Origin of the sequence: Pseudomonas laurentiana, from assembly GCF_014648275.1 — a bacterium.
GTDB lineage: Bacteria > Pseudomonadota > Gammaproteobacteria > Pseudomonadales > Pseudomonadaceae > Aquipseudomonas > Aquipseudomonas laurentiana.
Window position 1 is genome coordinate 56745 of record NZ_BMQU01000018.1, and the last position, 57671, is coordinate 114415.

Annotated in this window: 48 protein-coding genes (1 of these 48 only partly in view); 40 read left to right on the forward strand and 8 right to left on the reverse strand. The window is 62.1% G+C overall.

Going from position 1 to position 57671, the window contains the following annotated elements:
- The 3 genes from IE038_RS18180 to IE038_RS18190 form a co-directional block, all read left to right on the forward strand.
- On the forward strand, positions 1 to 485 hold the 3' portion of the coding sequence (locus IE038_RS18180; RefSeq protein WP_189396055.1) for a DNA polymerase II. 1876 nt of this gene lie to the left of the window's left edge; the window shows 485 of its 2361 coding nt (coding positions 1877–2361); its start codon lies beyond the left edge, outside the window; the stop codon is at positions 483 to 485.
- A gap of 248 nt (positions 486 to 733) precedes the next feature.
- Complete coding sequence (locus tag IE038_RS18185) at positions 734 to 1297, forward strand: DUF4174 domain-containing protein (RefSeq protein WP_163931521.1); 564 nt, start codon at positions 734 to 736, stop codon at positions 1295 to 1297.
- Positions 1298 to 1445: 148 nt separating this feature from the next.
- On the forward strand, positions 1446 to 3539 hold the full coding sequence (locus IE038_RS18190; protein ID WP_163931518.1) for a TonB-dependent siderophore receptor: 2094 nt from the start codon (positions 1446 to 1448) through the stop codon (positions 3537 to 3539).
- A 72-nt stretch (positions 3540 to 3611) separates the two neighbouring features.
- Here IE038_RS18190 and IE038_RS18195 read toward each other — a convergent pair whose 3' ends face one another.
- Positions 3612 to 4949, reverse strand: a complete 1338-nt coding sequence (locus IE038_RS18195) for a spinster family MFS transporter (protein WP_189396056.1) — start codon at positions 4947 to 4949, stop codon at positions 3612 to 3614.
- 262 nt (positions 4950 to 5211) lie between these two features.
- Here IE038_RS18195 and IE038_RS18200 point away from each other — a divergent pair, with 262 nt between their 5' ends.
- The 11 genes from IE038_RS18200 (at position 5212) to IE038_RS18250 (ending at position 20390) form a co-directional block, all read left to right on the forward strand.
- Positions 5212 to 6297, forward strand: coding sequence for an alkene reductase (locus tag IE038_RS18200; protein ID WP_163931515.1), 1086 nt, complete (start codon positions 5212 to 5214; stop codon positions 6295 to 6297).
- Complete coding sequence (locus tag IE038_RS18205) at positions 6294 to 8147, forward strand: long-chain-acyl-CoA synthetase (RefSeq protein WP_163931512.1); 1854 nt, start codon at positions 6294 to 6296, stop codon at positions 8145 to 8147. Before IE038_RS18200 ends, IE038_RS18205 begins: the two co-directional genes overlap by 4 nt.
- Entirely contained in the window at positions 8140 to 9225 is a 1086-nt protein-coding gene (locus IE038_RS18210) for an MBL fold metallo-hydrolase (protein ID WP_189396057.1), read from the forward strand. The genes IE038_RS18205 and IE038_RS18210 overlap by 8 nt, the downstream gene beginning before the upstream one ends.
- Before the next feature lie 66 nt (positions 9226 to 9291).
- A complete protein-coding gene (locus IE038_RS18215) occupies positions 9292 to 10959 on the forward strand; it encodes a DUF1302 domain-containing protein (protein WP_163931509.1) in 1668 nt (555 codons plus the stop codon).
- A gap of 108 nt (positions 10960 to 11067) precedes the next feature.
- Positions 11068 to 12279 carry a thiolase family protein gene (locus tag IE038_RS18220; protein ID WP_163931506.1) on the forward strand — a complete coding sequence of 404 codons (1212 nt, stop codon included), beginning with the start codon at positions 11068 to 11070 and terminating at the stop codon, positions 12277 to 12279.
- A 5-nt stretch (positions 12280 to 12284) separates the two neighbouring features.
- On the forward strand, positions 12285 to 13232 hold the full coding sequence (locus IE038_RS18225; RefSeq protein WP_163931503.1) for a bifunctional OB-fold nucleic acid binding domain-containing protein/MaoC family dehydratase: 948 nt from the start codon (positions 12285 to 12287) through the stop codon (positions 13230 to 13232).
- Positions 13233 to 13500: 268 nt separating this feature from the next.
- A complete protein-coding gene (locus IE038_RS18230; RefSeq protein ID WP_163931500.1) occupies positions 13501 to 14472 on the forward strand; it encodes a WD40/YVTN/BNR-like repeat-containing protein in 972 nt (323 codons plus the stop codon).
- 10 nt (positions 14473 to 14482) lie between these two features.
- Positions 14483 to 16858, forward strand: a complete 2376-nt coding sequence (locus IE038_RS18235) for an efflux RND transporter permease subunit (RefSeq protein WP_189396058.1) — start codon at positions 14483 to 14485, stop codon at positions 16856 to 16858.
- Positions 16859 to 17408: 550 nt separating this feature from the next.
- A complete protein-coding gene (locus tag IE038_RS18240) occupies positions 17409 to 18644 on the forward strand; it encodes a helix-turn-helix transcriptional regulator (protein WP_189396059.1) in 1236 nt (411 codons plus the stop codon).
- Positions 18645 to 18777: 133 nt separating this feature from the next.
- Positions 18778 to 19545 (forward strand): SDR family oxidoreductase, encoded by a 768-nt coding sequence (locus tag IE038_RS18245; protein WP_163933930.1) that lies wholly within the window; start codon positions 18778 to 18780, stop codon positions 19543 to 19545.
- Between the two features lie 11 nt (positions 19546 to 19556).
- Positions 19557 to 20390 (forward strand): SDR family NAD(P)-dependent oxidoreductase, encoded by an 834-nt coding sequence (locus IE038_RS18250; RefSeq protein ID WP_163933933.1) that lies wholly within the window; start codon positions 19557 to 19559, stop codon positions 20388 to 20390.
- Between the two features lie 91 nt (positions 20391 to 20481).
- Here IE038_RS18250 and dmpG read toward each other — a convergent pair whose 3' ends face one another.
- From dmpG to IE038_RS18270, 4 genes are all read right to left on the reverse strand, one after another.
- Positions 20482 to 21510: a 4-hydroxy-2-oxovalerate aldolase gene (dmpG, locus tag IE038_RS18255; RefSeq protein ID WP_163933936.1), complete on the reverse strand. Its 1029-nt coding sequence runs from the start codon at positions 21508 to 21510 to the stop codon at positions 20482 to 20484.
- A gap of 10 nt (positions 21511 to 21520) precedes the next feature.
- On the reverse strand, positions 21521 to 22450 hold the full coding sequence (locus tag IE038_RS18260) for an acetaldehyde dehydrogenase (acetylating) (protein WP_163933939.1): 930 nt from the start codon (positions 22448 to 22450) through the stop codon (positions 21521 to 21523).
- Between the two features lie 38 nt (positions 22451 to 22488).
- A complete protein-coding gene (locus tag IE038_RS18265) occupies positions 22489 to 23280 on the reverse strand; it encodes a fumarylacetoacetate hydrolase family protein (RefSeq protein ID WP_163933942.1) in 792 nt (263 codons plus the stop codon).
- A 76-nt stretch (positions 23281 to 23356) separates the two neighbouring features.
- Positions 23357 to 24130: a glucose 1-dehydrogenase gene (locus tag IE038_RS18270; RefSeq protein WP_065761214.1), complete on the reverse strand. Its 774-nt coding sequence runs from the start codon at positions 24128 to 24130 to the stop codon at positions 23357 to 23359.
- Positions 24131 to 24354: 224 nt separating this feature from the next.
- Here IE038_RS18270 and IE038_RS18275 point away from each other — a divergent pair, with 224 nt between their 5' ends.
- From IE038_RS18275 to IE038_RS18295, 5 genes are all read left to right on the forward strand, one after another.
- Positions 24355 to 25542 carry an acyl-CoA dehydrogenase family protein gene (locus tag IE038_RS18275; RefSeq protein WP_189396060.1) on the forward strand — a complete coding sequence of 396 codons (1188 nt, stop codon included), beginning with the start codon at positions 24355 to 24357 and terminating at the stop codon, positions 25540 to 25542.
- A gap of 79 nt (positions 25543 to 25621) precedes the next feature.
- Positions 25622 to 26644, forward strand: a complete 1023-nt coding sequence (locus tag IE038_RS18280) for a ferredoxin--NADP reductase (protein WP_163933946.1) — start codon at positions 25622 to 25624, stop codon at positions 26642 to 26644.
- Between the two features lie 20 nt (positions 26645 to 26664).
- A complete protein-coding gene (locus IE038_RS18285) occupies positions 26665 to 28272 on the forward strand; it encodes a FadD3 family acyl-CoA ligase (RefSeq protein ID WP_163933949.1) in 1608 nt (535 codons plus the stop codon).
- 99 nt (positions 28273 to 28371) lie between these two features.
- A complete protein-coding gene (locus tag IE038_RS18290) occupies positions 28372 to 30033 on the forward strand; it encodes a DUF1302 domain-containing protein (RefSeq protein ID WP_189396061.1) in 1662 nt (553 codons plus the stop codon).
- Between the two features lie 78 nt (positions 30034 to 30111).
- The gene (locus tag IE038_RS18295; protein ID WP_163933954.1) at positions 30112 to 31344 is read left to right on the forward strand and encodes an NADH:flavin oxidoreductase; all 1233 of its coding nucleotides are present in this window, start codon (positions 30112 to 30114) and stop codon (positions 31342 to 31344) included.
- 113 nt (positions 31345 to 31457) lie between these two features.
- On the opposite strand, the gene IE038_RS18300 is transcribed toward IE038_RS18295, so the two are convergent.
- Positions 31458 to 32291 (reverse strand): alpha/beta fold hydrolase, encoded by an 834-nt coding sequence (locus IE038_RS18300; RefSeq protein ID WP_163933957.1) that lies wholly within the window; start codon positions 32289 to 32291, stop codon positions 31458 to 31460.
- 269 nt (positions 32292 to 32560) lie between these two features.
- On the opposite strand from IE038_RS18300, the gene IE038_RS18305 reads away from it, so the two are divergent.
- Genes IE038_RS18305 through IE038_RS18315 form a run of 3 tightly spaced genes read left to right on the forward strand, consistent with a single transcriptional unit; the run spans position 32561 to position 34718 of the window.
- The gene (locus tag IE038_RS18305; protein ID WP_163933960.1) at positions 32561 to 33295 is read left to right on the forward strand and encodes an SDR family NAD(P)-dependent oxidoreductase; all 735 of its coding nucleotides are present in this window, start codon (positions 32561 to 32563) and stop codon (positions 33293 to 33295) included.
- 14 nt (positions 33296 to 33309) lie between these two features.
- Positions 33310 to 34083: an SDR family NAD(P)-dependent oxidoreductase gene (locus IE038_RS18310; protein ID WP_163933965.1), complete on the forward strand. Its 774-nt coding sequence runs from the start codon at positions 33310 to 33312 to the stop codon at positions 34081 to 34083.
- Positions 34084 to 34088: 5 nt separating this feature from the next.
- Entirely contained in the window at positions 34089 to 34718 is a 630-nt protein-coding gene (locus tag IE038_RS18315) for a nuclear transport factor 2 family protein (protein ID WP_163933967.1), read from the forward strand.
- 278 nt (positions 34719 to 34996) lie between these two features.
- Here IE038_RS18315 and IE038_RS18320 read toward each other — a convergent pair whose 3' ends face one another.
- Positions 34997 to 36190 carry an acyl-CoA dehydrogenase family protein gene (locus IE038_RS18320; protein ID WP_163933971.1) on the reverse strand — a complete coding sequence of 398 codons (1194 nt, stop codon included), beginning with the start codon at positions 36188 to 36190 and terminating at the stop codon, positions 34997 to 34999.
- Positions 36187 to 37359, reverse strand: a complete 1173-nt coding sequence (locus IE038_RS18325) for an acyl-CoA dehydrogenase family protein (protein WP_189396062.1) — start codon at positions 37357 to 37359, stop codon at positions 36187 to 36189. Before IE038_RS18325 ends, IE038_RS18320 begins: the two co-directional genes overlap by 4 nt.
- Positions 37360 to 37561: 202 nt before the next feature.
- On the opposite strand from IE038_RS18325, the gene IE038_RS18330 reads away from it, so the two are divergent.
- From IE038_RS18330 to IE038_RS18415, 18 genes are all read left to right on the forward strand, one after another.
- The gene (locus IE038_RS18330; protein WP_163933974.1) at positions 37562 to 38452 is read left to right on the forward strand and encodes a VOC family protein; all 891 of its coding nucleotides are present in this window, start codon (positions 37562 to 37564) and stop codon (positions 38450 to 38452) included.
- An 11-nt stretch (positions 38453 to 38463) separates the two neighbouring features.
- Positions 38464 to 39339, forward strand: a complete 876-nt coding sequence (locus tag IE038_RS18335; protein ID WP_163933977.1) for a CoA transferase subunit A — start codon at positions 38464 to 38466, stop codon at positions 39337 to 39339.
- A 12-nt stretch (positions 39340 to 39351) separates the two neighbouring features.
- Positions 39352 to 40149 (forward strand): CoA-transferase subunit beta, encoded by a 798-nt coding sequence (locus tag IE038_RS18340; protein WP_163933980.1) that lies wholly within the window; start codon positions 39352 to 39354, stop codon positions 40147 to 40149.
- Between the two features lie 16 nt (positions 40150 to 40165).
- Entirely contained in the window at positions 40166 to 41083 is a 918-nt protein-coding gene (locus IE038_RS18345) for an enoyl-CoA hydratase (RefSeq protein WP_189396063.1), read from the forward strand.
- Positions 41080 to 42204 (forward strand): NAD(P)H-dependent flavin oxidoreductase, encoded by a 1125-nt coding sequence (locus IE038_RS18350; protein WP_163933983.1) that lies wholly within the window; start codon positions 41080 to 41082, stop codon positions 42202 to 42204. Before IE038_RS18345 ends, IE038_RS18350 begins: the two co-directional genes overlap by 4 nt.
- On the forward strand, positions 42201 to 42953 hold the full coding sequence (locus IE038_RS18355; protein ID WP_189396064.1) for an enoyl-CoA hydratase family protein: 753 nt from the start codon (positions 42201 to 42203) through the stop codon (positions 42951 to 42953). Before IE038_RS18350 ends, IE038_RS18355 begins: the two co-directional genes overlap by 4 nt.
- A gap of 9 nt (positions 42954 to 42962) precedes the next feature.
- On the forward strand, positions 42963 to 44126 hold the full coding sequence (locus tag IE038_RS18360; RefSeq protein ID WP_163933985.1) for an acyl-CoA dehydrogenase family protein: 1164 nt from the start codon (positions 42963 to 42965) through the stop codon (positions 44124 to 44126).
- Positions 44127 to 44136: 10 nt separating this feature from the next.
- Complete coding sequence (locus IE038_RS18365) at positions 44137 to 45195, forward strand: acyl-CoA dehydrogenase family protein (protein WP_189396065.1); 1059 nt, start codon at positions 44137 to 44139, stop codon at positions 45193 to 45195.
- A 3-nt stretch (positions 45196 to 45198) separates the two neighbouring features.
- The gene (locus IE038_RS18370) at positions 45199 to 46350 is read left to right on the forward strand and encodes an acetyl-CoA C-acetyltransferase (RefSeq protein ID WP_189396066.1); all 1152 of its coding nucleotides are present in this window, start codon (positions 45199 to 45201) and stop codon (positions 46348 to 46350) included.
- A gap of 68 nt (positions 46351 to 46418) precedes the next feature.
- Positions 46419 to 47297: an SDR family oxidoreductase gene (locus tag IE038_RS18375; RefSeq protein WP_163933987.1), complete on the forward strand. Its 879-nt coding sequence runs from the start codon at positions 46419 to 46421 to the stop codon at positions 47295 to 47297.
- Positions 47298 to 47407: 110 nt separating this feature from the next.
- Entirely contained in the window at positions 47408 to 48193 is a 786-nt protein-coding gene (locus tag IE038_RS18380; protein WP_163933989.1) for an SDR family oxidoreductase, read from the forward strand.
- Between the two features lie 10 nt (positions 48194 to 48203).
- Positions 48204 to 48674, forward strand: coding sequence for a MaoC family dehydratase (locus tag IE038_RS18385; protein WP_189396067.1), 471 nt, complete (start codon positions 48204 to 48206; stop codon positions 48672 to 48674).
- Between the two features lie 8 nt (positions 48675 to 48682).
- On the forward strand, positions 48683 to 49891 hold the full coding sequence (locus tag IE038_RS18390) for an acetyl-CoA C-acyltransferase (RefSeq protein WP_189396068.1): 1209 nt from the start codon (positions 48683 to 48685) through the stop codon (positions 49889 to 49891).
- Positions 49892 to 50040: 149 nt separating this feature from the next.
- Positions 50041 to 51015 carry a WD40/YVTN/BNR-like repeat-containing protein gene (locus tag IE038_RS18395; RefSeq protein WP_163933991.1) on the forward strand — a complete coding sequence of 325 codons (975 nt, stop codon included), beginning with the start codon at positions 50041 to 50043 and terminating at the stop codon, positions 51013 to 51015.
- Between the two features lie 8 nt (positions 51016 to 51023).
- Complete coding sequence (locus IE038_RS18400) at positions 51024 to 53435, forward strand: efflux RND transporter permease subunit (RefSeq protein ID WP_189396069.1); 2412 nt, start codon at positions 51024 to 51026, stop codon at positions 53433 to 53435.
- Positions 53436 to 53517: 82 nt separating this feature from the next.
- Positions 53518 to 54726, forward strand: coding sequence for a LuxR C-terminal-related transcriptional regulator (locus IE038_RS18405; RefSeq protein ID WP_163933993.1), 1209 nt, complete (start codon positions 53518 to 53520; stop codon positions 54724 to 54726).
- Positions 54727 to 54857: 131 nt separating this feature from the next.
- The gene (locus IE038_RS18410) at positions 54858 to 56270 is read left to right on the forward strand and encodes a DUF1329 domain-containing protein (protein WP_229775689.1); all 1413 of its coding nucleotides are present in this window, start codon (positions 54858 to 54860) and stop codon (positions 56268 to 56270) included.
- Positions 56271 to 56484: 214 nt separating this feature from the next.
- Entirely contained in the window at positions 56485 to 57525 is a 1041-nt protein-coding gene (locus tag IE038_RS18415; RefSeq protein WP_163933995.1) for a 3-ketosteroid-9-alpha-monooxygenase, oxygenase component, read from the forward strand.
- The last annotated feature ends 146 nt before the right edge of the window (positions 57526 to 57671 follow it).

Consider the following 57671-nt stretch of genomic DNA (forward strand, 5'->3'; position numbering starts at 1 on the left):
CAGATGGGCATGACGAGATGGTCTTCAAGGGCCTGGAAACCGTGCGTACCGATTGGTCGCCGCTGGCCCGGCAGTTCCAGCAGGAACTCTACCAACGGATCTTCTTGCGCCAGCCTTACCAGGCTTATCTGCGTGAGTATGTGCGGCAAACGCTGGCCGGTGAACGGGACGAGCAACTGATCTATCGCAAGCGCCTGCGTCGACCGCTGGCGGACTATCAGCGTAATGTCCCGCCACACGTGCGCGCCGCGCGGCTGGCCGATGACTATAACGACCGCCAGGGACGTCCACGCCAGTACCAGAACGGTGGCTGGATCAGCTACGTGATCACCTTGGCCGGGCCTGAACCCTTGGAGAGCCGCAACGCGATGATCGATTACGATCATTACCTGACCAAGCAGTTGCAGCCAATCGCCGATGCAATCCTGCCGTTTGTAGGCGATAGCTTCAGTGCCTTGATTGACCGGCAGATGGGCCTGTTCTAACGCCGGGTGTCCGCGCGCGGATTAGATGAAACTCGATGCGCGAGCCGATGGACGGCAGCAAAGTGCAGACCATCAGCTATCCTCTGGTTCAATGGATTCAGCCTTTTCATAGCGCGTCGGGTGGGGCTTGGTCATCGGAAGTTACCGTTGTCTTGCGTACATGGTCGGTACAGTCGTTTAGGCTCGCAGGTCGGATCTTTCTTCAGGATTCGTAGCCTATGGAGCATTGAAACAAGAAGGAGAGGCGTATGCTCGTTCGTTCACTGACCCTTGCCACCCTGCTGGCTGTTGCCTGCCCCTTGATGGCTGCCGACAGCGACGGCCCCCTCGCCCTGGAGCGGGGTAGAACCCGACCCTTGATCATCATTGCGCCCAGTACGGTAGACCCGACGCTGGTCAGCCTGAAAAAGGCCCTGGATGAACCGGCCAACCGTCAGGCGTTCACTGAGCGCAACATGGTGCTGTTCACCATCGCCAACACCATCGGTCAACGCGAAGGCAAGAACATGGACCCGCAAACCACCATGGCCTTGATTCGCGAGCTCAAGCTTGGTGCCAGCGTGGGGACCAAGGTGATTCTGATGGGCAAGGATGGCGAGAAAAAGCTTGAGCGCATCGGTGCGGTTGACCCCAAGGAAATTTTCAGCACCATCGATCAGTTGCCGGCCAGCGAAAAAGAAATGGTTACGACGACACCTGTCGTGACAGAGGCTGCGCCAGGCAAGGAGGGCAAGGAGGGCAAGGAGGGCAAACCGGGAAAACCGGCGAAGCCTGCAAAACCGGCAGCACCGCCCAAGCCTCTGGAAGATTGATCTCCCCCCGGTAAAGCGACAACCAGGTGCCTGCGGCAATGCTGCAGGCCTTCACCCTCACTCAATTTCCCGTGAATGATTCTCGCTAAGCAGTAGGATATTGCTCACTTTATTGTTATGTTATTACATAGTAAATAAAGGAGCCCCCATGAATCACCCGCTAGGAAGGTTGTACCTTGGCCTGTCGGCAGGCCTGCTGAGCGTGCCCGCCACCGCCGAACAAACCGTAGTCCTCGATGCCGTCACGGTCAGTGACAGTCGTTTTGAAGAGCGTGCCGATGGCCCCGTACAGGGTTACCGGGCCACGCGCTCCAGCACCGCGACCAAGACTGATACCGACATCCGCGACACCCCGCAGAGCATCAGCGTGGTACCCGCCCAAGTGCTCAAGGATCTCAACAGCACACGTATTGATCGCGCACTGGATTTTGCCGGGGGGGTATCGCGGCAGAACAATTTTGGCGGCTTGACCTTCCTTAACTACAGCGTGCGGGGGTTCACCACCGGCGAGTTGTACAAGAATGGTTTTGCCGTCAACCGGGGCAGCTACAGTGCGCCGGATACCTCGAACATCGAGCGTATCGAAGTGCTCAAGGGGCCTGCTGCCAGCCTGTATGGGCGAGGCGACCCCGGCGGGTTGGTGAACATCGTGACCAAACGGCCCGAGGCCGACGTCTTCACCCGGTTCAAGGCCAGTGCCGGCAGCTGGGACCGCTATCGCAGCAGCCTGGATGTGAACACCCCGCTCAATGACGACGGTTCACTGCTGTCGCGGGTTAACCTGGCGGTGGAAGACAACGGCAGCTTCCGTGACCATGTCGACAGCCAGCGACGGATTGTCAGCCCGTCGCTGAGTTGGCAGCTCAATCCGGACACACAACTGTTTGTCGATGCAGAGTTCTCCCGTACCGAGGCGGTGTTCGACCGTGGCATTGCGGCCGTGAACAACGAACTGGGCTCAGTAAAACGCTCGACCTTCCTGGGCGAACCCAACGATGGCCGTATCCGCAATGACAATCAGACGCTGGACCTGGCGCTGGAGCACTACCTCAATGACAGTTGGAAGCTGCGTCTGGCCAACCATTACACCCAGGGCAGCCTCAACGGTGACAGCTCGGAAGCCTCGCGGGTGGTTGGAACGGCCGTCAGCCGGTTCTACCGTCAGCGGGACTTCGAGTGGAACGACAACATCACCCAGGCTGAACTGCATGGCCGTTTCGAGGTGGGCAACTGGCAACACCAGACACTGATTGGCCTGGAGTACGAGAACTACCGCAACAGCCAGAAGTATCCGCAAAGCGCAACGTCACTCGACTATGGCCTGGATGTTTACAACCCGGTCTATGGCCAGCCCAAGCCTGCCATCGTCAAAGCCAACGACTTCTTCGAGCGCACCGAAAGCTACGCCCTGAACCTGCAGGACCAGATCGTCTTCACCGAACGGCTGCGGGGGTTGCTCGGCGTTCGTCTTGAGCATATCGAACAGACCGCACAGAACCGCACCACTCAGGTCAGCAACACCCAGGAAAAAGATGCCGTTACGCCTCGGCTAGGCCTGCTGTACCAACTGACACCGCAGGTGGGGGTGTTCGCCAACGCGTCGACCTCGTTCAAGCCCAACGGCATAGGCACACAGGGCGAGGTCTACACACCGGAGAAAGGCCTGGGTTATGAAACCGGGGTCAAGCTCGACCTGTTCGACAGCCGCTTGGGCGCGACGATTGCGTTGTTCCAGATCGACAAGGAAAACGTCATCACCACCGATGCCAATGGCGACAGCATCGCGGCGGGCAAGGCACGCAGCCAGGGCCTGGATGTACAGTTCAGTGGCCAGTTGAGCGATGCCGTGCGCGTGATTGGGGCCTATGCCTACATCGACGCTGAAGTCACCAAGGGCGATGCCAACGTGCCCAAGGGCAGTGACTTACTGGGGATTCCCCAGCACAGCGGTAGCCTGATGGCGGTGTATGAATTCCAGGACGGTGCCTTGCGTGGCGCTGACGTTGGTGCCGCAGCCAACTATGTCGGTGAGCGTTCAGGACTTGCCGGTGGCGATTTCCGGTTGCCGGGTTACAGCACGGTCGATCTGTTGGCTCACTACAAGGCGACCGAGAACCTCACACTCGGTTTGAACCTCAACAACCTGTTCGACCGCACCTATTACGAGCGCAGCTACAACGCGGCGTGGGTCATGCCGGGTGATCCCCGCAACATCAGCCTGAGCCTGGCCTTGAGCCTTTGATCCTGACGTGGCCCCGTGTGCCAGGCTTGCCTGCGATAGTATCAACTCGGTTCGCGTGCGTATCTGATGCCGTCAGGCGGTAACGGCCTGTCCGGGAGGCGCAACCCGCGCTGTCTGTTTCAACTGCTGCCGATAACGCGGCAGTGCCAGGGCCAGGAAAACCGCAGCCAGTACCAGCAGTGAGACGGAAGAGGCGAGGGCATAGCGCAGTGATTCACCCCCCAGGGTCGGGACGAAGAAGTCACTGAGCATGCCAATCAGCAGCGGACCGACACCCACACCGAGCAAGGTCATCGACATCACAAAAATAGCGGTGGCCTGGGCCAGGCGCGAGGCCGGGAACAGGTGGGTGATCGCACTCAGGCAAGGTGTTGCCCACCACACGCCGAAGAACCCGAAGGCGCTGTAGAACAGGAACGCTTGCGGTACGGCGATGCTGCCGATGTGGAAGGCGACGCCTTGTGGCCAGAGGAAGTAGGCCAGTGCAAAGGGGATGCTGATGAGTGTGCCCAGCAGTGGTACACCGATTTGCCAGCCGACATCGCGCCGTGCCATTCGGTCGGTCAGCAGGCCGCAGGTCAGGGTGCCGATAGTCGAGCCGGTGCCGCCGACCACACCTACCAGGAAGCCGGCTTCCTGCAGGTTCAGGCCATGGGAGCGAATGAGGAAACTCGGGCTCCAGGTACCGATTGCGTAGCCGGCAATCGCTGCAGCGCCACCGGTCAGCACCAGCCACAGGAATGATGGCATCTGGAACAACTCGACCAGCGTCTTGAACCAGCCTTCCTGCTGCAATGTCGCGTTGTCCAGGTGCGCTGGCGGCAGGGCAGGTTTTGGGGCGCGTACGGTCAACAGCAGGAGCAGGCCAAGGAAGATACCGGGGGCGCCGATCAGCAAGAAGGCGTAGCGCCAGCCATGGTGCTGGGCAATCCAGCCACCCAAACCGAGGCCGACGATTGCACCCAGGCTTGAGCCCAGCATCAGCACGGCCAGTGCTGTCGAGCGGCGCCGTGCCGGGTACAGGTCCGAGACCATGGCTACTGAAGGCGCGGTACCGCCGGCTTCACCGACGGCTACGCCGATCCGTGCCAGCACCAGTGTCAGAAAGCTGCCAGCCATCCCGCAGAGCATGGTCATCAGGCTCCAGGCGATGCAACTGAAGGCAATGACCGGTTTGCGCCCGATGCGATCCGACAGGCGCCCCAGGGGGAAGCCAAAAACCGTATAGAACACCGCGAAGGTCACGCCCGACAGTAAGCCGATGCCGGTGTCCGAGATGCCGAATTCGAGCTTCACCGGTTCGATCAGAATCGCCATCAACTGGCGGTCGATGTAGTTGAAAACGTAGATGCTGGCGAGCACGAAAAGCGCGTAATGCGTTCGCCATGTCACGGGGTTGGATGCGTTCACTGCGGGTGCTCCCGGTCTTGTTCTAGTGGGCTTGATCGTCAGTGCATCCTGCTGTTTTTTCATCGTCCGTTCAGACCATTTTTCCCGTAGTTACGGGCATTTGGCTGCGATGTCCGGGCAGGCAAATCTAGTCTTGTCGGACGATGTTTCAGTCTCGCTCAGGGTGAATCATTCAGCCCATATCCGGTTTTGCGCAATCCCTGGCCGCCTTTCGGTGAGCAGCCTGGCATCGCCGGAAACAATAAGACGTAAAGGAGCTGACATGAGCATCTTGTTCGAGCCGGTGTGCCTCGGTGAACTGCAGCTGGCCAATCGTATCGTCATGGCGCCGATGACCCGCAGTCGTGCCGATGCAGGTGCGGTACCAAGCGCTGACATGGTCGAGTACTACCGCCAGCGCGCCAGCGCCGGGTTGATTGTTGCCGAGGGTACGGCGCCGTCGGCCAGTGGCCTTGGCTATTGCCGTACACCGGCGATCTACACCGGCGAACAGATTACCGCATGGCGCCAGGTGACCCGCGCCGTGCATGACGCAGGCGGTCGTATCGTACTGCAACTGATGCATGTGGGACGCGCTGCCAGCCATTACAACAAACCCGGCGGTGCTGCCACTGTGGGCCCTTCGGCAGTACGCGCACGCACTCAAGTGTTCAGCGATGCCGTTGGCCTGGTCGATACCGACAGCCCGCAGGCGTTGACCCTGGAAGGCATCGCCGCTGTGATCGAGGATTACCGTCAGGCGGCGTTGAATGCACGTGAAGCCGGTTTCGATGGCGTCGAGTTGCATTGCACCAGCGGTTACCTGCCGATGCAGTTCATGGCGGCGGGCAGCAACCAGCGTACCGATGCCTACGGCGGCTCGGCGAGCAACCGGGTGCGGTTTGCCAAGGAGGTGATCGAGGCCATGGCCGCAGCAATCGGCGCCGGCCGTGTGGGCTTTCGGATGTGCCCGGGCAACCCCTACAACGATATCGACGACCTCGACCCGGCAGGCACCGCTGCCGCTCTTTGTGCTGCCGTGGCACCGCTGGGCCTGGCGTACCTGCACATCATGCGTTCGCCTGTGGCGGGTCTCGATGCCTTTGCCCTGGCGCGTGAGCACAGTGCTCTTGGGCTGATCCTCAACGATGGCTTTGATGGCGCATCGGCCAGCGCCGCGCTGGAGGCGGGCGAGGGGGCAGCGGTGTCCTTCGGGCGACATTTCATTGCCAACCCCGACCTGGTCGAGCGTTTGAAGCGCGGCGTGCCATTGGCCGGGTTTGACCGCAAGACGCTCTACACCTCTGGCCCTCGTGGCTATACGGACTATCCCACCTATCAGGCCGATGTTCTGGAGGTGACGCCATGAGCCGGAGTAACCTGGCCGGCGTCCTGTCGAGTGACCCCGTACCCCGTGAGCAGACCCAGGCGATTCTGGATCGACGCTCGGCTGCCAGTGCGCAGATCAAGCCCCGTGATCACTACACCCTGGCCGATCGGCTGGAGCAGCAGGCCATCCGCCATGCCGATCGAACATTCCTGATCTATGGCGAAGAAGCCCTGAGCTACGCCGAAGTCGATGCCCGCGCGAACCAGATGGCCCATACCTTTTACGCCAATGGCCTGCGCGTCGGTGATGTCTGCGCCATCGTGATGGAGAACCGTCCGGCGTTCTTTTGCACCTGGTTCGGCCTGGTCAAGCTGGGGGTGGTGGTCGCGTTCATCAACACCCAGGTCAATGGTCGACCGCTGTTGCATGCGCTGGAAACCACCGGCGCCAAGGCACTGGTGGTTGGAGAAGAGTGCCTGGCCAATATCCAGGTTACCGAAGGCCTGCCGGAACTGGACTACTGGCTGATACGCGATCCGGAGACCCCATGGCCCGGTGTGCTTCCCAAAGGTGTTGATGGGCATTTCGCTGCCCGCCTGGACAGTGCGCCGCGCAGCCCTTTCCCCAGGGATGAGCGTGCGGGCGTCGAGGCCCAGGCCCCGACCCTGCTGATATTTACCTCCGGTACTACCGGCTTGCCCAAGGCTGCACGCTACAGCCACATGCGCTGGATGTCGTCTGGCGATGTGATGGACGTGACCCTTGAGGCCACCTGCGACGACGTATTTTATTGCTGCCTGCCGCTTTACCACGGCGCTGCCGCCACCTCGGTAACCTCCACCGCGCTGCGTGCCGGCGCCAGTATTGTGGTACGCCGCAAGTTCAGCGTGCGTGAGTTCTGGAGCGACGTTGCCCGTCATCGCATCAGCGTGTTCCAGTACATCGGTGAAATCTGCCGCTACCTGCTCAACCGGCCAGTCGCCCCGGGTGAGCGCCAGCATAGTCTGCGCTGCATGCTCGGTGCCGGCCTGACACCGGATTCCTGGCAACGCTGGATCGAACGTTTTGGACCGATCCAGGTTTTTGAAGGCTGGGGCGCCACCGAAGCCAACACCAACCTGATCAATGTCGACAACTACATCGGTTCGTGCGGGCGTGTACCCGACTGGAACAAGACCAATCTGCGGCTGGTGCGCTTCGATGTCGAAAATGACTGCCATCCGCGCGACGAGAACGGCTTCTATCAGCGCTGCGAAGTGGGTGAAGTGGGTGAAGCCATGGGTTTCATCGTCGATCACCCGGATATCGGCGGTGGGCGCTTCGAAGGCTACACCTCGGGCGAGGCTACCGAGAGCAAGATTCGCCGCAATGTCTTTCGCGAAGGCGATGCCTATTGGAGTTCGGGCGACTTGTTGCGCGAGGACGCCGATGGCTACTGTTATTTCGTCGACCGTATCGGCGACACCTTCCGCTGGAAGAGCGAAAACGTCTCCACCCAGGAGGTCGCCGATGCCCTGGCGGATCTGCCGGGCCTTGAGCTGATCAATATCTATGGTGTGCAGGTGCCGGGGCATGAAGGGCGCGCCGGCATGGCCGCCGTGCTGATGCAGCCAGGTCAGGCGTTCAATCCCGAGGCGCTGTATGCACTGAGCGAAGCGTGCTTGCCACGTTACGCCGCGCCGGTGTTCGTACGCGTGACGGCAGCAGCGGACCTGACCAGCACCTTCAAGTTGCGCAAGGTTGATTTGCAGCGCCAGGGCTACTGCCCACGTGCCTGCAGCGACCCGTTGTTCATCCGTGATGAGCACACGCGAACCTACCAGCCCTATTCGCCAGAGGTGTTGGCGCGCGTTGGCCTGGCGCCGTTCGCGGGTGCCCACCATGGCTGATCTCGACGCGAACGGCCATGAACTGCGTAGCGGCCTGCGCTATCCGTGGCCGCAGGCCCCGTCTGCCGGAGAGGTGTGTGAGGTCGCGCCGGGGATGCTCTGGTTGCGCATGCCTCTGCCGTTTCGTCTGGACCATATCAACTTGTACCTGCTGCGCCATAACGAGGGTTGGGTCGCGGTGGATACCGGTATGAACACCGCGCAAACCCGTGAGGTCTGGGAGCGTGTGTTGAGCGAAGCCTGCGCGGGCCTGCCGCTGCTAGCGGTGATCTGTACGCATTATCACTCCGACCATGCCGGTGTCGCGGCCTGGCTGGCAGAGCGCTTTCGCTGCCCGGTGTACATGACTGCCAGCGAGTATCAGGCACTGCACGTCAGCGTCCCGTCGGATCAGCCGCCGGGCTGGGATTTTCTGGCGTTTTACCGCAAGGCCGGTTTCAGCGCCGAGCAGGCCACTCAGATGCACGAGGTGATCCAGAACGGGCATTTCCGGCCTGCGCATTTCAACAGCTATCGGCGTTTGCGTGATGGCAGTCGCCTACACATCGGCGGTCGCCTCTGGCAGGTGGTTATCGGCCGTGGGCACTCGCCCGAACACGCCTGTCTGTTTGCTGAAGAAGATGGCCTGCTCATTTCCGGTGACCAGGTGTTGCCACGTATCACCCCGACGGTCGGCGTACATGCCACTGAACCGGAGGCCGATCCGCTGCGCGACTGGCTGGCTTCCCTTGAGTACCTGCGCGGTTTGCCGGACAGCGTTCTGGTTCTGCCGGCCCACGAACGACCGTTCTTCAACCTGCATCAGCGTCTGGATCAGTTGCAGGCCCATCACCAGGCTCACCTGGCGCTGCTGTTGGCCAGCTGTGATGAGCCGCGGAGTGCGCTCGAACTGATGGCTGTGCTGTTCCCGAAGCTGTCGGGTCGTTTCGACGAACTGATGGCGCTGGGTGAAACGTTGGCGCATGCCAACTACCTCGTGGCCGAAGGGTCGCTGTTGCGGGAGGAACACCGCGGGCTTCACCAGTATCGGCGTTCCGCCCAGGGGGCACCTGCTGTCACGCCGCTCGTGGTGTTTTGAGCGGCCGGACAGCGGCAATGTTCAACATTCCAGGCGGCCAACCGGTTGCCCTTGAGGAGAGTCAGTGTGATCGATAAGAACAACAATAATTGTACTGGCCTTGGTTCGCGTGGTGTTCAGGCAGTCAGCCTGACGGCGGCCATCGCTTTGGTTTCGACACCGGTATGGTCGGGGGAGACGATCGAGTTTGATAACGGCACGACCGTCGACTGGTCGGTAACCACCAGCTACGGCGTGGGCGTGCGCCTGAACGATCAGAATGATCGCTTGCTCGGGGTCAATGCTGACGATGCCAACCGGAACTTCGATCGCGGCAGCCTGACCACCAACCGTGTGGGGGCGTTGGGCGAGCTGATCCTGCGCAAGGACAACTACGGTGCTGTCGTGCGTGGCAGTACCTTCTACGATGATGTCTACCACCGCGAAAACGACAACGACTCGCCGGCGACGGTCAACAAAGACGGGCGCAACGACGAGTTCACCAGTAATACCCGTTACTACAGTGGTGGCCGCACGCGCCTGCTCGACGCCTACGTGTTCAGCGGCTGGCGGTTTGACAATGACTCCATGCTCGACGTCAAGGCAGGCCGTCATATCGAGTCCTGGGGGGAAAGCCTCTATTACCCGGGTGTCAACGGTGTACAGAACCCGTCCGATGCGGTGAAGGCGGCGCAACCGGGTGTTGAGGTCAAGGAAGTCCTGTTGCCGGTAGGGCAGTTCTCCGGCTCCTACCGGTTGAATCCAAGCCTGACCTTTGGTGCCTATGTGCAGTACGAATGGAAGGGGACTGAACTGCCGCCGGTGGGCAGCTACCTGTCTGGCAGCGATGTGGTGGGCCCGGGTCGCGAGTTCATCATCACCCCGGGTGGCAAGGTTCCCTACCGTGGCACCGACGAGCCTCGCGATGGCGGGCAGTGGGGCGTGCAGGTTCGCTACCGACCGGTACCGGCGCTTGAGCTGTCGCTGTTTCACGTCAACTACCACGACAAGAACCCGGCCACTGCGCTGGTGGGCTATGACCCGTTGCCCGTGGGTGGCGGCCTCTATGCCTTCACGCCCAACGGTTACCGGGTGAAGTATTTCGAGGACATCAAGCTGACCGGTATCAGCGCCTCGACCAAGCTGGGTGACACCCAGGTCGGTGCCGAATGGTCCTACCGCGACGGTGCGCCGGTGATGGTCAACACCGGCCTGGGACCAGTACCGGCCAAGGGCAAGGGGCAACAGATGCAACTGTCGGCGATCCGCATTCTGGGTGATCGGCCATGGGCCAGCCAGACCAGCCTGACAGCTGAAATCATCCACGTGCTGGTCGACAGCGTCGAATCCACTTCGGCCGCAGGCAATCTGCAAGGCGTGAACCTGTTGCCGTCGCTGGCACCGCTGGTTGGGGCGTCGGATGACTACACCTACAAGACCAGCTCGGCCTGGCGTACCAAGTCTTCCAGTGCCTACACCTTGGGCGCCTCGTTCAGCTATCCGGGCGTTTTCCAAGGCTGGGACCTGGAAGTACCCGTGCGCTTCTCCAACGTGTTCAGTGGCTCGACACCGATGGCCGGCAGCATTTCCGGTGTTCAGGGTGATCGACGCATGAGTATCGGTACCACGTTCAAGTACCTGGGTAACCTGGAAGTCGGCATGAACGTGACCAGTTACCTGGGCGCGGCGGATGCGATCAAGCGTCCGTTTGCTGACCGTGACTATGCCACGTTCTCGATGAAGTACTCCTTCTGATCCCTGCTGTTTCGTATCGACCACTCAGGTTCGGGGCAGGTTGCCTGCCTCGGGCCTTAACCATCACCTGGAAATGTCCGAAGCCTGTCGCTTCGGAGTGGAGGCACTATGGGGCTCAAAGGGCATGCGGCCATTATTGGTACCGCGCAGTACAAACCGGAGAAGTACGCGACTGCACCGAAGATGTTTCACCTTGAACAAGTCGCTGACCTGGCGGCACAGGCCCTGCGTGATGCGGGGCTCAGGCCCGAGGACCTCGATGGCTTGGTGATCAACGGCCCGCAATTTCATGAAGCGTCGGTGTTCGTGCCGGCAATGGCCGCCGAGTACTTGGGTTTGCGGCTCAACTTTGCCGAAGTGGTGGACCTCGGCGGCTGTACCTCGGTGGGTATGGTCTGGCGGGCGGCTGCTGCCATCGAACTGGGGTTGTGCCAGGCGGTACTGTGCGTACTGCCAGCCCGCATGGCCCCGCTGGGCCCGGATGAAGACCCGAGCTGGATGGCCCGTGCCATGCGTTTTGGTGGCCACAGCACGGCGTTCGGTGCGCCAGAGGCTGAATTCGACCTGCCCTACGGGCACATGGGCCAGAACACCGGTTACGCGATGATCGCCCAGCGTTATGCCGCCCAGTATGGCTATGACCCGGTAGCGATGGCCAAGATTGCCGTGGATCAGCGCACCAACGCCCAGGCCAACCCGCAGGCGATGTTCTATGGCCAGCCGTTGACCATCGAGCAGGTGCTGGCGAGCAAACGGGTCGCCGATCCCCTGCATGTGTTGGAAATCGTCATGCCTGTGGCCGGTGGTGCAGCAATGATCATCGCCTCCAAGGAGGTCGCGGCACGGGCGCGCAAGCGTCCTGCATTTATTACCGGCTTCGGTGAGCACCTGGCGTTCAAGTCGCCGTCCTATGCGGCGGACATGCTCCATACGCCAATTGGTCCGGCGTCGCGGCGGGCCTTCGAGATGGCCGGGCTCAAGCCGGCCGATGTCGACGCGGCGCAGATCTACGACTGCTACACCATTACCGCGCTGCTGACCCTGGAGGACGCTGGCTTCTGCGCCAAGGGCGAGGGCATGGCGTTTGTGCGTGAGCATGACCTGACCTGGCGTGGTGATTTTCCGATGAACACACATGGCGGCCAGCTCAGTTTCGGCCAGGCCGGGTCGGCCGGGGGCATGTCCCAGGTGATTGAGGCGGTGACGCAAATTGCCGGGGTAGCCGGCGAACGTCAGCTCGGGCGCTGCGATAACGTCTACGTCTCCGGTACCGGCGGCGTGATGAGTGAGCAGGGCGCATTGATACTTCAGGGAGCATAAGCACCATGTCCAACAATAAACCGATGCCTGTTCCGACGGAAATCTCCGCTCCCTTCTGGGAAGGCCTGAAGGCCAAGCGCCTGTTGATCCAGCAATGCACAGCCTGCGCGCACTGGGTTTTCTACCCGCGGCGCCATTGTCCCGCCTGCCTGGCCCATGACCTGGCCTGGCGCGAGGTCGAGGGCAGCGCGACGCTTTACAGTTACACACTGACGCGTATTCCCACGCTGCCCGACTTCATGGACGAAATGCCGCAAAAGCTGGCAGTCGTTGAGTTGGCCGAAGGTGTGCGCATCAACACCAACCTGGTCGGTTTGGCGGAAGACGAAATCCACATTGGCATGCCGCTGAAACCGGTGTTTGCCCAGGTCGACGCCAAGGGCAATCGCTTGCTGCGCTTCACGGGCCTGGACAAGGATGCCGTGAACCTGGAGCAGTTGCCTGCGGTTGACAGCGAACCGGTACCGGTTTCGTCGCAACCCGAGCCGCGCAAGATCGACTTCAACGACGCCGCGAGCTTGCAGGCGCTGGTCAGCGAGCAGTTCAGTGACTGGAGCAACAGCATCGTCGTGGATCAGGCCTTGATCGACGCTTTTGCACAGTTGTCTGGCGACGACTACTGGATTCATACCGACCCGGAACGTGCCCGCCTGCAGAGCCCGTTCGGTGGCACCATCGCCCATGGCGCCCTGGTGCAGGTGTTGCAGTCACGAATGAAGCTGGCACTGGATTTCGAAGTCACCGGTTTCAGTACCCAGATCAACTATGGCTCCGACCGTTTGCGCTTCCCGGCACCCGTGCCCGCAGGTTCACGCATCCATTCGCGGGCGCGGGTCAAGCAGGTCGAACTGCTCCCCAGAGGCACCCAACTGACGCTGGAGCTCAACACCCATGTCGTGGGCCATGACCGGCCATCGGTCATCAACGATCTGGTGATTCTCTACCGGGCCTGATCGTACCCGCTTTACGCCCATGGCAAGGCTGTGGGCGGCAGGGCGGTGCGCCTCTGCACCGCACCTCTACACCGCACTTCTGGCACATGCCATTCACGCCAATTTGTAAGCCATTTGGACGATGTTTCAAAAGGGCCTACAGCTGAGTATCCCCCTAGGCAATGCCCACTTAGCTCGCCGCGCGACAAGGCGTGGCGCCTGACAAGAACAAGAGGATTGGCCCTATGACCCCCGCTTTGCATGCGTGTCACGAACAGGAGCGACCTTCATGCGCTCAGTGATCGGATACCTGGTCTGCCTGGTTGTCGGGCTGACGATCGTGTTTACCTTTTCCCCCAAGACCGAGCCTGAGCAAGCCCGGTTATCGCTGCGTTCGGACCGGGTTCAAATCAACGGCTTGCTGAACCTGGGTGAGCGTGTGGTGGCGGTGGGCGAGCGTGGCAGCATCCTGCTCAGTGACGACCAAGGCGTGAGTTGGCAGCAGGCCAGCGTCGATCGGCAGCGTGACGTCGCCCTGACCGCCTTGGTGGCGTTGGGTGAACAGCGACTGCTGGCGGTCGGGCATGACGGGTGGATCCTGCGTTCCGAAGACAGCGGCAGCCACTGGCGGGAAATGCGCTATGACACTGAATTGGGCGAGCCACTGCTGGGCGTCTGGGCGGCCGGTGGCGAGAGCGTCCTGGCATTCGGCAGTTTCGGCAAGTTCTATCAGTCCGATGATGCCGGGCTGAGCTGGAGCAAGCTGTCGCTCGACGTCGACAGCGCGCACCTCAACAGCATGGACGGTGGCCCTGATGGTCGCCGGATGCTGGTTGGTGAGCAGGGGTTGGTGCTGCGTACCCGCGATGGTGGCAAGCACTGGCAGACCTTGCCGGCGTTCTACAGCGGCTCGCTGTTCGGCATCGTGCGCCTGAGCCCGGAACATTGGGTGACCTATGGCATGCGCGGCCATGTCTTCGTCAGCCATGACTTCGGTGATAGCTGGACACAGGTCAACGTGGGTAACCAACTGCCGCTCTACGGGCATGTGCTGTTGCCCGACCATTCCGGCCTGGTGATTGTCGGTGCGGGCAGCTCGGTGGTCCGGTTGGATGCACGCGGCGCCTTGGTTGGCGTCAGTCGCTTGGCCGGGCTTGGCACCTTGACCTCGGCGACGATGGTCGGCTCGCGTCTGCTGGTCGGCGGTGAGCGCGGGTTACTCCAGGGTTCTGGTGGCAGCGTTGCCGCCCTAGGTAAATGAGAGGCGGGCAATGAAACAAGGTAAAAGCTGGGTGACGCATAGCGTCGAAGCAGTCGCGGACCGGCTGATGGCATGGCGCAAGGGATTGTTGGTGCTGTTTGTGCTGGTAACCGTGGGGCTTGGCTACAGTGCTACCCACACGCAACTGGACCCGGGCTTCAACAAGCAGATTCCGGTACGGCATGCGTACATGGTCAACTTCCTGAAGTTCAGCCAGTACTTCACCGGTGCCAACCGGTTCCTGGTCAGCGTGCACTGGAAAGGTGAGGGGGACATCTACAACCCGGTATTCCTCGACACCTTGCGCAAGGTCACCGACGACGTGTTCTTTATTTCCGGGGTCAGTCGCGCCAGCGTTACCTCGCTGTTCACCACCAACGTGCGCTACATCGAAATCACCGAGGAAGGCTTTTTCGGTGATGTGGTGGTACCGCCACGGTTCAGCGGCACCGAGGAGGACCTGGCACAGGTGCGCAGCAACGCCGCCGCGTCCGGGCAGATCGGTCGCCTGCTGGCCAATGACCTGAAATCGGCCATGGTGCGCGCCGACCTGCAAGATATCGACCCGCAGACCGGCGAACCCGTCAAGTACGCTGAAGTTGCCCGCCGTCTTGAAGAAATTCGCCACAAGTACAGCAATGAGCAGGTCGAAATCAACATTGTCGGTTTTGCCAAGCTGGTCGGCGACGTGGTCGAGGGGTTGAACACGGTCATCGGCTTCTTTGTGATCGCCTTCGTGATTACCGGGCTGCTGCTCTGGCTCTATTCGCGTTCCTTGCGCCTGACCGTGGTTGCGCTGGTGGTGGCCTTGTTGCCGGTGGTCTGGTTACTGGGTTTGTTGCCGCTATTGGGGCTTGGCATCGATCCGATGTCGATCCTGGTGCCGTTCCTGATTTTCTCCATCGGTGTATCCCACGCGGTACAGATGACCAATGCCTGGAAGCAGGACGTGGTTGCCGGCAGCGACTCGTTGCGGGCCGCACATTCGGCGTTCTGCAAGATCTTCATTCCTGGCTCCCTGGCGCTGTTGATGAACGCTCTGGGTTTTGCGGTGATCATGTTGATCGATATCCCGATCGTGCATGAACTGGGCGTGACCGCCTGTATTGGCGTAATGCTGATGATCATCACCAACAAATTGATGCTGCCGGTGATCATCTCCTACCTGCGCCTGGAGCCTGGGTTGATTCGGCAGGCACAAACCCGTCAGACCGGCAGGCATCGCCTGTGGTGGCGGCTGTCCGCGCTGGCCGAGCCAGGACCGGCACTGAGCGTGTTCGCCATCAGCCTGTTGCTGCTGGTGGCCGGGGCCTACAAGGCACGTGATCTGGCGGTGGGCGATATCGGTGCCGGCGCACCGGAGCTCAGGGCCGACTCACGCTACAACCAGGACAACCGCAAGATTGTCGACAGCTACTCGATCGGCCTCGATGTCATGTCGGTATTTGTCGAGGTCAAGGGCATCGAAGAAGGCTGCCTGTCACCGGAAGTGATGCGTGCGGTGGAAGCCTTCGATTTCCGCATGCGTGCCGTCAGCGGTGTGCAGTCGGTCCAGAGCGTGGCCGGCATGGGCAAGCGGGTCATTGCCGGCAACAACGAGGGTAATCCACGCTGGGCGGCGATTCCCGGTTCGGCGCGGGGGTTGAGCCAGGGCGCGCGGGCCTACATGCCGGACGACGGGTTGGTCACCGACGGCTGTCAGCAAATGCAGATCCTGGTGTTCCTGGCCGACCACGAAGGCGCCACCGTGGCCCATGCCATCAATGAAGCCAAGCGCATCATCGCCGAGGTCCGCACACCACAGGTCGAGTTCCTCCTGGCGGGTGGAAACGTGGGCGTGATGGCCGCCTCCAACGAAGCCGTGAAACGGGCAGAGATCATCATGTTGGCGGCGCTCTTTGGTTCGGTGGCGCTGTTCTGCTGGCTGACGTTCCTCTCGGTCCGCGCGGTACTGTGCATTCTCGTGCCGTTGGCCATTGTAGCGATCCTCTGCAACGCGCTGATGGCGATGCTCGGCATTGGCCTGAAAGTCGCGACCTTGCCGGTGATGGCGCTGGGAGTGGGAGTGGGGGTCGATTACGGCATTTACCTGTATGAACGTATCCAGCACGAAATGGCCAGTGGATCGAGCCTGCGCGAGGCGTTTTATGAGGCGATGTGCCAACGAGGGACGGCAGCAGTGTTCACCGCCTTGACCATGTCGATTGGGGTGTGTACCTGGGCCTTTGCGCCACTGAAGTTTCAGGCAGACATGGGCGTGCTGTTGTCCTTCATGTTCCTGGTCAACGTATTGGGTGCGATATTCCTGCTACCGGCGCTGGCGGCCTGGTTCAACCGTGGGCGCCGGCTGGTCGCCACGGACAGTCCCCTGGCCCAGACCCAGTGAGCAGGCAAGAGGTCTTGTGGGCGCGGTGCTAGTAACTGAGCGGTGCCTGCATCGTTGGCAAGCCAACTCCCACGGGGGGCCGTGCAGAACACTGCTTTTTCTGTGGGAGCAGGCTTGCCTGCGATAGCGTCGGCGCGGTGCCAGTGAATGCGCGGTGCTTGCATCGTTGGCAAGCCAACTCCCACGGGGGGCCGTGCAGAACACTGCTTTTTCTGTGGGAGCAGGCTTGCCTGCGATAGCGTCGGCGCGGTGCCAGTGAATGCGCGGTGCTTGCATCGTTGGCAAGCCAACTCCCACAGGGATCCGTGCAGAACACCGCTTTTTCTGTGGCAGGGCTTGTTAGTGGGTGGTCGTAGACATTCAGTTACCAAAAATAAAACCTCAACGCCTATTGTGGACTACGTAGTGGGCAGAGAGACTGTGACGCCAGCCTTGTTGCAGGGCCGTTGCAAGCAGCGTGTGGTCAAAAAGGGGGCGTGCTGCCCTCAAGCCGAAATTATAAAAATAACAAGGGAAGGTCACTGTGCCTTACCCGAGCGCGGAGAAGACTATGGTAAGTGCAGTCTTGACCCATGAGGTTCTGGCCAGCGTCGGCCTTGACCTGAGCGAATACGACCGCCTGGTCGGTGAAGTCTATGAAGGGGCCCTCGATCCGAAGTTGATGGCGCGAGCCCTCAAGAGCTTCCGCACACTCTACGATGCCAACTACGTCACACTGATCCTGCGAGTACCGGACCAACCGGACATGGGTGTGATGATCATCGCCGGCGACATCGAAGGTGCTGGCGACGTCAGCTACATGACCTACCCCCAGACCAATACCCCGTTTGCCAATCAACCGCTGGATTACGTGTTCACGGTCGACGACATCATGACGTCCTCGGAATGGGAGCACAGCGCCTACTTCAAGATGTTCTGTGGCCCGCAAGGGGTGTACCACGTGATGGGCGCCGATATTTCCACCCCGGACGGCGGCAAGTTGCGCTTTCGCATTACCCGTCCCAAGCACGCGCCCAACTTCTCGGCCAACGAACGGGCACTGTGCGGTGTGTTCCTCCCGCACCTGCGGCGGGCATTGCAGGTGCATAACTTGCTGGATCGCAGTGAGTCGTTGAGTGAACTCTACTCCCAGGCAATCAGTCGGCTGTCGGTGGCAACCCTGGTGCTGGATGAAAGCGGCAGTGTGCTGCGGGTCAACCCGGTCGCCCAGGATATTCTGGCCAACGCCGATGGGTTGAAGTTGGTCGGCGGGCGCCTTGAGGCAAGCTACCCCAGTGACAATCGCGAGCTGCAACGGCTGATTCGCGCCGCATTTTCCCCGGATGCCCCCAAGAGCGCCGAGGCCATGTCTGTCACGCGACCGTCCGGGCTGGTCAACCTCGGCCTTGTGGTTGAATCGATTCCCTCGCTGGACTGGGCAGACGAGAAGGGCAAGCCCGCCGCACTGGTGTATATCCGCGATGCCGCGAGCAAGTCGCTGGCCAGCGAAGTGGTGACCAAGCAGTTGTTCAACCTGACCAGGGCCGAGACCGCCCTGGCAATGGAGTTGGCCAACGGTTTGTCCCTGGAGGAAGCGGCCGAAGTGCTGAACATCCGACGCAACACCGCACGTGCCCATCTGCGTTCGATTTTCTCCAAGACCGGTGTGCGCCGGCAGACTGAGCTGGTGCGCATCATGCTCAACAGTGTCGTGGCGCTGGGCAAGCCCAAGGTCGCCCTCAAGGTGGTTGAAAAACTCAAGGTTCCACCGCCGAAACTGGCAGTAGCCGCCTGTCGTCAGGCTTGAATCACCGTTCTGTTACCGGGCGGCAGGGGGTTGCCCCGGTGCCGCCATGACCCTGAAAACCTTAGTCCGCACAGACGATGCAGCCTCGTGGTCGGTCTCTCGATACTGCCCGGACTTATCACGGAGAATACCTATGCCAGTTACAGCTATCAGCGGCAGCGCTTCGGGAATCGGTGCCGCGGTGAGCACTGCATTGCGCGCCGCCGGACATCGCGTCATCGGAATCGACCGCAGCAATGCCGAGGTGATTGCCGATCTCTCAACACCACAGGGTCGTGAGGCCGCCATTGCCCAGGTACTTGAGCTCAGTGGTGGGGTGCTCGACGGCCTGGTCTGTTGTGCGGGTGTCGGGGTAACGGCCCCGTCCTGCGGGTTGATCCCGGCGGTCAACTATTTCGGCGTCAGCCAGTTGCTGGGTGGCCTGGCCGGGGCGTTGGCTAAAGGCGATAGCCCGGCTGCGCTGGTGATCGGTTCAGTGGCCGCGACCCAGGCCGGTGCCGATCAGCAGCCGATGACCGAGGCGATGCTCGCCGGTGATGAGCCCTATGCGCTGGAACTGGCCAATGCCCTTGGTCAGCCCCATGTGGCCTATGCCTGCTCCAAGTATGCGATCACCCATCACGCCCGGCGCACGGCATCCAGTTGGGCGAGCAAAGGTATCCGCTTGAACGTGGTGGCGCCGGGGGCGGTGGAAACCCCACTGCACCAGGCATCGCTGGACGACGCACGCTTTGGCAAGGCAGTACGTGATTTTGTTGCACCCCTGGGCCGAGCCGGGCATCCGCAGGAAATCGCCGCGTTGGTGGCGTTCCTGCAATCCCGGCAGGCTGCGTTCATCCATGGCAGTGTGGTGTTCATCGATGGCGGCATGGACGCCATGGTTCGCCCACAGCGTTTCTAAAAGGACTCCCCATGAACAAGGTGGCTTTCATTACCGGTGCCAGCCGTGGCATCGGTCGCGAGGCGGCATTGGCATTTGCGCGGGCCGGCTTCGACCTGGCGATCAGTGCACGTACCCTCGACGAAGGTGAGCAGCATCCGCATGCCCTGCGTGACGCCGCCGGCGCACCACTGCCCGGCAGTCTCAATGGTACCGCCGAAGCGATCCGGGCGCTGGGGCGGCGGGTACTGGTCGTGCCCATGGACCTGCTCGACAGTGCATCGGCCATCGGCGCCTGTGAGGCGGTGCTGGCCGAGTACGGGCGGATCGATGTGCTGATCAACAACGCGATCTACCAGGGCAACGACCTCAACGCGGGCTTCATGGCCCTGGAGCCGGAAACGCTGGAGCGGATGTACAAGGGCTACATCCTGACGCCGTTCCTGCTGACCCGGGCAGTGGCCGAGCAGATGGTCCAGCAGGGCTCGGGGGTCGTCATCAACGTCACGTCCGGTGCCGGTGAGAGTGACCCGCCCGTGGCTGCCGGCAAGGGCGGTTGGGGATATGCCTATGGGGCCGGCAAGGCGGCGGTATCGCGTCTTTCAGGGATTCTTTCGGTGGAATTGGGGGATACCGGGGTTTGTGCCTACACCCTCAACCCAGGTGTCGTGACCACCGACGCACTCAAGGCGACCATTGGTGACAAGGGTGTGATCGCCTTGCGTGCCGGTAGCGCACCGCCGCAGGTTCCCGCCGAGGTGATGCTCTGGTTGGCGACGGCAGAGCAGGCACCCCGTTACCAGCGTCGAACCATCGCTGCCCAGCCCTTTGCACTGGAGCACGGCATCGTTGCCGATTGGCGTTGAAGCTGTGATGTGTTGATACCTGAAGGTAACGTTATTGGCGACCAAGGTCGCCAATAACGCTGGAGGGCAGAATCAGCGGATAGGTCGTTGCTCAGGCCTGGCGGCGTTGGCGGGCGAGGGTCATGGCCGTGTCCTCGATCATGTCTTCCTGGCCACCTACCATGCCGCGACGGCCCATTTCGACGAGGATTTCCCGTGCCGAGACGCCGTACTTCTTCTCGGCGCGCTTGGCGAACAGCAGGAACGAGCCATAGACCCCGGCATAACCCATGGTCAGTGCATCGCGGTCGCTACGGATCGGGAAGTCCATGATGGGTACGACCAGGTCTTCGGCAACGTCCTGGATGCCAAACACGCTGACACCGGTCTCGATGCCCATGCGGTCGCACACGGCGACCAACACTTCCATTGGCGTGTTACCCGCACCTGCGCCCAGACCGGCGCAGGCCGCGTCAATGCGGGTGGCACCTGCTGCGATGGCAGCAATCGAGTTGGACACGCCCATCGACAGGTTGTGGTGGCCATGGAAGCCGATCTCGGTTTCCGGTTTCAGTGCTGCACGCATCGCCGCTACCCGCGCGCTGACGTCATGGGGCAGCAGGTAGCCTGCGGAGTCGGTCAGGTAGATGCAGTTGGCGCCATAGCTTTCCATCAACTTGCCCTGCTTGACCAGGCCTTCCGGGCTGTTCATGTGGGCCATCATCAAGAAGCCTACGGTGTCCATGCCCAGGCTGCGGGCGTGGGAGATATGCTGCTCACTGACATCGGCTTCAGTGCAGTGGGTGGCGACGCGAATGGTGTTGACGCCCAGCTCATGGGCCATCTTCAGGTGGTCGACGGTGCCGATCCCCGGCAGTAGCAGGGCCGAGACCTTGGCCCGCTTCATCAACGGGATCACCGCCGACAGGTAGGCCTCGTCGCTGTGCGCGGGGAAACCGTAGTTCACCGAGCTGCCGCCCAGGCCGTCGCCGTGGGTGACTTCGATCAGGGGGACGCCAGCCGCATCCAGGCCGCAGGCAATGTCTTTCATCTGTTGCAGGCTGATCTGATGACGCTTGGGGTGCATGCCGTCGCGCAGGCACATGTCATGAACGGTGATGGTCTTGCCGCGAAGATCCATGGTCAACTCCTTAGGCGAGGGCAGGTTGGGTGTGAGTGGCGTGCAGGACCAGTTCGCCCTTGAGGATTTCTTCGGCGAACATTTCGGCGGTGCGCGCGGCGGCGGCGGTCATGATGTCGAGGTTGCCGGCGTACTTGGGCAGGTAGTCACCCAGGCCTTCGACCTCCATGAACACCGAGACGCGGTTGCCCTCGAACACCGGGCCGTTTACCAGCTTGTAGCCGGGTACATAGCGCTGCACCTGCAGGATCATTGCCTCGATAGCGGCGGTGATGGCCGCCTGGTCGGGTTCCGTTTCGGTCAGGCAATGCACGGTGTCGCGCATGATCAGCGGCGGTTCTGCCGGGTTGATAATGATGATCGCCTTGCCTTTTTTCGCACCGCCGACCTGTTCCACTGCGCTGGCCGTCGTGCGGGTGAACTCGTCGATGTTCTTGCGCGTGCCCGGGCCGACCGATTTGGACGCTGCGGTTGCGATGATTTCGGCGTATTCCACGGGTTGCACGCTGGATACTGCCGCCACCAGCGGTATGGTCGCCTGGCCGCCGCAGGTGACCATGTTGACGTTCATCACGCCCAGACCGAGGTTGGTCTTGAGGTTGACCGGTGGTACGCAGTACGGGCCGATGGCGGCGGGGGTCAGGTCGATCATCAGCACGCCCAAGGCATTGAGCTTGCGCGAGTTCTGTTCGTGGACATAGGCGGATGTGGCGTCGAAGGCGATCTGTATCTGGTCTTCGAGAACGTGGGGCAACAAGCCGTCGACCCCGTCAGCGGTGGTTTTCAGGCCCAGCTCGCGGGCCCGTGCAAGGCCCTCGGAAGTGGCGTCGATACCGACCATCCAGACCGGCTCAAGTACGTCGCTGCGCTTCAGTTTGTACAGCAGGTCGGTGCCAATATTGCCTGGCCCGATCAGCGCACATTTGATCTTCTTGCTCATTGTCTATGGCTCCAGGGGAGGGATTGCAAAGGGTTCACTCAGGGCACGAAGCGCAGGCTGGTCTGGCCCAGCCCGCTCATGGAAAGGCTGATTCGGTCGCCCGCCACAACCGGAACGAGCGGCGCCAATGCGCCCGAGAGGATGATTTCGCCGCGACGAAACGGAATGCCGAGTTCGCCCAGGGTGTTGGCCAGCCAGGCCACCGCTGCACACGGGTGGCCCTGAACCGCCGACCCCAGGCCGCTGCCTGCCGGTTGGCCGTTCTTGGACAGCTGCATCTCGACCCGGGCCAGGTCCAGCCCGCGCGGGTCAATGCGTTGCGGGCCGAGGGCGAACACGCCGCAGGAGGCGTTGTCGGCCACGGTGTCCTGAATACGGATCTGCCAGTTGTCGATACGTGAGTCGACGATCTCGAAGCACGGCACGACCCATTGGCTTGCGGCCAGCACGTCTTCGGCGCTGATACCCGGGCCTTGGAGGTCTTCGCCGAGAATGAAGGCAATTTCGCCTTCGGCACGCGGTTGAATCAGGTTGTAGTGAGCCAGGCTGACATCGCTGCCATCCTCGACCTGCATGGCATCGGTGAGGAAGCCGAAGTCCGGCTGGTGGACATCGAGCATTTCCTGTACGGCACGGCTGGTGACACCGATTTTTTTACCGATCACGCGCTCACCGAGGGCTTCGCGGCGTTGCAAAAAGTGCAGGGAAATCCGGTAGGCCTGCTCAAGGGTGATCTGCGGATACCGGCGGGTCAGCGGAGGGAGCGTCTGGCGTGTGCGCAGGGCGTTGAACAGTTCGTCACCGAGTGCGTTGATCAAGTGGGCGTCCATGACGGGGTGCTCTGTGTGAAAGGAATAAAAGGGCCGGGCCCAACGGGTTCAAGGCGCCGGCCAAAAAGGGCGATGTTCAGCCGGGCCAGACCGTGGAGTCCGCGCCGCCGTCGACATCGATGATTTTTCCGCTGACCCAGGCCGAGGCCGGGCTGGCCAGGTACAGGGCGGCCGCGGCGATATCTTCCGGGCTGCCCAGGCATTTGAGGGGCGTGTTGGCTTCCATGGTCTGGCGCATGGCCGCCGGCATCACGCCGTTCAGCGCTTCGGTCAGGGTGGGGCCGGGCGCGACGGCATTGACTCGCACCAGTGGGGCAAAATCCTGTGCCAACAACCGGGTCAAGTGGCTCAGGGCTGCCTTGGCAGCGCCATACGCGCTGAAATGCCGCTGCGAGTAGCGGGCGGCGACCGAGCTGATGTTGACGATGTTGCCGCCACCGGCTTCACGCATCAGCGGCACGCACAGTTGGCAGAAGGCGTAGGCCGTGGAGACGTTGAAGCGCAGGATCTCGTCGAACTGTTCCGGGCTCATGCTCAACGGATCGTTGGGACCGCCGCCACCGACGTTGTTGACCAGATGAGTAATCCGCCCCATCTGTTCATGGCTCTGGCTGACCAGCGCCTTGCGCTGCTCGCTGTCGTTAACGTCGCAGGCGATGGCCAGGGCACGGCGGCCCAAGGCGCGCACCTCCTCGGCAACGCGTTGCACATCTTCAAGCGAGCGCGCGGAGCAGACGACATCGGCACCTGCTTCGGCATAGGCCAGGGCAATGGCGCGGCCAATGCCTCGGCCGCTGCCGGTGACGATGGCGACGCTACCGTCCAGGTGGAAACGCTGCAGGATACTCATGGGGTGTCCTTCCTCGGGTAGGGATTGGGTTGAACGGGCTTTCAATGGACTGAATATCCCGAGACTGACTCGCAGGTGCATCGTCTCAATGGACTAACGCATTGAGCTGCGCCCTTTGCAGCACCGGGTGTCCTAGTCCGCTTTGACGATGAACGATCTGCCACTCGACCCGATGATCAATCACGGCTCGCGCACCGGCGCAGCGAGATTGGGAGAATTGAGTGATGCAAAGCATGCGAGAAAGGACCCAGGACGAACTCGAACTGATCGAACGTGCTCGGCGCCTTGTGCCGGCACTCAAGGAGCGCACGGCACAGGCCGACCGCGACTTGAAGGTCCCGGAGGAAAGCGTTGCCGAATTGCAATCGGCCGGGCTGCTGCGGGCCCTGCAGCCGCGTGCGTTCGGTGGCTATGAAGTCGACCCGCGAACCTTTTTTGAGATCCAGATGATTCTTGCCGAAGGCTGCATGTCCACGGCCTGGATCTACGGTGTCATGGGGGTCCACCCGTGGCAGTTGGCACGCTACCCTGTCGAAGCCCAGCGTGACGTCTGGGGCAACGATCATGATGCGCTGATTTCCTCGACGTATATGCCGTCGGCCAAGGTCACGGTGGTCGAAGGTGGCTACCGCATCAGCGGTCAGTGGAGCTTCTCCAGTGGCAGCGAGCACTGCCAGTGGGTACTGCTGGGCGGCATCCTGCCCGCCGAGGGTGAGGTCGCGGCGGAACACGGCACCTTCCTGCTGCCACGCAGCGACTACCGTATTCAGCGCAACTGGGAGGTGCTCGGGCTGCGCGGTACCGGCAGCCACGACATTCTCGTCGAGGATGTGTTTGTGCCGGCACACCGGGTTCAGCGCACCAACAACTGCGCGGTCGAGGCCACGCCAGGGCGTCTGGTCAACACCAATCCGATCTATGCCATTCCGTTTGCCCAGGTGTTCTCCCGAGCGGTCTCGACCTCGGCCATCGGTGCGCTGCAAGGGGCGATCAATGAGTTTCGCGCCAATGCCGCCAAGCACATTGGCAAGCACGGCGCCCGCACGGCGGATGATCCAGTAGCGCAAACCGCAGTGGCCGAAGCGACGATCACTGTCGACAGCCTGAAGCTGGTACTGGAGCGTAACTACGAGCACCTGATGAGTCTGGCCAGGGCCGGCGAGTACCCGGACACCGAAACCCGACTGCTGTATCGCTACCAGTCTGCCTATGTCACCAACGTCTGCGCCGACAAGGTGAATGACCTGCTGCGCAGCATGGCCGCGTCCGGCCTGTACAACACCAACCCGGTCGCCCGGCTGTTCCGTGACCTGCACCAGGCCCGTGGGCACATCGCCAACAACTTCATGGCCTACGGTCGCGCCTTCGGCGCGGTGCAATTGGGCTTGCCCAACCCAGACCCGTACGTCTGAGGCGGTCCGGCCGTTCCAACACCATCGCGGCTACACCCGCCTGTCCCCCGGCAGGCGGGTAGTAATGAGTACCTGACCTATGAATGATTATCTTGCCTTGCGCGTGGCGCGGGTGATCGAGGAAACGGCCGACGCTCGCTCTCTGGTGTTCGACGTACCCGAGCACCTGACCGAACGCTTTCGTTATCGACCCGGTCAATTCCTGACGCTGCGGGTCCCGTTCGCAGATGGCTGGTTACCCCGCTGTTACTCGTTGTCCAGTACGCCGATGCTGGATGAACCGTTGCGTGTGACGGTCAAGCGTGTGCATGAGGGCCGTGCCTCGAACTGGCTCTGCAGTGAGCTGCAGGAGGGGCAGACCCTGCAGGTGCTGCCACCTGCGGGCGTGTTTGTGCCGCGTAACCTGGACAGCGACTTGTTGCTCTTTGGTGGCGGCAGCGGGGTCACCCCTGTGTTGTCGATTCTGCGTTCGGCACTCCTGGCAGGGCAGGGGCGAATCCTGCTGATTTACGCCAACCGCGATGAAGGTTCGGTGATTTTTCGCGATGAGCTCAGGTTTCTGGCCAGTGCTCATCCGCAACGTCTGCAAATCGTTCACTGGCTTGATTCGGTACAGGGCATTCCAGCCGTCGGGCAACTGGCCGAGCTGGCCCGGCCGTTCATCGATGCGCAGGCGTTTATTTGCGGCCCTGGCCCGTTCATGGACGCTGCAGTCAGTGCCCTGAAGAGCCTGGGCATGCCCGATGCCAGGGTGCATGTGGAACGCTTCGTTTCGTTGCCGGGCGAAGGTGAGCTGCCATTGGCTGCCAGCAGTGAGTCTGCCGTGGCCGCGCAACTGGCCGTCCACCTCGACGGTGAGGAACACAGCCTGGCCTGCGACAGCGGTGAAACCCTGCTGGCCGCCATGCAACGCGCCGGGCTGAACCCGCCGAGTGCTTGCCGTGTCGGTGGCTGCGCCTCGTGCATGTGCACGCTGGAAAGCGGCGACGTCGAACTGCTGCACAACGATGCCCTGGATGACGACGAATTGGCCGAAGGCTGGATCCTCGCCTGCCAGGCCGTGCCGACCAGTACGCAACTGCGTATCCGCTTTCCCGATTGATGCAGATGACCGAGCCCACGATGAATCAGAGCCTGATGTGTTCCCCGCCCGTGATCGACGCGCCGACGACCATTGCCCAATTACTGTTTGCCAGCGCTGAACGGTTCGCTGGACGCACGGCCATTGAAGAAAATGGTCAGTGTACGGACTACGCCGATTTGCCCGATCAGGCGCTGGCCATCACCCGTGGTTTGATGGCGCTGGGTATTCAGGCCGGAGACCGGGTCGGGGTCTGGGCGCCGAACAGCCGTGACTGGATCCTCGCCGCGCTGGGTATCCATTGTGCCGGTGCGGTGCTGGTGCCCATCAATACCCGCATGAAAGGCGCCGAGGCCGCTGATGTGTTGGCGCGCAGTGGCTGCCGGGTGCTGTTCGTCCAGCAGCGCTTTCTCGATGTCGATTACCCGGCAATGCTCGCACCTCATCGTCCCGCCAGCCTGGAGCATCTGGTGGTGTTGGCCAGTGACACGCCGCCGCGCCCTGGCGATCTGAGCTTCCAGCAGTTTCTGCTGGGCGCTGCCACCTATGACACCGAGGCCGCGCGACGTCGGGCGCTGGCCATCGAGCCGCAGGCGATGTGCGATTTGCTCTTCACCTCGGGCACCACAGGCAAACCCAAGGGCGTGATGAGCGGCCATGGGCAGAACCTGCGGGCGTTCAGCGAATACGTCAAGGTGATTGGCCTGGTGCCGGGTGACCGCTACCTGATCGTCAACCCATTCTTCCATGCGTTTGGCTACAAGGCCGGTTGGTTGACCTGCCTGATTGCCGGGGCAACCATTCTGCCGCACGCGGTGTTCGATGCCGATGCGGTGTTCCAGCGTATTGCCAACGAGCGCATCAGTGTCTTGCCTGGTGCGCCGACCCTTTACCTTTCGCTGCTGGCGCACCCGCGCCTGGCCGAAACCGACCTTTCCAGCCTGCGGATCGCCGTAACCGGTTCGGCCAGTATTCCGCCGAGCCTCATTGAGCGCATGCGCAACGAACTGGGTTTCAGCGTGGTGACCACCGCCTACGGGCTGACCGAATGTGGCGGCCTGGCGACGCTTTGCGATCCGCAGGACTCGGCGCAGGTGATTGCCAGTACCAGCGGGCGACCGATTGCCGGTACTGAAGTGAGCATCCGCGATTCGCATAACCAGGCCGTGGCCAACGGGGAAACCGGCGAAATCTGCCTGCGCGGTTTCCATGTCATGCAGGGCTATTTCGAGAACCCCGAGGCCACTGCCGAAGCCATCGACGCTGACGGCTGGCTGCACACCGGCGATGTCGGGCGCCTGGATGAAGCGGGCAACCTGATCATCACTGACCGCCTGAAAGACATGTACATCGTTGGGGGCTTCAACTGCTATCCGGCAGAAATCGAAGCCGCATTGATCGCCCACCCGGCCATTGCCCAGGTCGCGGTCATTGGCGTTGCGGACGTGCGCATGGGCGAGGTCGGTTGTGCCTGCGTAGTGTTGCGTGAAGGCCAGACACTGGATGAAAGCGAGCTGATCGCCTGGAGTCGCGACCGCATGGCCAACTACAAGGTGCCGCGTCAGGTGCGCTTCTTCGATGCGCTGCCACTCAATCCTTCGAGCAAGGTCGCCAAGAACGAACTGCGGGCTGCGGTTAACCAAGGCTGACGGGCAGCACGCTGTCGTAACCAAACGGACGATGCGCAGGCCCGGGCAGTTTTTCAGACTGGGCCCGCAAACCGGAAAACAACAAGAAAGGAGAGGAGCATGTCTACGTTGAACCCTGCAGCGCTGAGCGCGGCCAATGGTATTCGCGGGCGCTGTCTGCTGGCCATGGCTGTTGCGCTGGCCAGCGGTACCGCCAGCGCCGGGCCAACCATCGAGTTGGGCGAAAACACCACCCTGGACTCGTCGCTGACCGTCAACTACACCGCATCGGTACGTACTGCCAAGCCGGCACACCAATACCTCAACGACCTGAACAACGACGACGGTACGCGTAACTTCGACCGTGGCTCGATGATCAACAACCGTGTCAGCCTGTTTGGCGAGCTGCTGCTCAAGCATGACAACCTGGGTGCGGTGCTGCGTGGCAGTCATTTCTATGACGATGTCTACCATGAGCGCAACGATAACGACTCACCGGATACCGTGAACAAAATCGGCCGCGCCAACGGCTTCAGCGAAGACACACGTCGCCTCAGTGGTAGCAAGGCACGTCTGCTCGACGCCTATGTCTATGGCAACTTCGATGTTGCCGATAGCCAGTACCTGTCGGTCAAGGCCGGTCGCCACCTGGTGGCCTGGGGTGAAAGCCTGTTCTGGCCGAACATCAGCCAGGGGCAGGCGCCGGTGGATGCCACCAAGTTCAACGTACCCGGTACCGAAGCCAAGGACTCCTACCTGCCGGTGGGGCAGGTGTCCGCGTCCTGGTCGCTCAACGAAGACCTGGCGCTGGTCGGCTACTACCAGTACGAGTGGGAGAAGACTCAGCTCAACCCGGTGGGTGACTACTTTGGCAGCGATTACTTCGGCCCGGGTGCCGAGTTCTTCCGGCTTAACTCGGGGGTGATCAACAGCCTGCCGGACAAGACCTTTACCGGCGTCAACTATGCCGGTGAAGTCGATGCCCGCGACAGTGGCCAGTGGGGCCTTGGCATGCGCTACCGGCTCACCGAAAACACCGAGGTGGGGCTGTTCCATTACCGCTACCACGAGCGGGTCGGGTCGATCTTCTTCGACTTCAGCGGCAGTACCCAGTACTCCTCGCTCAAGAGCATCGGCGAGCGCTCGAACACGGCTTCGGCGCCGGCCTATCGGTTGGGCTACTTCGAGGACGTCGAACTGACGGGGATCAGTTTCAGCTCGAAGATCGGTGACTCGGTGCAGTATGCCGGTGACCTGAGTTACCGCGACGGCGCTTCGGTCTATCTGAACAACGGTGCCCCCACGACCGGCCAGCTGTGGCAAGCCAACCTCAATGCCACGTACATTCTTGGCCCTAGCTTCCTGGCCCAGCAAACCACCTTCCTCGGCGAAGTGGTGCATCAGCGTATCGAAGGGGTCGACACCTTGGTGGTCAGTGGTGGTGGCCCAGGTATCGACGGGACGTTCAACCAGTTCGAATCCAACACCCAGACCCGTGGTTCGACCCTGCTGGGCGTGGGTGCCTACATGGATTACCCGGCCATCAGCGATGGCCTGGACCTGACCACCAAGGTGGTCTGGACGCAGAACGTCGACGGCAGCGCCTACCAGGGCCTGGGCCGTGATGAAAAGCGTCTGACCGTCGGCGGCGACTTCAAGTACCTGGGCAACTTCCAGGTGGGCCTGACCTATGTGGCTTACCTCAGTTCGCCGGATGTCGCCCAAGGGCGTTTGTTGGCTGACCGCGATTACCTGTCGTTCAACGCCAAGTACACCTTCTGATGCACTGCCGGCCATGTGCTGCGTTCACGCAGACGTGGCCGGCATTCTCCGATAATCTGCTGCCGAAAAGGGTCTGCCATGAGCCTTCATCCGACACCGTCCCCCTTCAGTCCCATTGCCATTGGCCCACTGACGTTAAAAAACCGATTCATCAAGGCCGCGACCAATGAGGGCATGAGTGCCCAGGGCGTGCCCTCCAAGCAATTGGTCAAGCTGCATGCCGCCCTGGTCAATGGCGGCACAGCCCTGACCACCGTGGCCTATTGCGCCGTGAGCAGCGATGGCCGCACGCTGCCCAACCAACTGATTCTCGTGCCTGAGAGCCTGCCGCACTTCAAGGCGTTGACCGATGCGGTACACCGAGAGGGTGGGCTGGCCAGTGCGCAGATCACCCACGGAGGCTGTTTCACCTTTATTCGGGAACGCTCCACCGCGCGTCCGTTGTCCTCCAGTGGCGGCTTCAACAAAATTGGCATGATGAGCGGCATGTTCCTCAAACAGGCGATGAATGAGCGTGACATGCAGCAGGTCGTGCAGGATTTCGCCCGAGCTGCACGACTGGCCCGGCAGGCCGGATTCGACGCCGTGGAAATTCACATGGGGCACGGCTACTTGCTCAGCCAGTTCATTTCGCCGCTGTACAACAAGCGGCGCGACCAGTACGGCGGCAGCCTGGAAAACCGCCTGCGGTTCCCGCGTCGGGTGCTGCGTGCGGTGCTTGATGCGGTTGGCCGGGACATGGCGGTGATCTGCAAGTACAGCATTACCGAAGGCGTGCGCGGCGGGAACAGTGCCGAAGATGGTGCCCAGATTGCCCGTATGCTGGAACAGGAGGGCGCGCATCTGCTGGTGCTCAGTGCCGGTATGAACGCCGAGTCGATTACGACCATGTTCGGCTCCTCGTTCCCGAAGGAAAACCGCGTCCAGCAGAAAAACCCGGTGATTGCCCTGGCGATGGCCATTCAGCGGCTGACCGACCCGAAGGTGGAGTTTCGCGAGCTGTACCTGCTTGAGCACGCGCGCAAGGTGCGTGCAGCGGTGAAGATGCCGCTGGCCTACCTGGGCGGTGCGAAGAGCCTGAGTAGCATCGAGCGGATCATGGCCGAGGGCTTTGACCTGATCGCCATGGGGCGGGTGTTGTTGGCGGAGCACGACTACGTCAACAAACTGGCCAGCGGGGCCAGCAAAAACTCGATCTGCACCGCCTGCAACCGCTGCGTGGCCATGATGTACACGCCAGGCGGCACCTCGTGTGTACTGGGCAAGCCTGGCGATGCCGAGCTGAACCGGCAACCGGCAGCGGCCCAGTAGGCGGTCATCTGGTTCTGCCCAGGCTCCTCAAGGATGCGTGAACCCCTATAGGTCAGCGCATCCTCGGTACGCCTCGGTGAGGCTACAGCGCGTGTAGCCCCATGCTCCCCGGCTCAGCCGTGCTGCAGAAAGTCGATGCAGCTGCGGTTGAACAGCTCGGGATGTTCGACCTGCACCCAATGCCCGCATCGGTTGAGCACAATGAAACGGGCACTTTTGGCACCGTCAATAATGCGCTGGGCACCGCTGACCGGGTTGAAGTTGTCGTTGCTGCCCCAGAAGCCCAGGATCGGGCAAGTGATCTCACCCAGGCGGGTTTCCATGTTGGGCACCATCATGGTGCTGAACAGGTTCTTCGGTTGCGTCACTGCGACCGCCACCCGCTCCAGCAGCAAGCTCTCTGGCAGGATCGAGTCATCGAACAGCTGCAGACGCATCATGCTGCGCATTTCCTCCAGGCCGATCGGGCCGGCATTGAACAGGCGAACCATGCGCACAATGCCTTCCATCTGGAAGTAGGTCTCGCGTTCTTCGACGCCGCCGGGTGCCAGCAGAATCAGCCGCTCTGCCAGTGAGGGCTGTTGCAATGCCAACCCCAGGGCAATCGCCCCTCCCAGGGAGTTACCCAGGATCGTGCAGCGCTTGACGTCGATTTGCGCCAGAAAAGTACCTACGCACTCAACGAAAAAGTCCAGGTTGTACTGCACATCCTCAGGCTTGTCCGAACGCCCGAAACCTGGAAGGTCCAGCAGGATATTGCGGTAGCCGGCTTCGGCGAACGCCGGGTAGTTACCTTTGAAATTGCTGAAGCCACTGGCGCCTGGTCCGCTGCCGTGCAGCCACAGCACCGCCGGGCCGCTGCCTTCGTCCAGGTAGTGCAGGCGCAGGCCGTTGGGCAGGGTCGCGTAATGGCCTGTAGGCAATGGCAGGTCTACGGCTTGATTCATGGGGGTTCTCCAGAGTCTGCGGGTTCATGAGGCGCTTACCGGCCGGGCCGCATTGATGCCTGAAGGGGATGGTTACGCCCGGCCCGGTTTGCGCAAAACAGATCCTGGGCTGCCGTGGCCCTGACGGCATCGTCCGTTCAGACCACGCCAATCGGTGTGCCGGTAGTCCTATCGGACGATGTTCGTGACGGGGTGGCAGCTAATCATGCGGGTGACTGGCTCGCTGCACCTGCAGCGGGTTGCGATGCACGTCAATCCAGGAGAACGCAATGAAGTTGCTGAATAAAGTGGCCTTCGTGACAGGCGCAGGACAAGGTATGGGCCAGGCCATCGTGCGCCGGTTCGTTGCCGAAGGTGCGAAGGTGGTAGCGGTCGATCTCAACCTGCCCGCCTTGGCCGACAGTCTCGCAGACCTTGGTGACAGCGTGCTGGCCCTGGCCTGCAACGTTGCCGACAGTGCATCGGTTGCCGATGCCATGGGGCAAACCGAGCAACGCTTTGGCGGCCTCGACATTCTCGTCAACAATGCCGGTGTCGGTGCCCTCGACAGCTTCCTGGAAACCCCGGACGAGAGCTGGGCGCGGGTGATCAATGTCAACCTGGGCGGGACCTTCCTGTGCTGCCGCGAAGGTGCCAGGTTGATGGTCAAGGGGGCTCGCAAGGGCGCCATCATCAACCTCTCCAGTACGGCCGCCCTGACCGGTGAAGGGCCGAGCCACTACTGCGCGTCGAAAGCCGGCGTCATGGGCCTGACCCGCTCGATCGCCCGCGACCTGGCCGCCAGTGGCATTCGCGTCAACACCCTGGTACCCGGCCCGACCAACACGCCGATGATGGCCGGTATCCCTGACGAACACATGCAGGCGCTGCTCAAGAACGTCCCGCTGGGGCGCATGTGCGAAACCGATGAAATCGCCCGTGTGGCGGTATTCCTGGCCAGCGAAGACGCCAGCTTCATGACCGGGCAGAACATTGCGGTCAACGGCGGCATGGCCTTTATCTGAGAGGGGAGTGATCCATGAGCAAGCGTCTGGGAGGAAAAATTGCTTTTGTCACCGGCGCCGGTTCCGGCATCGGTGAAGCGACCGCATTGCGGTTCGCCGAGGAGGGCGCCACCGTGGTGTTATGCGGTCGGCGCGCAGAACCGTTGCAAGGCGTTCAGGAGAAAATCCGCGGGCTGGGTGGACGTGCTGAAATCGCCGTTGCCGATGTGAGCGACGAGCAGGCCTATGTCAGCGCACTGGAAGGTGCAGCGCAGCGCCACGGTCGCCTGGATATCCTGGTGAACAACGCGATGGCTTACACCTGGGGCGGCATCGACACGATGTCTACGGCAGACTGGCACGCCAACTTCGCCACCACCGTGGATGGCACGTTCTGGGGCACCCGTACCGCCATGCAACTGATGAAGGCTCAGGGCGGAGGTGCCATCGTCAACATTGCCTCCATCTGCGGCCTGTTCGGTACGGCCTGGATGGCAGGCTACTCAGCGGCCAAAGCGGCAGTGATCAACTTCAGCCGGGCGGCTGCCAGTGAAGGTGCGCCGCACAACATCCGCTGCAACGTCATTATCCCGGGCGTGGTCGACACCCCGGCGACTGCCGGCATGCTCAGCGACGGTAAAACCCGCAGCAACACCGAAAAAGTCATCCCCATGAAACGTGTCGGCCTGCCGCTGGAGCTGGCCAACGCCATCCTCTTCCTGGCCAGCGACGAGGCGTCCTACATCACCGGTGCGAGCCTGGCGGTGGATGGCGGGCGTAGTTCCGACCTCTACACGGTGCTGGATTGATGAACATGGACCCGACCTCACTGCTCGAGCGGATCGACCGCCTGGAATCGCTGGATGCCATTCGCCAACTGGCGGGCAAGTACGCGTTGGCGTTGGACATGCGTGACATGGACGCCATGGCCAACTGCTTCGCCCCGGATGTTCGGGTAGGTCGTGACAAGAGCGGACGCGCGCACCTCAAGGCCTGGTTGGACGAAACCATGCGCAAACAGTTTCACGGGACGTCTCATCACCTGGGGCAGCACATCATCGAGTTCAGCGACCCGGACCATGCCACAGGTGTGGTCTACTCCAAGAACGAGCATGAGACCGGCCCCGAGTGGGTCATCATGCAGATGCTGTATTGGGATGACTATGAACGTATCGACGGCCGCTGGTGCTTCCGCCGGCGTTTACCGTGTTACTGGTATGCCACGGACCTGAACAAACCGCCGATTGGCGGCTTGAAAATGCGCTGGCCGGGGCGTGAGCCTTACGCCGGGAGCTTCCACGAGTTGTTCCCGTCGTGGGATGCGTTCTGGGCCCAGCGCCCGGACAAGGACGTACTGCCACACATCGCCGAGCCTGCACCGCTGGAGGGGTTCCTGACGAACCTGCGGCGTGGTGCTGGTGATCCCAGGATTCGTGTTCGCTAGGTTACGTTTTTCGCAGGCAAGCCTGCTCCCACAGAGAATGCAGTGTTCTGCGCAGATCTCTGTGGGCGTTGGCTTGCCAACGATTGCAGGCACCGCGCACGTGCTGACACCCCGCCAAAGCCATCGCAGGCAGCCTGCTCCCACAGAGAATGCAGTGTTCTGCGCAGATCTCTGTGGGAGTTGGCTTGCCAACGATTGCAGGCACCGCGCACGTGCTGACACCCCGCCAAAGCCATCGCAGGCAAGCCTGTTCCCTCAGAGTGGACTGCCCCCACCCATTAACTACGCACGCGCGCTTCGCGCGGCATCCCCAACGCCCGTTCGGCGATGACATTGCGCTGGATCTCGTTGCTGCCACCATAGATCGTATCGGAACGGGTAAACAGAAACAGCGACTGCAACCGGCTCAACTGGTAGGGCGCACCTTCGAGAATCTCGCCCTCGCTGCCCAACACGTCCATCGCCAGCTTGCCAAGGTCGGCATGCCAGGTCGACCAGGCCAGTTTATAGATCATGGCCTCGCGGCTCAGGCTGCCGTCCTGCGGCCCGGACAACATCCGTAACGAGTTGTAGCGCAGCACCTTGAGCCCGGCCCAGGCCTGGGCGATGCGTTGCCGCAGTAACGGGTCGCGCGAGGCGCCGTTGTCGCGGGCAATGCGGATGATCTCGTCAAGTTCGTTCTGGAACTGCATCTGCTGGCCCAGCGTCGACACACCACGTTCGAAACCGAGCAGGGCCATGGCGATTTTCCAGCCGTCGCCCGGTTGTCCGATCAGGTTGTCCGCCGAGGTGCTGGCCTGGTCGAAGAACACTTCATTGAATTCGCTGGTTCCGGTCAGTTGCTGGATAGGCTGCACACGGATCTGTTCCTGGGCCATGGGCACCAGCAGGAACGACAGCCCGTGATGACCGGTGCTGCCCGGCTCGGTTCGGGCGAGGACGAAGCACCAATCGGCCTCGTGGGCCAGTGAGGTCCAGACTTTCTGCCCACTGATCAGCCAGTGCTCGCCGCTGGCATCAAGCCGGGCGCGGGTTTGCACGTTCGCCAGATCAGAACCGGCGCCGGGCTCGGAATAGCCCTGGCACCAGAATTCGGTACCGTTGAGGATGCCCGGTAGCAAACGCTGTTGCTGGGCCGGGGTACCGAAGGTGGCGAGTGTCGGCCCGACCAGGCCCTCGCCGATGTGGCCCATGCGCCCAGGCCCCCCGGCGCGTGCGTACTCTTCATGGAAAATGACCTGTTGGCTGATGCTGAGGCCGCGTCCACCGTGTTCCTTGGCCCAGCCCACGCCGATCCAGCCGCCAGCGGCCAGCGTGCGCTCCCAGGCTTTGCGCTCGGCAGGGAAGCTGTGCTCGTCGCCAGGACCTCCGCGAAAGCGCAGGGGTGCGAAGTCGCCGGTCAGGTGTTCGGCCATCCACTGGGCAACCTGTCGACGGAACGCTTCATCTTCGTTGTTGAAACCGATTTTCATGGTTGTTCTCCAAATAGATGTGCGGCTAGACGCTCGCGGTGGAATGCGGGAGTCCCCAGCAATTGCTCGCTGGCGCGGGCCCGTTTGAAGTACAGGTGAGGGTCATACTCCCAGGTGAAACCTACGCCTCCGTGCAGTTGGATGGATTCGGCGGCGCAGTGGAAGAACGCTTCGCTGGCGTGGATCTTGGCCGTCGCGGCGGCTGCGTCGAGCTCGCTTGAGACAACGTTGTCGCCCGCGGGGTCAAGGCGCTCTTGGGCTACACAGGCGGCGTAGTAGGCGGCTGAACGGGCGCATTCGACCTGCAGCATCATGTCCGCGCAGCGGTGTTTGATGGCCTGGAAGCTGGCGATGCTGCGGCTGAACTGGTGGCGCTCGGCGGTGTAGGCCAGGGTCAGGTCGAGGGCCTGTTGCGCGCCGCCGGTCTGTTCGGCAGCCAGGCCTATGGCGGCGATCTGCAAGGTATCACGCAGCAGCGGCCAGCCTTGGCCGGCTGCGCTCAGCAGTTGTGCGTCGGTCACCTGCACCGCGTGCAGTTCGATCCGGGCCAGGCGCCGGGTTTGATCCAGGGTCGGCAGTGCGTGGCGCACAACCCCCGGTGTATCGGCCGGCAGGGCGAACAGGCTGATGCCGTGTTCTCCCTGAGTACCAGGGGTACGCGCGGCGACGATCAGCAGGTCGGCCTGGGCTCCATCGACCACGTGGGTGTAGGTGCCCGTGAGGCTGAAGCCGCCGCTGCAGGAGTGGGCTTCGGTGTGCACGCTGCTGGCGTCCAGCCCCGGGCCGCTGGCGAAAGCCAGGCTGGCGGTGGTTTCGCCGGCCGCAATGGCGCCGAGCCAGGTGACCTGCAATGCGGCGTTGTCACCCAACAGCAGGGCTGGGGTCGCGAGGCAAGTAGTGGCGAAGAGGGGCGAGCAGAGCAGGTAGCGGCCGCTTTGCTCAAGCAGGATCGCCAGCTCGACAAACCCCAGGCCCATGCCGCCAAACGGCTCGGGCACCATTAATGCGGGCCAATACAGGTCTTGGCCGATGCGTTTCCAAACCGCGGGGTCGTAGCCCTCAGGGCGGCTCATGGCCGCGCGTACGGCATGCGAGTCACTGGCTTGTGTCAGAAAGCGTATCGCGCTGTCCCGAATCATCACGTGTTCTTGAGTAAAGGCGAACTCCATGGGGCTGTCTCTGCTGGGCGGAAGGATGCCCGAGTCTAGGGTTGCTGTGCTTTTCGCCGAATCATTGAAACGGACTAGTCCGCCATCTGCCCAAGGGCCCTGGAATGGCCGACTTGCGTAGTCTCAACGGACGATGAAGGCGCCGCCGCGGGTTTGCACAATGTTCACCAGGCAATGAACTCAGCCATTGAGGAACATAGGCATGATCGACATTCGCGGTTTGAGCTATTTCGTCTCGCAGATCGAGAACCTCAGCCAGTGGCAGCGTTACGCCGAGGACGTCCTCGGGATGCAGGTCCATCCGGCGCCAGGTGGTGGCCTGTACGTGAAAATGGACGAGCGGCCGTTCCGCATGCTGATCGTCGAGGGCAGCGAAGCGCGTTATCTGGCCTCCGGTTGGGAGTTGGCTTCCGAGCAAGCGTTCAGCGAGGCACTTCATCACCTGACCCAGGCCGGCGTTGAGTGGGAACTGGGCAGCGCCGCTGAGGTCGAGCAGCGCGGCGTGCAGGCACTGGCGACGCTGGTTGACCCTTCAGGCAACCGTCATGAGTTGAGCTGGGGGCATCGCTCCGATTGCCAACCGTTCGTCTCGCCCCAGGGTGTGCCGCGTTTTGTCACCGGCGACATGGGGTTGGGGCACACGGTGTTGCCGGCACCCCACTTCGACGCAACGCTGGCGTTCGCCAAGGACGTGCTCGGTTTTGGCCTGTCGGACATGTTCAATTTCCGTCCCGATCCGGCGGCCGCGCCGATCCGTATCCATTTCCTGCATTGCCGTAATGCCCGGCACCACAGCCTGGCGCTGGCCGAGTACCCGGTGCCGTCTGGCTGTGTCCACGTGATGGTCGAGGTTGACTCGATGACCGAGGTTGGCCGTGCTCATGACCGCCTGCTGGCACACGACGTGCGCCTGTCGGCGACGCTGGGGCAGCACCTGAACGACCGCATGACCAGTTTCTACATGAAGACGCCGTCCGGCTTTGATCTGGAGTACGGCTATGGCGGGCTGCAAGTCGACTGGGCCGAGCATTCGGCATTCGAATTCACCCGCGTGAGCATTTGGGGGCACGACTTTTCGGTCGGCCAACAGTAAGGAACCTGCACATGAATAAACAACTGACAGCGGCCGATGCGGTTGCTCAATTGCGTGACGGCATGACCATCGGTTTCGGCGGATGGGGGCCGCGGCGCAAGCCGATGGCGATTGTCCGCGAGATCCTCCGTTCGCCGGTCAAGGACCTGACCGTGGTTGCCTACGGCGGCCCCGAAGTGGGCATGCTCTGCGCGGCAGGCAAGGTGCGCAAGCTGGTGTTCGGTTTCGCCACCCTCGACGCCATTCCCCTCGAGCCGTACTACCGCAAGGCCCGCGAAGCCGGTGAACTGGAACTGCTTGAGCTGGATGAAGGCATGTTCCAGTGGGGGCTGCGCGCTGCGGGCATGCGCTTGCCGTTCCTGCCCACCCGCTGTGGGCTGGCCACTGATGTGACCCGTCTCAACCCGCAACTCAAGACGATTCAGTCGCCCTATGCCGATGGCGAAGTGCTGTTGGCGATGCCGGCGTTGAACCTTGATGTGGCGTTCCTGCATGTCAACGTCGCGGACCGCTTGGGCAACTGCCTGGTGACCGGGCCGGACCCGTATTTCGATCACCTGTTCGCCCGTGCCGCCGCGCAGTGCTTTGTCTCTTGCGAAACGCTTGAAGAGCGTCTTGAGCTGAGTGCCGAACTGGCCCGGTTCAACACCTTCGAGCGTTATCTGGTGACCGGTGTGGTGCATGCGCCCCTGGGGGCGCACCCGACCTCCTGCCCATCGGATTACGGTTGGGACATGGAACACCTTAAGCGCTATGTCGCCAGCAGCCAGGAAGAAAACGGCTGGCACGCCTATGTCGAGACGTATGTGGCGGGCGGCGAGCAGGCCTATCAAGCGCAGAACGGCGGTGCCGTGCGCATGGGCGCCTTGCCCCTTCCTGTGTTCTGAGGAGTATGAACAATGTCTGCAACCTGTGATTTCACCCTCGCGGAATTGATGATTGTCGCCGCCGCCGAAGCCTGGCGGGGCAATGGAGAGGTGATCGCCTCGGGCCTGGGCGTGATCCCCCGTTTGGGCGCAAGCCTGGCCAAGCTGACCCACAGCCCTGAACTGCTGATGACCGACAGTGAGGCCTTCCTGGTCGAAGAGCCGATCCCGCTTGGACCGCGCGGCGATTTCGTTCCGCGCTACTCGGGCTATCTGTCGTTTGAGCGTGTGTTCGAATGCGTCTGGGGCGGCCGCCGTCACGCGATGATCGGGCCAACCCAGATCGACCGTTGGGGTCAGACCAACCTGTCCTGCGTTGGCGACTACCAGAAGCCGAAGACTGCGATTCTGGGCGTACGCGGCTTGCCGGGGAACAGCATCAACCACCTCAATTCGTTCTTTGTGCCCAACCACAACACGCGGGTGTTCGTCAGCGGTGAAGTGGACATGGTCTCGGGGGTCGGCTTCAAGGCCGAGCGCTGGCCTGAGGGAGTACGCCGCGACCTGATGGACATTCGCCGGGTGGTCACGGACCTTTGCACCCTGGATTTCGACGGCCCGCAACGTGCCGTCCAAGTGCGCACCCTGCACCCGGGGGTGAGTTTTGACGAGGTCCAGGACAAGACGGGCTTCCCGTTGCTCAAGTCTGCGCACCTGCAAGAAACCGCGCACCCCAGCGCCGAACAGTTGGCGCTTATCCGCCGACTTGATCCCCACGATTACCGGGCTTCGGCGATCAAGGGCAACCCGGCCGGTATCCGTACGGCCTGAGGCGAGGACAGCGAACATGCACAGCCGCGACAGTGAATTCGTCGTCCGCGAAGACCAGGCGGTCTATGAAACAGATGCACCGGTGCTGTACAGCGTGGCCGACGGTATTGCCACGCTGACGCTGAACCGACCGACCTTCAACAATGCACAAAACTCGCAGATGACCTATGCGCTGGACGCCGCCTTTCGCCAGGCGGTAGACGACGACGGCGTCAAGGTCATCGTCCTGCGCGGCAACGGCAAGCATTTTTCGGCAGGGCACGATATTGGTACCCCCGGGCGCGACATCAATAAACCGTTCGAGCGGGCGCACCTGTGGTGGGACCACACCAACAAACCGGGCGGGGAGCAATTGTACGCCCGCGAACAGGAAGTCTATTTGGGCATGTGCCGCCGTTGGCGTGACGTGCCCAAGCCGACCATCGCCATGGTTCAGGGTGCCTGCGTGGCCGGCGGGTTGATGCTGGCCTGGGTCTGCGACCTGATTGTCGCCAGTGAGGACGCGTTCTTCCAGGACCCGGTGGTGCGCATGGGCATTCCGGGTGTGGAGTATTTCGCCCATCCGTATGAGTTGAACCCGCGTATCGCCAAGGAATTCCTGTTCTGCGGTGACCGCATGAGCGCCGCACGGGCGTATCAGATGGGCATGGTCAATCGGCTGGTGCCGCGTGAGGAACTGGAACAGGCGACCTACGCGCTGGCCACCGGCATTGCCCGGCAGCCGCGCATGGGCCTGGCCTTGACCAAGCAGGCCATCAACCATGTCGAGGACCTTCAAGGCAAGCGCAGTGCCATGGATGCGGCCTTTGCCTGGCACCACTTCGCCCATGCCCACAACGAGTTGCTCTCCGGCGACAAACTCGGTGGCTTCGATGCCAAAGGCATGGCCCAGGCCAACAAGCGGGCGGCCACAGCGGAGGATAAACCCGTATGAGTCGCTGGCTGAATACTCCGCTGACCGAGGCCTTGGGCTGTCGCTACCCGATCGTGCAAACCGCCATGGGCTGGGTCGCCGATGCCAATCTGGTAATCGCTACCACGCAGGCCGGCGGTTTCGGTTTCCTGGCGGGCGCGACGATTCCCGCCGACGAGCTTGAAGGCGAGATCTGCAAGGTGATCGATGCCACCGGGGGCAGTAACTTCGGGCTCAATTTCCATATGTTCCAGGACAACGCCGCTCAATGCGTTGATCTGGCCATCCAGTACCGCTTGCGTGCCGTCAGTTATGGCCGTGGGCCGGACAAACAGACCATCGCGCGTTTCAAGGCAGCCAACGTGCTGTGCATCCCCACGGTGGGGGCGCTCAAGCATGCGCTGAAGGCGGTGGAGTTGGGCGCCGACCTCATCACCATCCAGGGCGGCGAGGGCGGCGGTCACACCGGCGGTGTGCCCAGTTCGATCCTGCTGCCGCAAGTATTGGCGGCGGTCAACGTACCGGTGATTGCCGCCGGCGGCTATGCCACCGGGCGCGGCCTTGCCTCGGTGCTGGCGGCGGGTGCCAGCGGGATTGCCATGGGCACCCGGTTCCTGATGACCCGCGAGTCGCCAACCCCGAGCGCGACGCTTGAGCGTTACCTGAAGGTGGCCGATCCACAGCAGGTGCGGGTGACCACCGCCGTGGATGGCATGCGCCACCGAATGATCGAAAACCGTTTTATCAATCAATTGGAGCAGGCCGGGCCATTTGGTCGGTTGCGCATCGCCTTGGGCAGTGCCTGGCAGTGGAAACAACAGACCGGCATGAGCCTGGCGCACATGGCCGGGGTGTTCTTCCGGTCGTTGCGCGAAGACCCGTCCGCCTTGTCACAGGTGGTCATGGCCGCCAACCAGCCGGTGCTGCTGCAGCGCTCAATGGTCGATGGCCACCCGGACGACGGCATCTTGCCCAGCGGTCAGGTGGCGGCGGCAATCGGCGAGTTGCTGAGTTGCCGCGAGGTGATCGAAGGCATCGCCGCCGAAGCCGAACAGTGTCTTGACGCGCTCCTGGCTCGCTGCCAGCCCGCTACGGAGCCGTGCCAACCCCATCGTCCCGCCAGCATTGGAGAACCCCTGTGAACCAGGCCTTTACCACGCAGCTTAACCAGGGGATCGCTGAACTTGTGATCGCCAAACCACCGGTCAATGCCCTCGACAGCCAGGAGTGGCTGGCGTTGGCCCAGCAGATCGAAGCGCTCGGGGCCAACCCTGAGGTACGTGTCATTGTCATTCGTGCCGAAGGCCGGGGTTTCTGTGCCGGCGTCGACATCAAGGAACTGGACGCCCACCCGGAGCGCATTGTCGAAGTCAACGCGGGCAACTACGCGACCTTCAAGGCGGTACATCGCAACCCGGTGCCCGTGATTGTCGCGGTGCATGGTTTCGTGCTGGGCGGAGGCATCGGCATTACCGGCGCGGCCGATATTGTCGTGGCTTCGGAGTGCGCCACCTTTGCCTTGCCAGAGGTCGATCGCGGCGCCATGGGCGGCGGTGCGCATTTGCAGCGACTGTTCCCGGTGCAGAAGGTTCGTTACCTGTTTTTTACCGGCGCCTCGATTGGTGCCGTCGACGCTCAGCAATACGGCTTTATCGAACAGGTAGTGCCGAAGGATCAATTGCGTGAAACCGCACTGGAAATCGCTGCGCGCATCGCGGCGAAAAGCCCGGGGATGATCCGCATTGCCAAGGAGGCCTTGAACGGTATCGAAGACGGCAACCTGGAAGACAAATACCGCTGGGAGCAGGGCTTCACTTTACAGGCCTACAGCAGCCCCGATTCGGCGGAGACCCGTCGGGCCTTCGTCGAAAAACGCGACGCCAAGTTCTGAGAGAACGCCATGGAACTGACTTACACGCCAAAACAAAAAGCCTTCCGCGCCGAAGTCCGTGCGTGGCTGGCAGACAATCTGCCGCGTGAACCGCTGGCCAGCTACGACACCCGCGAAGGCTTTGAGCAGCACCGCGCCTGGGAGGCGAAGCTGTTTGAAAGTCGCTGGTCGATGGTGATGTGGCCCGCTGACCTGGGCGGTCGTGGCTGCGACCTTATCGAGTGGCTGATCTTCGAGGAAGAGTACTACGGCGCCGGTGCGCCGATGCGCGTCAACCAGAACGGTCAGTTGCTGCTGGGGCCAACGTTGATGGAGTTCGGTACCGCCGAACAGAAACAACGTTTTCTACCGCGCATGGCGGCCAGTGCCGACATGTGGGCCCAGGGCTGGTCGGAGCCGAATGCCGGTTCCGACATGGCGGCGATCACCAGCAAGGCCGTACTTGAGGGTGAACACTACGTCATAAACGGTCAGAAAACCTGGTCTACCCGGGCGATCTTTGCCGATTGGCTGTTCGGGTTGTTCCGCAGCGAGCCAGGTTCCGCCCGCCACCACGGCCTGTCGTTCCTGATGGTGCCGCTGAATGCGCCGGGGGTGAGTATTCGCCCGATCAAGGCCCTGAATGGCAAGGACGCGTTCGCCGAAGTGTTCTTCGACGACGTGCGGGTGCCTGTCGCCAATCGTATCGGTGCCGAGGGCCAGGGCTGGCATGTGGCGATGGCCACCGCAGGTTTTGAGCGCGGGTTGCTGCTGCGCTCACCTGCACGTTTCCAGCATACCGCTCGCAAACTGGTCGAACTGTACAAGGCCAACCGCGAAAGCGCCGACCGTGATCCCGGCCTGCGTGACGCCGTGCTTGAGACCTGGATGGGCGCCGAGGCCTACGCATTGTCTGCGTACCACACCGTCGGCCGATTGAGCCGGGGCGAGGCGATTGGTGCGGAGTCGAGCATCAACAAGATCATCTGGTCGGAACTGGACCTGAAAATGCACGAGACCGCAATGCGCATTCTCGGGGCGCGCGCTGAGCTGCTGGGCACTGCGCCAGTCGCCGGCGATGCGGCGGGCTGGTTGGAGGGTTTCCTGTTCGCCCAGTCCGGGCCGATCTATGCCGGTACCAACGAAATCCAGCGCAACATCATTGCCGAGCGGATGCTCGGCTTGCCGAAGTAAGGAACAGGCCATGGACTTCACTTTTACCGATGACCAGCTCACGTTTCGCGAAGCCATCAGCCGTTTTCTGATGACCGAAGCTGCGCCGGAAATGCTCCGCGAAATCTGGGAAACCGATGCCGGGCGCTCGCCCGACCTGCGCAACAAGATCGCCGCCCAGGGCCTTACCGCACTGTCGGTGCCTGAAGCGGAGGGCGGCCTGGGCATGGATGACGTGGCGTGGGCCTTGATGACCCAGGAGTTGGGCTACTACGCCATTCCCGACTCAATGGCCGACACTGCTTATGTCGCCACTGGCCTGCTTGCAGGCCTGACACCGGAGCATCCGGCGCGTGCCCGCCTGCTGCCCCGTATCGCCGATGGCACCTTGCGCCTGGCCATCGGTCACCCGGTCAACCCGCTGGTCAGTGATGCGCAACTGGCGGAAGTCCTGATCTTGCTTGAGGGTGATGACATTCACGCCGTACCGCGGGCTGAGGTTGATGTCGAGGCCAACCCGAGTATCGATGCCTCGCGGCGTCTTGGTCGGGTGACCTGGAACCCCAGCCCGGCAACATTGATCGCCAGCGTAGCGCAAGGGCGTGCCTTGCAGGCCCAGTTGCTCGACCGTGGCGCGTTGTCGGTAGCCGGGCAACTGCTGGGCTTGGCGCAGCGCATGCTCGACCTGTCGGTTGACTACGTGGCCCAACGCAAGCAATTCGGCAAGCCGATCGGCAGCTTTCAGGCGGTCAAGCACCACCTGGCCGATGTGGCCCGGCAAATCGAACAGGCCAAACCGGTGCTCTACCGCGCCGCCCATGGTCTGGCCCGGGGTGAGCGCAATGCCAGCCTCTGGGTCTCCCAAGCCCGCTTGGCCTGTTGTGAAGCGAGCTGGCTGGCAGCGCGCAAGGGTATCCAGGTGCATGGCGCCATGGGGTACACCTGGGAAGTCGATCTGCAGATGTTCATGAAACGCGCCTGGTCGCTCGATGCATCCTGGGGCGACCGCGCCTTCCACAAGTCGCGTGTCAGCGACTACCTGTTCGCCGACGGCGCCCGGCTAGGGCCGGGGCATACCTTCGAGGAGTGAATCATGGCTCAAGCCTACATTGTTGACGCGCTGCGCAGCCCGACTGGCAAGCGCAAAGGGGCGCTGTCAGAGGTTCACGCGATTGATCTGGGGGCCCATGTGCTCAAGGCACTGGTGGCGCGCAACGTCATTCCCGGCGAAGACTATGACGATGTGATTTTTGGCTGTGTCGATACGATCGGCTCACAGGCCGGGGATATCGCCCGCACCAGTTGGCTGGCTGCCGGGTTGCCGCTGAATGTACCGGGTACCACGGTGGACCGTCAGTGCGGTTCATCGCAGCAGGCGTTGCACTTCGCCGCGCAGGCCGTGATGAGCGGCACCCAGGACGTGGTTGCGGTTGGGGGCGTGCAAACCATGACGCGCATCCCGATTTCCTCGGCGATGCTGGCCGGGCAAGCGCTGGGTTTTGCTGACCCGTTCTCCGGTAGCGAAGGCTGGCGCGCGCGTTTCGCCAACCAGCCGGTCAACCAGTTCTATGCCGCGCAGCGTATCGCCGAGCATTGGCAGATCAGCCGCGAGCAGATGGAAGTGTTTGCCTTGCAGAGCCATCGTCGCGCCTTGGCGGCCATCGAGAGTGGGCGGTTTGCCCGCGAGATCGTTGCCTGCCAGGGGCTGCAGCAGGATGAAACACCGCGCCTGACCAGCCTGGAAAAGATGGCCGAGCTGCAACCGGTAGATCCACAGTTTCCTTCGATCACCGCCGCCGTCTCCAGCCAGACCTGCGATGCCTCGGCTGCCTTGCTGGTGGTGTCGGAGGCTGCCCTCAAGCGCTACGACTTGACGCCACGGGCACGCATTCATCACCTCACCGTGTTGGGCGATGACCCGATCTGGCATTTGACTGCACCGATTGCGGCAACGCGCCACGCCTTGAAAAAGGCTGGCATGCGCATGGCTGATATCGACCGGGTGGAGATCAACGAGGCCTTTGCGTCGGTGGTCATGGCCTGGGCCAAGGAGCTGGATTACGACCCGGCACAGACCAACGTCAACGGCGGCGCCATCGCCCTTGGCCATCCACTGGGCGCCACCGGAGCACGGTTGATGACCACGTTGTTGCACGAACTGGAGTGCAGTGGTGGCCGTTATGGCCTGCAAACCATGTGCGAAGGCGGTGGCCAGGCAAACGTCACCATCATCGAGCGGCTGTAGTCCCGTTCCCTCAATCAATCCCTGTCGCCGCCCTCAGGGCGCGCGGCCATGCAGTCAAAGGAGTCAACATGGCTATTTGCACAGACCGCACCGTGATCATTACCGGTGCTGGCGGTGGGCTCGGTCGCGCCTATGCGCTGGCGTTCGCCGCGCAAGGCGCCAATGTGGTGGTCAACGACATCCGTGCCGACGCGGCACAGGATGTCGCTGGCGAGATCCACGCCAATGGAGGCCAGGCCATTGCCAACAGCGACGACATTACGACCCTGGACACCGCTCAGCGCATTGTCGATGCGGCCCTGGCGGCGTTCGGTGAAGTGCATGTACTGGTCAACAATGCCGGGGTGTTGCGCGACCGAATGTTCATCAGCCTCTCGGAAGAGGACTGGGACACGGTCATGCGCGTGCACCTCAAGGGGCACTATTGCCTGGCAAACCTGCTGGGTCGTCGTTGGCGCGACCTAGCCAAGGCGGGAACGCCAGTCGCCGGGCGGATCATCAACACCAGCTCCGGTGCCGGCCTGCAGGGTTCGATCGGGCAGTCCAATTATTCCGCTGCCAAAGGCGGTATCGCGGCACTGACCCTGGTGCAGGCCGCTGAACTGGCTCGATATGGGGTCACCGCCAACGCCCTGGCACCGGCGGCACGGACCTCCATGACCGAAAGCGCAATGCCTGACGTGGTGAAAAAGCCCGAGGACGGCAGCTTCGATGCCTGGGCGCCGGAAAACGTCGCACCGCTGGTGGTCTGGCTCGGCAGTCTCGCATCGTCTCACGTCACGGGGCAGGTCTTCGAGAGCCAGGGCGGGCGAATCTCCCTCGGTGATGGCTGGCGTACCGGCACGACCCGTGACAAGGGTGGGCTCTGGCAGGTCGAGGAGATTGGTCCGGTCGTCGATGCGATTCTCGCTGAAGCCCCCGTGGCCCAGCGTGTCTGGGGCAGTTGAACCGGCCCTGAAATGGCCGCTTCATGCGGCCATACCCCGTTTTGACGATGTGCCCGCCGGGGCGGCGCTTTATACCTGACAGCGTATTGATTTCTTCGGAGGTAATCGCTGTGAAACAAGCTCCCCCTTATGTACCTGGCCATCAATTACTGGCCGGCAAGTCCGTACTGATTACCGCTGCCGCTGGCGCGGGTATCGGCTATTCGGCGGCCCGTCGCAGCGCCGAAGAGGGCTGCCGGGCATTGATGATTTCGGATGTGCACCCGCGCCGCCTGGAAGAGGCCGTAGAACGCCTCAAGGCTGAAACCGGCTTAGAGGCCATCTATGGCCAGCTGTGCAATGTCACGGTCGAGGAAGAGGTTCAGGCGTTGATCGACAGCGCTGAAACCCTGCTGGGCGGTGTCGATGTACTGATTAATAACGCGGGCCTCGGTGGTCAGAAGCGGCTGGTCGACATGAGCGACGAGGAATGGTCGCGGGTACTCGACGTGACGCTCACCGGGACCTTCCGCATGACCCGCGCCATGCTTCCGCACATGCAGCGGCGCGGTGCGGGTGCCATCGTCAACAACGCGTCGGTGCTCGGCTGGCGCGCCCAGAAAGAGCAGGCGCACTACGCCGCCGCCAAGGCCGGGGTCATGGCCCTGACCCGATGCAGCGCCCTGGAAGCCGCAGAGTTCGGGGTTCGGATCAACGCAGTCTCGCCCTCGATTGCCCTGCATGAATTTCTCAAGAAGGCCTCCAGCGAGGAATTGCTCGCCCGTCTTGCGGACCGAGAGGCCTTTGGCCGTGCCGCCGAAGTCTGGGAAGTGGCCAACGTGATGATGTTCCTGGCCAGCGACTACGCCTCCTACATGGTTGGCGAGGTGTTGTCTGTCAGTTCGCAACAGGCCTGAGGAGTCCGCCATGAGCCATACCTTCAGCAGCGCCCAGGCGTTGCTCGATGCCGAGGGCCTGGACCTTGGCTGCACCGAGTGGCTGACCATCAGCCAGGAGCGGGTCAACCTGTTCGCCGAAGCCACGGGCGACCATCAGTGGATTCATGTCGATCCTGTACGTGCCGCCCTTGGCCCATTTGGCGGCTGTATCGCCCACGGCTACCTGACCCAGGCGCTGGCCAACCTGTTCATGCCGCAGTTGCTCATCCTCGAAAACATGGCGATGGGGGTCAACTATGGCAGTGATCGGGTGCGCTTCCCCGCGCCGGTCAGGGTCGGTTCGCGTGTGCGCGGGCGCGGCGCCATCGTGCGTGCCGAGCAACTGGGCGAAACCGTGCAACTGGTGGTGCGCATCACCGTGGAAATCGAGGGCGAAGCCCGCCCAGGCTGCGTGGTTGACACCATCAGTCGTTATACCTTCAACCCTATTGCCGAGTGAGCCTGTTCATGGACCTGAATGAAGTTGTGATTGTCGCCACTGCGCGTACTGCGCTGGCCAAGTCTTTCCGTGGATCGTTCAACGACACCGAGGCCCCGGTGCTGGGCGGTCATGTGGTGCGCGCCGTCGTCGAACGCGCCGGTATCGAGGCGGAGGCGGTGGAGGATGTGATCATGGGCGCTGCCGTGCAACAGGGCACGCAGGCCTACAACATCGGTCGTCTGTGTGCCTATACCGGTGGCCTGCCGGACAGTGTGCCGGGCATGGCCCTGGACCGTATGTGTGCGTCGGGCCTGATGAGTATCGGCGTGGCCGCCAAGGGCATCATGACCGGCGAGATGAGCATTGCCATCGGCGGTGGTGTCGAGTCGCTGTCCCTGACCCAGACCAAGCACAAGAACACCTACCGGGCGCAGTCCGAGGCGGTGCTGGAGGTGATGCCCAGTGCCTACATTCCGATGCTGGAAACCGCCGAAATTGTCTCGCGTCGCTATGGCATCAGCCGTGCCGCGCAGGACGAGTATGCCTTGCAGAGTCAACTGCGCACCGCCGCTGCCCAGCGTGACGGGCTGTTCGATGATGAGATCGTCGGTTTGACGGTCGACAAGTTGTGCTTCGATGAGGGGGGGCAACCCAGCGGGCATACCCGGCTATTGGTGGCGCGTGATGAATGCAACAGGCCCGGTACCCGTCTTGAGGACCTGACGGCGCTCAAGCCGGTCTGGAAAGACGGCAAATGGGTTGCACAGGGCGAGTTCATTACTGCAGGCAACGCTTCGCAGTTCTCTGATGGCGCCTCGGCAAGCCTGTTGATGAGCCGCGCTGAAGCCAAGCGCCGTGGCCTGACGCCGCTGGGTATCTACCGCGGGATCGCCGTCGGTGGTTGTGCGCCCGAAGAAATGGGCATTGGCCCGGTAGTGGCGGTACCCAAGCTGCTCAAGCGTTTTGGCCTGAGCGTGGCGGATATTGGCTTATGGGAGATCAACGAGGCCTTTGCTTGCCAGGTGCTGCATTGCCGGGACGCGCTGGGCATCCCGGCCGAACGCTTGAACGTCAATGGCGGGGCCATTGCCATCGGCCATCCGTTCGGTATGTCGGGTGCTCGTATGGTCGGTCATGCCTTGCTCGAAGGCCGCCGCCGTGGTGTGCGTTACGTGGTAGTGGCCATGTGCATTGGTGGCGGCATGGGGGCGGCGGGGTTGTTCGAGCTGCCTTGAGCGCCAGCCGCTCAGGCCTGGTCCTCTGACTAGGCCGTTTGGACGATGTAGCACGGGCGGGGCGGTCTGATGATCCTTCAAACAAAATCAAGAGGATCGCCCCCCATGACGCCTGTCTCGTGCCCCTGTGTTTCGCCATGGAGTCCAGTATGCGCCAGCTGATTGGATACGCCATGAGCGCCATCATCATCGCTGCGGTGGCCTTTGCCTTCTCGCCGCGTAACCCTACACCGCTGGCGATCACCCGGATCAATGCTGACCGTGTCCAGGTCAACGCCTTGCTGGCCAATGGCTCGCAACTGGTCGCGGTCGGTGAGCGCGGCACTATTTTGACCAGCACGGACAGTGGCCTGTCCTGGCAAACCAGCCAGGTGGCGGCCGAGCGTGAGGCGACGCTTACCGGCGTCATTGCCTTGAGCCCCGAGGTGCTGGTCGCGGTTGGCCATGATGGGTGGATCCTGCGTTCAAGCGACCGTGGTCAGAGCTGGCAGGAGGTGCACTACGACGCGCAGCTGGGTGAGCCGTTGCTTGGCGTGTGGAGCGGTGACGGCAAGCAGGTGGTCGCCTATGGCAGCTATGGCAAGTACCTTGAGTCGAGTGATGCCGGCGAACACTGGACAGCCCGTGAGATGCCCGGCGAAGGCGCCCATTTCAATGGCCTGGACGGCGGCCCTGATGGCCGGCAGATGCTGGTTGGCGAGCAGGGCCTGGTGCTGCGCTCCAGCAATGGCGGGCACGATTGGCAGAGCCTGACGCCGTTCTACAACGGCTCGCTGTTTGGCGTGGTGCGCTTGTCGGCCTCTCGCTGGCTGGCGTATGGCATGCGCGGGCATGTCTTTATCAGTACGGATTTCGGTGACAGCTGGAGCCAGGTCGATGTTGGCAGTAGCCAGCCGATTTACGGTCATGCGGTGTTGCCCCAGCACGCTGGCCTGGTGCTGGTTGGTGCCGGTAGCCGGCTGATTCGCCTCGATGCCAACGGTGCGTTGGTCGACAGCGCTCAACGCGCGGGCTTGGGCACCTTGACCTCTGCGGTAGTACTCAATGCCCGCCGCCTGTTGGTGGCCGGGGAACGTGGGGTATTTCAGGGCGCAGACGGTGGTCTTGCCGCCGTCGCACAGTGAGTAGGCATATGACACAGACTACAGGTTGGATCGAACGCCGCGTGCAGGACTGCGCGGACTTACTGCTGAACAATCGGCGCTGGTGGCTGGGGCTGTTCATGCTGGTGACGGTGGCCTTGGGCTACAGCGCAACCCAGGTACGACTCGACCCGGGGTTCAACAAGCAGATCCCCGTGCGCCACGAGTACATGTTGAGCTTTCTGGACTTCAGTCGGGTGTTCACGGGCGCCAATCGGTTGCTGGTGAACGTACACTGGAAGGGTGAGGGCGACATCTATAACCCGGAGTTTCTCCGGGTGCTGCAGCAGGTTACCGATGACGTGTTCTTCATCTCCGGGGTCAGCCGCCCGAGCGTGACCTCGCTGTTCACCCCGAACGTGCGCTACGTCGAGATCACCGAAGAGGGGTATGTCGGTGACCTGGTGGTGCCACCGCAATACGCCGGTACCGATGAGGACCTGCAGAAAGTCCGCAGTAATGCCGCCCGCGCCGGGCAGGTGGGCCGGTTGCTGGCCAACGATCAGCGTTCGGCCATGGTCCGCGCCGACTTGCAGGACACCGACCCGAAAACCGGCCAGCCGGTGTCCTATGTCGAGATCGCCAAGCGGCTTGAGGAGATCCGGGCCAAGTACAACAGCCCGACCATCGAGATCAACGTGGTGGGGTTCGCCAAGCTGGTGGGGGATGTGGTCGAAGGGCTTAACACCGTCATGCTGTTCTTTGTCGTGGCGTTCGTCATTACCGCGTTGCTGCTTTGGGCCTACTCGCGCTCGTTGCCGTTGACGGTCGTGGCCTTGGTCGTGGCGTTGTTGCCGGTGGTCTGGCTGCTCGGGTTGCTGCCGCTGTTGGGGCTGGGCATCGATCCGATGTCCGTGCTGGTGCCGTTCCTGATCTTCTCCATTGGCGTATCCCATGCGGTACAGATGACCAACGCCTGGAAGCAGGATGTGCTGGCTGGCAGCACCTCGTTGCAGGCGGCGCGTTCGGCCTTCTGCAAGATCTTCATTCCAGGGTCCCTGGCACTGTTGATGAATGCCCTGGGTTTTGCGGTGATCATGCTGATCGACATCCCGATCGTGCATGAACTGGGTGTGACCGCCTGTATGGGGGTGATGCTGATGATCATCACCAACAAGATGATGCTGCCGCTGATCATTTCCCATTTGCCCCTGGGATTGTCCGCGCGTGTGGCACGACCGACACATGAAGCCGCTCGCCACCCGTTGTGGTGGCGGTTGTCGGCATTGGCTGAGCCGCGTCCGGCCCTCGTGGTGTTCGCCATCAGCCTGGTGCTGCTCGGTTTCGGCGTGTTCAAGGCACGGGAACTGGCGGTCGGCGACATTGGCCCGGGCGCGCCGGAGCTGCGCGCCGACTCGCGTTACAACCAGGACAACCAGCGCATTATCGACAGTTATTCGATTGGCCTGGATGTGCTGGCGGTCTTTCTTCAGACCCAGGGTATCGACGAGGCGTGCCTGAACCCGGGTGTCATGCGCGCCGTCGAGGCTTTTGACTTCCAGATGCGCAATGTCGCTGGCGTGCAATCGGTGCAGAGCGTGGCCGGCATGGGCAAGGAAATGATTGCCGGGAACAACGAAGGAAACCCGCGCTGGTCGGCAATCCCTGGCTCTTCGCGCGGTTTGCAGCAGGGGTCGATGGCCTATTCGCCGGATTCCGGTCTGGTCACCGATGGCTGCAAGCGGATGCAGATCCTGGTGTTCCTCAACGATCATGAGGGCGCGACGGTGTTCCATGTGGTCAACGAAGCCAAGCGGATTATTGCCGGGATCCGGGCGCCTGGGGTTGAGTTCAAGCTGGCCGGCGGCAACATCGGCGTCATGGCGGCGTCCAACGAAGCGGTAAAACGTGCCGAGGTGTGGATGCTCGCGGCGTTGTTCTGCTCGGTGGCGTTTTTCTGCCTGCTGACGTTTCGCTCGTTGCGCGCAGTGCTCTGTATTCTGGTGCCGATGGGCATCGTTGCGATTCTCTGCAACGCGCTGATGGCCATGCTCGGCATCGGCTTGAAAGTCGCGACATTGCCCGTGATGGCGCTGGGTGTCGGGGTCGGCGTGGACTATGGCATTTACCTGTATGAGCGCATCCAGCATGAAATGGCGGCGGGCCAGGACTTGCGTCATGCGTTCTATCGCGCCATGTGCCAGCGCGGCACGGCAGCGGTGTTCACCGCCCTGACCATGTCGATCGGGGTCGGTACCTGGGCGTTTGCCCCCCTGAAACTGCAGGCTGACATGGGTATCCTGCTGGCGTTCATGTTCCTGGTGAATGTCTTTGGCGCTATCTTCTTGTTGCCGGCGCTTGCGGCCTGGTTCAATCGTGGCCGGCCATTGGTTGCTGTGAAAGCAGCGTCACCTGGCACTGACGCGTCACTACCGTTCTCCGGTGTGCTCGCAGGTCGTTAAGCGCGGCTAACCCATCACAATAAAAAATCTTGCAGGCCCCGGTGGTTCAGACCACTGCAGGGCCTGCTCTTGGGGAGTGTCTATGCAAACCAGCGTGCCCAATACCCAGGTCCTGGCGGACATGGGACTCGAGTTGGCCGAGTACGAAAAAATCATTGGCAATATGTACGATTCGGCCCTGGATACGCGCTACATGAGCGAATCGCTGCAGCAGATTCGTGCGCTGTTCCAGGCCAATTTCGTCACGCTGATCCTGCGGGTAATGGATGAGCCGTTCCTGTCACCGATGATGGTCGCCGGGGATGTCGAACTGGGCGAGGGTGGGATCAACCATTACGCGTACTACGCCAAGTCCACGCTGTTCAACAACCTGCCGACGGATCAGGTGTTCACCATCGAAGACTTGATGACCGATGCCGAGTGGGTCAGTTCATCCTTCTACCTGCTGTTTTGCGAGCCCTATGACTGCTACCAGATGCTGGGTGCCGACATCAGCATGCCCGATGGCGGTACCTTGCGTTTTCGCATCAGTCGACCCAAGGATCACCCGCGGTTTTCGGCCGCCGAACGGGCGATGTGCGCAATGTTGCTGCCGCACTTGCGCCGTGCCTTGCACATGCACTCGTTGCTGGACCGCAGCGAGTCGCTGGGTAGCCTGTACTCGCAGACCATCAGCCGTTTGTCGGTGGCCACGATTGTGCTCGATGAAAGCGGCAGCGTACTGCAATTGAACCCGGTCGCACGGGAGATCCTCGACAGTAATGACGGCCTGAAGGTGGTCGGTGGCCGACTGGAGGCCACCTACCCGAGCGATAATCGAGAGCTGTCGCGGTTGGTACGCAATGCGTTCCTGCGGGCCAAGCAGGGCAGTGATACGTTGCAAGGGGCCGAGGCGATGTCGATCTCCCGACCATCCGGACAGGTCAGCCTGGGCGTCGTGGTGGAGCTGATCCCGTCACAGGAGCTGGTCGAGGGCAAGGGCAAACCCACTGTTGTGGTGTATGTGCGCGATGCCGTGAGCAAATCGCTGGTCAGTAATGTGGTGACCTCGCAACTCTACAACCTCACGCCTGCCGAGACCGCGCTGGCCCTGGAACTGGCCAACGGCCTGTCGCTGGAGGAGGCCTCCGAGACCCTGAACATCCGCCGCAACACGGCACGGGCGCACCTGCGCTCGATCTTCTCCAAGACCGGCGTGCGGCGCCAGACCGAGCTGGTGCGGATCATGCTCAACAGTGTTGTCGCATTGGGCAAACCGGGTGCGTTGCCCGTGCCGGCAATCGTTGGTTAGCGTGTTGCCGTCACGACTGGGGAGGCTGCGCGTGACGGCGTAAAAATGCGTTAGTCCGAGCGGACGATGCTTCTCGCTCCATTGGCTGTCGATACTGGGGGACCGCTATCGGTAATCAAGGAGAATAAGAAATGACCGGCAGTAATCTGGCCTCTCGTTGTTCTGTTTCGCGCACTGCCAATGCCACGCAGACGTGGACGTTAGCGCTGTTGCTGGGGTGCAGTGTGATTGGCACGGCCAGTGCGGCGCCGGAAGATCTGGCGCGCCTGGGCAAGGACTTGACCTGTTTGGGGGCTGACAAGAGCGGTAACGCCGACGGCAGCATCCCGCCGTTCAGCGGCAAGTGGCTGGGGGTTCCACCGCATGTGGACTTCAAGGGCACCGGCAACCACCCGGTTGACCCTTACCCGGACGAAAAGCCCCTGTTCGTGATCACCGCAGCCAACCTGGCGCAATACAGTGACTACTTGTCCGATGGGCAGAAAGCCCTGTTCAAGCTCTATCCCGCCACCTTCAACATGCCGGTGTACCCGTCGCACAGGGACTTCCGCGTCCCTGACTCGGTGTGCCAGGCGACCCGTGAAAACGCCAGCGTTGCTCGCCTGGTCGATGACGGGGAGGGTGTGGTTGGCAAAACCGGTGGTACGCCGTTCCCGGTCCCCCGCAGCGGCCTGGAGCTGCTGAAGAATGCCTCGACCTTCACCTTGCGTGCCTGGACCGAGGAATACACCTCTGACAACGCCTATGTGCTCAAGGACGGCAACATCAACTGGGGCCGCGTGCATTCGCGCAACCTGGCACCGGCACTGGAGCCGGGCAAGATCGGCGATACCGTGGGCAACTCTTCGTTCTACCTGAACGAGACGCTGCTGCCGCAGCGTGACAAGGGCGAGGTCAACACCGGTACCGAGTTCTGGAACGACAAGACCGAGCCCCGCCAGAGCTGGCGCTACGACCCGGGCACCCGCCGCGTGCGGCAGTCGCCAGGGTATGGCTTCGACATGTCGTTCCCAGGCAGTGGTGGCTCGATCACCGTCGACGAGGTGCGCCTGTTCAACGGTTCAGGGCAGCGCTATGACTGGAAGATCGTCGGCAAGCGCGAGATGTTCATTCCGTACAACGCCTACCGACTGCACGCTGCCAACTTGAAATACGCTGACCTGCTTACCCCAGGCCACATCAACCCGCAGGCCATGCGCTATGAGCGCCACCGCGTATGGGAGCTGGAAGGCACCCTCAAGCCGGGTTACCGCCACCTGTATGGCAAGCGCAAGTTGTACATCGATGAAGACACCTGGTTCCCGATGCTCGCAGACAACTACGACAACCGTGGCGAGCTGTGGCGTACCTCGATGGTCAACTACTTCTATGCCTACGAAAGTCAGGCACAGCAAGCGGGTGTGGGGCTTTACCACGACCTCAACGCGGGCAGCTACCTGGCGTTCAACCTGATCAACGAGCAGCGCAACGGCTATCAACTGAACAAGCCGGGCTTCAGCCCGCGCGATTTTGGCCCTGAAGCCGCACGTCGTTTCGGTCAGTAATGCGGGGGCGAGGCGCCGTTGAGGCGCTTCGCCTGCGGTGTGGTTGCAGGGGCGAACCCATCAAGGGCGCGCATCGAGAATAGATCTCGCTTGATCTAGTCCAATTGGAGGATGAGCACCTTGCACAGGCTGCTCAATGATGTCCTCCATGGATTCACCCTGTTTTTCAAGGGGGTATTGCTCCCCCGGAGTTTCCAACAGAGGAACAACAACAATGACGAAACTCGCTGAACTCTCTATCGAGAACGCCCAGCATACTTACCGTTACGCCCGCGGTTGGCACTGCCTGGGTGTGGCTGATGAGTACCGCGACGGCAAGCTGCATACCTTGAACATTTTTGGTACCCGTCTGGTGGCGTTTGCCAACAGCCAGGGCGCTATCAGCATTCTCGACGCCCATTGCCCACACATGGGCGCCGACCTGTCTCAGGGCACTATCGAGAACGATACCGTGGTGTGCCCCTTCCACCATTGGAAGTACGACACCGCCGGCAAATGCGTCGAGATTCCTTACTGCAAGCGCATCCCGCCCAAGGCCAAGACCCGTAGCTGGCTGACGTGCGAGGAGAACAACCTGCTGTTCGTCTGGAACAACCCAGAGGGGCGTCCGCCAAAAGACGGCGTGATCATCCCGCATCTGGCCGAGATGGACGATCCGGAGTGGATCCACGACTGGAACATCGACACCATGCTGATCGAAACCAACCCGCGCGAGTTGGTCGACAACCTGGTGGACGCCCAGCATTTCGGGCCCGTACACGGCACCCCGACCAAGTACTTCGCCAACGTCTTTGAAGGGCATATCGGCCGGCAGATTTTCCATGGCGATTCCGAGCGCCTGGGCGGCGACCTGATCGCGCCGTCTGCCTACTACGGCCCGGCGACCCACTTTACCCACCTGAGTTCGATGTTCGGTGAGGTCCGCGTGCATGCGATTCTGCTCAACAGCCACGTGCCGGTTACCCCGAACAGCTTTGAGCTGCGTTTTGGCTGCATGGTCAAGCGGGTGCCTGGCTGGAGCGAGGAGCAGAACCTCGAAGTGGCCAAGGCCTATGTGATGGGTAACCGCGCTTCGTTCTACCAGGACGTGGATATCTGGAAGCACAAGATTCGTATCGACAAGCCGGTGCTGGCGGAAAACGACGGCCCGGTCTACCAGCTGCGTGAGTGGTACCAGCAGTTCTTCACCGATGAGGATCAGGTGCCTGCGAGCATGGCCGAACGGCGTGAGATCGTCACTGTCGACGAGCGCTGAGTTGTAACGGAGCCGTGAACGGCGAGCCAGCTGCAATCGCTTGCCGTTCGACGGGTTCCGACCAGGGAGGGTGAACCTGTACTTCGTCACGTTGTAACGACGTAGGTCCGAATCAAAGGTCACGAGAAAGCCGACAATGAAAATAA

Bases quoted from the DNA above. Each gene is read 5' to 3' on its own strand.
- IE038_RS18400 (WP_189396069.1), top strand. From the start codon at position 51,024: ATGACACAGACTACAGGTTGGATCGAACGCCGCGTGCAGGACTGCGCG.
- IE038_RS18365 (WP_189396065.1), top strand. From the start codon at position 44,137: ATGGACTTCACTTTTACCGATGACCAGCTCACGTTTCGCGAAGCCATC.
- IE038_RS18315 (WP_163933967.1), top strand. From the start codon at position 34,089: ATGGACCCGACCTCACTGCTCGAGCGGATCGACCGCCTGGAATCGCTG.
- IE038_RS18235 (WP_189396058.1), top strand. From the start codon at position 14,483: ATGAAACAAGGTAAAAGCTGGGTGACGCATAGCGTCGAAGCAGTCGCG.
- IE038_RS18245 (WP_163933930.1), top strand. From the start codon at position 18,778: ATGCCAGTTACAGCTATCAGCGGCAGCGCTTCGGGAATCGGTGCCGCG.
- IE038_RS18250 (WP_163933933.1), top strand. From the start codon at position 19,557: ATGAACAAGGTGGCTTTCATTACCGGTGCCAGCCGTGGCATCGGTCGC.
- IE038_RS18340 (WP_163933980.1), top strand. From the start codon at position 39,352: ATGTCTGCAACCTGTGATTTCACCCTCGCGGAATTGATGATTGTCGCC.
- IE038_RS18395 (WP_163933991.1), top strand. From the start codon at position 50,041: ATGCGCCAGCTGATTGGATACGCCATGAGCGCCATCATCATCGCTGCG.
- IE038_RS18310 (WP_163933965.1), top strand. From the start codon at position 33,310: ATGAGCAAGCGTCTGGGAGGAAAAATTGCTTTTGTCACCGGCGCCGGT.
- IE038_RS18325 (WP_189396062.1), bottom strand. From the start codon at position 37,359: ATGGAGTTCGCCTTTACTCAAGAACACGTGATGATTCGGGACAGCGCG.
- IE038_RS18405 (WP_163933993.1), top strand. From the start codon at position 53,518: ATGCAAACCAGCGTGCCCAATACCCAGGTCCTGGCGGACATGGGACTC.
- IE038_RS18275 (WP_189396060.1), top strand. From the start codon at position 24,355: ATGCAAAGCATGCGAGAAAGGACCCAGGACGAACTCGAACTGATCGAA.
- IE038_RS18300 (WP_163933957.1), bottom strand. From the start codon at position 32,291: ATGAATCAAGCCGTAGACCTGCCATTGCCTACAGGCCATTACGCGACC.
- IE038_RS18335 (WP_163933977.1), top strand. From the start codon at position 38,464: ATGAATAAACAACTGACAGCGGCCGATGCGGTTGCTCAATTGCGTGAC.
- IE038_RS18280 (WP_163933946.1), top strand. From the start codon at position 25,622: ATGAATGATTATCTTGCCTTGCGCGTGGCGCGGGTGATCGAGGAAACG.
- IE038_RS18360 (WP_163933985.1), top strand. From the start codon at position 42,963: ATGGAACTGACTTACACGCCAAAACAAAAAGCCTTCCGCGCCGAAGTC.
- IE038_RS18320 (WP_163933971.1), bottom strand. From the start codon at position 36,190: ATGAAAATCGGTTTCAACAACGAAGATGAAGCGTTCCGTCGACAGGTT.
- IE038_RS18290 (WP_189396061.1), top strand. From the start codon at position 28,372: ATGTCTACGTTGAACCCTGCAGCGCTGAGCGCGGCCAATGGTATTCGC.
- IE038_RS18230 (WP_163931500.1), top strand. From the start codon at position 13,501: ATGCGCTCAGTGATCGGATACCTGGTCTGCCTGGTTGTCGGGCTGACG.
- IE038_RS18200 (WP_163931515.1), top strand. From the start codon at position 5,212: ATGAGCATCTTGTTCGAGCCGGTGTGCCTCGGTGAACTGCAGCTGGCC.
- IE038_RS18225 (WP_163931503.1), top strand. From the start codon at position 12,285: ATGTCCAACAATAAACCGATGCCTGTTCCGACGGAAATCTCCGCTCCC.
- IE038_RS18385 (WP_189396067.1), top strand. From the start codon at position 48,204: ATGAGCCATACCTTCAGCAGCGCCCAGGCGTTGCTCGATGCCGAGGGC.
- IE038_RS18240 (WP_189396059.1), top strand. From the start codon at position 17,409: ATGGTAAGTGCAGTCTTGACCCATGAGGTTCTGGCCAGCGTCGGCCTT.
- IE038_RS18260 (WP_163933939.1), bottom strand. From the start codon at position 22,450: ATGAGCAAGAAGATCAAATGTGCGCTGATCGGGCCAGGCAATATTGGC.
- IE038_RS18285 (WP_163933949.1), top strand. From the start codon at position 26,665: ATGAATCAGAGCCTGATGTGTTCCCCGCCCGTGATCGACGCGCCGACG.
- dmpG (WP_163933936.1), bottom strand. From the start codon at position 21,510: ATGGATCTTCGCGGCAAGACCATCACCGTTCATGACATGTGCCTGCGC.
- IE038_RS18220 (WP_163931506.1), top strand. From the start codon at position 11,068: ATGGGGCTCAAAGGGCATGCGGCCATTATTGGTACCGCGCAGTACAAA.
- IE038_RS18390 (WP_189396068.1), top strand. From the start codon at position 48,683: ATGGACCTGAATGAAGTTGTGATTGTCGCCACTGCGCGTACTGCGCTG.
- IE038_RS18265 (WP_163933942.1), bottom strand. From the start codon at position 23,280: ATGGACGCCCACTTGATCAACGCACTCGGTGACGAACTGTTCAACGCC.
- IE038_RS18295 (WP_163933954.1), top strand. From the start codon at position 30,112: ATGAGCCTTCATCCGACACCGTCCCCCTTCAGTCCCATTGCCATTGGC.
- IE038_RS18190 (WP_163931518.1), top strand. From the start codon at position 1,446: ATGAATCACCCGCTAGGAAGGTTGTACCTTGGCCTGTCGGCAGGCCTG.
- IE038_RS18415 (WP_163933995.1), top strand. From the start codon at position 56,485: ATGACGAAACTCGCTGAACTCTCTATCGAGAACGCCCAGCATACTTAC.
- IE038_RS18185 (WP_163931521.1), top strand. From the start codon at position 734: ATGCTCGTTCGTTCACTGACCCTTGCCACCCTGCTGGCTGTTGCCTGC.
- IE038_RS18410 (WP_229775689.1), top strand. From the start codon at position 54,858: ATGACCGGCAGTAATCTGGCCTCTCGTTGTTCTGTTTCGCGCACTGCC.
- IE038_RS18330 (WP_163933974.1), top strand. From the start codon at position 37,562: ATGATCGACATTCGCGGTTTGAGCTATTTCGTCTCGCAGATCGAGAAC.
- IE038_RS18305 (WP_163933960.1), top strand. From the start codon at position 32,561: ATGAAGTTGCTGAATAAAGTGGCCTTCGTGACAGGCGCAGGACAAGGT.
- IE038_RS18270 (WP_065761214.1), bottom strand. From the start codon at position 24,130: ATGAGTATCCTGCAGCGTTTCCACCTGGACGGTAGCGTCGCCATCGTC.
- IE038_RS18375 (WP_163933987.1), top strand. From the start codon at position 46,419: ATGGCTATTTGCACAGACCGCACCGTGATCATTACCGGTGCTGGCGGT.
- IE038_RS18205 (WP_163931512.1), top strand. From the start codon at position 6,294: ATGAGCCGGAGTAACCTGGCCGGCGTCCTGTCGAGTGACCCCGTACCC.
- IE038_RS18350 (WP_163933983.1), top strand. From the start codon at position 41,080: ATGAGTCGCTGGCTGAATACTCCGCTGACCGAGGCCTTGGGCTGTCGC.
- IE038_RS18370 (WP_189396066.1), top strand. From the start codon at position 45,199: ATGGCTCAAGCCTACATTGTTGACGCGCTGCGCAGCCCGACTGGCAAG.
- IE038_RS18345 (WP_189396063.1), top strand. From the start codon at position 40,166: ATGCACAGCCGCGACAGTGAATTCGTCGTCCGCGAAGACCAGGCGGTC.
- IE038_RS18210 (WP_189396057.1), top strand. From the start codon at position 8,140: ATGGCTGATCTCGACGCGAACGGCCATGAACTGCGTAGCGGCCTGCGC.